Annotated in this window: 50 protein-coding genes and 1 tRNA gene (1 of these 51 cut by a window edge); 35 read left to right on the plus strand and 16 right to left on the minus strand. The window is 69.8% G+C overall.

From position 1 onward, the window contains the following. Positions 1 to 122: 122 nt before the first annotated feature. The 3 genes from FHP08_RS18515 to FHP08_RS17310 all read right to left on the minus strand — a co-directional run bounded on the left by FHP08_RS18515 (position 123) and on the right by FHP08_RS17310 (position 1660). Positions 123 to 296 carry a hypothetical protein gene (locus FHP08_RS18515; protein WP_187272351.1) on the minus strand — a complete coding sequence of 58 codons (174 nt, stop codon included), beginning with the start codon at positions 294 to 296 and terminating at the stop codon, positions 123 to 125. 113 nt (positions 297 to 409) lie between these two features. Further along, a tRNA-Val gene (locus tag FHP08_RS17305) sits at positions 410 to 484 on the minus strand. An 84-nt stretch (positions 485 to 568) separates the two neighbouring features. Beyond that, entirely contained in the window at positions 569 to 1660 is a 1092-nt protein-coding gene (locus FHP08_RS17310; RefSeq protein WP_225879193.1) for a magnesium transporter, read from the minus strand. On the opposite strand from FHP08_RS17310, the gene gltX reads away from it, so the two are divergent. From gltX to FHP08_RS17415, 21 genes are all read left to right on the plus strand, one after another. After that, complete coding sequence (gene gltX / locus FHP08_RS17315) at positions 1659 to 3071, plus strand: glutamate--tRNA ligase (RefSeq protein WP_147705760.1); 1413 nt, start codon at positions 1659 to 1661, stop codon at positions 3069 to 3071. The genes FHP08_RS17310 and gltX overlap by 2 nt on opposite strands. 58 nt (positions 3072 to 3129) lie before the next feature. After that, positions 3130 to 4236 (plus strand): chorismate synthase, encoded by a 1107-nt coding sequence (gene aroC, locus FHP08_RS17320; protein WP_147705761.1) that lies wholly within the window; start codon positions 3130 to 3132, stop codon positions 4234 to 4236. Between the two features lie 48 nt (positions 4237 to 4284). Then, positions 4285 to 5529 (plus strand): MFS transporter, encoded by a 1245-nt coding sequence (locus FHP08_RS17325; RefSeq protein WP_147705762.1) that lies wholly within the window; start codon positions 4285 to 4287, stop codon positions 5527 to 5529. Continuing rightward, positions 5526 to 6422, plus strand: a complete 897-nt coding sequence (locus FHP08_RS17330) for a M48 family metallopeptidase (RefSeq protein ID WP_147705763.1) — start codon at positions 5526 to 5528, stop codon at positions 6420 to 6422. Before FHP08_RS17325 ends, FHP08_RS17330 begins: the two co-directional genes overlap by 4 nt. A 114-nt stretch (positions 6423 to 6536) precedes the next feature. After that, positions 6537 to 7946 carry a 3-isopropylmalate dehydratase large subunit gene (gene leuC / locus FHP08_RS17335; RefSeq protein ID WP_147705764.1) on the plus strand — a complete coding sequence of 470 codons (1410 nt, stop codon included), beginning with the start codon at positions 6537 to 6539 and terminating at the stop codon, positions 7944 to 7946. A gap of 15 nt (positions 7947 to 7961) precedes the next feature. Beyond that, complete coding sequence (locus FHP08_RS17340; protein ID WP_147705765.1) at positions 7962 to 8093, plus strand: entericidin A/B family lipoprotein; 132 nt, start codon at positions 7962 to 7964, stop codon at positions 8091 to 8093. Positions 8094 to 8109: 16 nt separating this feature from the next. Next, positions 8110 to 8763, plus strand: a complete 654-nt coding sequence (gene leuD, locus FHP08_RS17345) for a 3-isopropylmalate dehydratase small subunit (protein WP_147705766.1) — start codon at positions 8110 to 8112, stop codon at positions 8761 to 8763. Between the two features lie 113 nt (positions 8764 to 8876). Beyond that, complete coding sequence (gene leuB, locus FHP08_RS17350) at positions 8877 to 9941, plus strand: 3-isopropylmalate dehydrogenase (protein ID WP_147705767.1); 1065 nt, start codon at positions 8877 to 8879, stop codon at positions 9939 to 9941. 84 nt (positions 9942 to 10025) lie between these two features. Next, the gene (asd, locus tag FHP08_RS17355) at positions 10026 to 11147 is read left to right on the plus strand and encodes an aspartate-semialdehyde dehydrogenase (protein WP_147705768.1); all 1122 of its coding nucleotides are present in this window, start codon (positions 10026 to 10028) and stop codon (positions 11145 to 11147) included. 185 nt (positions 11148 to 11332) lie between these two features. Beyond that, positions 11333 to 14122, plus strand: coding sequence for a FimV/HubP family polar landmark protein (locus tag FHP08_RS17360; RefSeq protein WP_187272352.1), 2790 nt, complete (start codon positions 11333 to 11335; stop codon positions 14120 to 14122). A 22-nt stretch (positions 14123 to 14144) separates the two neighbouring features. After that, complete coding sequence (gene truA, locus FHP08_RS17365; RefSeq protein WP_147705770.1) at positions 14145 to 14948, plus strand: tRNA pseudouridine(38-40) synthase TruA; 804 nt, start codon at positions 14145 to 14147, stop codon at positions 14946 to 14948. Positions 14949 to 14964: 16 nt separating this feature from the next. Beyond that, complete coding sequence (locus FHP08_RS17370) at positions 14965 to 15621, plus strand: phosphoribosylanthranilate isomerase (RefSeq protein WP_147705771.1); 657 nt, start codon at positions 14965 to 14967, stop codon at positions 15619 to 15621. Continuing rightward, positions 15618 to 16817 (plus strand): tryptophan synthase subunit beta, encoded by a 1200-nt coding sequence (gene trpB, locus FHP08_RS17375; RefSeq protein WP_147705772.1) that lies wholly within the window; start codon positions 15618 to 15620, stop codon positions 16815 to 16817. The genes FHP08_RS17370 and trpB overlap by 4 nt, the downstream gene beginning before the upstream one ends. Then, positions 16817 to 17635 (plus strand): tryptophan synthase subunit alpha, encoded by an 819-nt coding sequence (trpA, locus tag FHP08_RS17380; RefSeq protein WP_147705773.1) that lies wholly within the window; start codon positions 16817 to 16819, stop codon positions 17633 to 17635. The genes trpB and trpA overlap by 1 nt, the downstream gene beginning before the upstream one ends. Before the next feature lie 14 nt (positions 17636 to 17649). Continuing rightward, positions 17650 to 18522: an acetyl-CoA carboxylase, carboxyltransferase subunit beta gene (accD, locus tag FHP08_RS17385; RefSeq protein WP_147705774.1), complete on the plus strand. Its 873-nt coding sequence runs from the start codon at positions 17650 to 17652 to the stop codon at positions 18520 to 18522. Continuing rightward, positions 18519 to 19829: a bifunctional tetrahydrofolate synthase/dihydrofolate synthase gene (folC, locus tag FHP08_RS17390; RefSeq protein WP_147705839.1), complete on the plus strand. Its 1311-nt coding sequence runs from the start codon at positions 18519 to 18521 to the stop codon at positions 19827 to 19829. The genes accD and folC overlap by 4 nt, the downstream gene beginning before the upstream one ends. 25 nt (positions 19830 to 19854) lie before the next feature. Continuing rightward, positions 19855 to 20565, plus strand: coding sequence for an SPOR domain-containing protein (locus FHP08_RS17395; RefSeq protein WP_222707929.1), 711 nt, complete (start codon positions 19855 to 19857; stop codon positions 20563 to 20565). After that, positions 20562 to 21065, plus strand: coding sequence for a CvpA family protein (locus tag FHP08_RS17400; RefSeq protein WP_147705776.1), 504 nt, complete (start codon positions 20562 to 20564; stop codon positions 21063 to 21065). Before FHP08_RS17395 ends, FHP08_RS17400 begins: the two co-directional genes overlap by 4 nt. An 18-nt stretch (positions 21066 to 21083) precedes the next feature. Then, positions 21084 to 22613: an amidophosphoribosyltransferase gene (gene purF / locus FHP08_RS17405; protein WP_147705777.1), complete on the plus strand. Its 1530-nt coding sequence runs from the start codon at positions 21084 to 21086 to the stop codon at positions 22611 to 22613. A gap of 26 nt (positions 22614 to 22639) precedes the next feature. Then, entirely contained in the window at positions 22640 to 23860 is a 1221-nt protein-coding gene (locus FHP08_RS17410; RefSeq protein WP_225879189.1) for an O-succinylhomoserine sulfhydrylase, read from the plus strand. Between the two features lie 149 nt (positions 23861 to 24009). Beyond that, on the plus strand, positions 24010 to 26325 hold the full coding sequence (locus tag FHP08_RS17415) for an NADP-dependent malic enzyme (protein WP_147705778.1): 2316 nt from the start codon (positions 24010 to 24012) through the stop codon (positions 26323 to 26325). Positions 26326 to 26364: 39 nt separating this feature from the next. Here FHP08_RS17415 and FHP08_RS17420 read toward each other — a convergent pair whose 3' ends face one another. The 3 genes from FHP08_RS17420 to FHP08_RS17430 form a co-directional block, all read right to left on the minus strand. Continuing rightward, positions 26365 to 27204, minus strand: a complete 840-nt coding sequence (locus FHP08_RS17420; protein WP_187272353.1) for a GGDEF domain-containing protein — start codon at positions 27202 to 27204, stop codon at positions 26365 to 26367. Positions 27205 to 27332: 128 nt separating this feature from the next. Continuing rightward, complete coding sequence (locus FHP08_RS17425) at positions 27333 to 30494, minus strand: error-prone DNA polymerase (RefSeq protein ID WP_147705780.1); 3162 nt, start codon at positions 30492 to 30494, stop codon at positions 27333 to 27335. A gap of 117 nt (positions 30495 to 30611) precedes the next feature. Continuing rightward, on the minus strand, positions 30612 to 31604 hold the full coding sequence (locus FHP08_RS17430; protein ID WP_225879190.1) for a DUF4394 domain-containing protein: 993 nt from the start codon (positions 31602 to 31604) through the stop codon (positions 30612 to 30614). 269 nt (positions 31605 to 31873) lie between these two features. Here FHP08_RS17430 and FHP08_RS18520 point away from each other — a divergent pair, with 269 nt between their 5' ends. The 7 genes from FHP08_RS18520 (at position 31874) to FHP08_RS17460 (ending at position 39455) form a co-directional block, all read left to right on the plus strand. Continuing rightward, complete coding sequence (locus tag FHP08_RS18520; RefSeq protein WP_187272354.1) at positions 31874 to 32503, plus strand: methylamine utilization protein; 630 nt, start codon at positions 31874 to 31876, stop codon at positions 32501 to 32503. Beyond that, entirely contained in the window at positions 32500 to 34911 is a 2412-nt protein-coding gene (locus FHP08_RS17435) for a putative bifunctional diguanylate cyclase/phosphodiesterase (RefSeq protein ID WP_187272355.1), read from the plus strand. The genes FHP08_RS18520 and FHP08_RS17435 overlap by 4 nt, the downstream gene beginning before the upstream one ends. An 86-nt stretch (positions 34912 to 34997) precedes the next feature. Then, positions 34998 to 36341, plus strand: a complete 1344-nt coding sequence (ugpB, locus tag FHP08_RS17440) for a sn-glycerol-3-phosphate ABC transporter substrate-binding protein UgpB (protein ID WP_147705782.1) — start codon at positions 34998 to 35000, stop codon at positions 36339 to 36341. 40 nt (positions 36342 to 36381) lie between these two features. After that, on the plus strand, positions 36382 to 37263 hold the full coding sequence (gene ugpA, locus FHP08_RS17445) for a sn-glycerol-3-phosphate ABC transporter permease UgpA (protein WP_147705783.1): 882 nt from the start codon (positions 36382 to 36384) through the stop codon (positions 37261 to 37263). A 35-nt stretch (positions 37264 to 37298) separates the two neighbouring features. After that, a complete protein-coding gene (gene ugpE / locus FHP08_RS17450; RefSeq protein WP_407704050.1) occupies positions 37299 to 38123 on the plus strand; it encodes a sn-glycerol-3-phosphate ABC transporter permease UgpE in 825 nt (274 codons plus the stop codon). 40 nt (positions 38124 to 38163) lie between these two features. Continuing rightward, positions 38164 to 38916 carry a glycerophosphodiester phosphodiesterase gene (ugpQ, locus tag FHP08_RS17455; protein WP_147705842.1) on the plus strand — a complete coding sequence of 251 codons (753 nt, stop codon included), beginning with the start codon at positions 38164 to 38166 and terminating at the stop codon, positions 38914 to 38916. Positions 38917 to 38918: 2 nt separating this feature from the next. After that, entirely contained in the window at positions 38919 to 39455 is a 537-nt protein-coding gene (locus tag FHP08_RS17460; protein WP_225879194.1) for a TraR/DksA family transcriptional regulator, read from the plus strand. 7 nt (positions 39456 to 39462) lie between these two features. Here FHP08_RS17460 and FHP08_RS17465 read toward each other — a convergent pair whose 3' ends face one another. From FHP08_RS17465 to lexA, 3 genes are all read right to left on the minus strand, one after another. Beyond that, entirely contained in the window at positions 39463 to 40818 is a 1356-nt protein-coding gene (locus FHP08_RS17465; RefSeq protein ID WP_147705786.1) for a Y-family DNA polymerase, read from the minus strand. 76 nt (positions 40819 to 40894) lie between these two features. Beyond that, a complete protein-coding gene (gene imuA, locus FHP08_RS17470) occupies positions 40895 to 41671 on the minus strand; it encodes a translesion DNA synthesis-associated protein ImuA (protein ID WP_222707930.1) in 777 nt (258 codons plus the stop codon). A gap of 33 nt (positions 41672 to 41704) precedes the next feature. Next, on the minus strand, positions 41705 to 42349 hold the full coding sequence (gene lexA, locus FHP08_RS17475; RefSeq protein ID WP_147705788.1) for a transcriptional repressor LexA: 645 nt from the start codon (positions 42347 to 42349) through the stop codon (positions 41705 to 41707). A 240-nt stretch (positions 42350 to 42589) separates the two neighbouring features. Between lexA and FHP08_RS17480 the strand changes: the two genes are divergently transcribed. Beyond that, on the plus strand, positions 42590 to 43093 hold the full coding sequence (locus FHP08_RS17480; protein WP_147705789.1) for an RNA recognition motif domain-containing protein: 504 nt from the start codon (positions 42590 to 42592) through the stop codon (positions 43091 to 43093). Positions 43094 to 43184: 91 nt separating this feature from the next. Here FHP08_RS17480 and FHP08_RS17485 read toward each other — a convergent pair whose 3' ends face one another. Further along, positions 43185 to 44834 carry an electron transfer flavoprotein-ubiquinone oxidoreductase gene (locus FHP08_RS17485; protein WP_147705790.1) on the minus strand — a complete coding sequence of 550 codons (1650 nt, stop codon included), beginning with the start codon at positions 44832 to 44834 and terminating at the stop codon, positions 43185 to 43187. Between the two features lie 172 nt (positions 44835 to 45006). Here FHP08_RS17485 and FHP08_RS17490 point away from each other — a divergent pair, with 172 nt between their 5' ends. Next, positions 45007 to 45780 (plus strand): SDR family oxidoreductase, encoded by a 774-nt coding sequence (locus FHP08_RS17490; protein WP_147705791.1) that lies wholly within the window; start codon positions 45007 to 45009, stop codon positions 45778 to 45780. 4 nt (positions 45781 to 45784) lie between these two features. After that, a complete protein-coding gene (locus FHP08_RS17495) occupies positions 45785 to 47029 on the plus strand; it encodes a cytochrome P450 (protein ID WP_147705792.1) in 1245 nt (414 codons plus the stop codon). Positions 47030 to 47097: 68 nt separating this feature from the next. On the opposite strand, the gene FHP08_RS17500 is transcribed toward FHP08_RS17495, so the two are convergent. Continuing rightward, complete coding sequence (locus tag FHP08_RS17500) at positions 47098 to 48579, minus strand: DUF3422 family protein (RefSeq protein WP_147705793.1); 1482 nt, start codon at positions 48577 to 48579, stop codon at positions 47098 to 47100. Here FHP08_RS17500 and FHP08_RS17505 point away from each other — a divergent pair. Beyond that, positions 48535 to 48924, plus strand: coding sequence for an acyl-CoA thioesterase (locus FHP08_RS17505; protein WP_225879191.1), 390 nt, complete (start codon positions 48535 to 48537; stop codon positions 48922 to 48924). The two genes, FHP08_RS17500 and FHP08_RS17505, sit on opposite strands and share 45 nt — an antisense overlap. 86 nt (positions 48925 to 49010) lie before the next feature. Here FHP08_RS17505 and FHP08_RS17510 read toward each other — a convergent pair whose 3' ends face one another. From FHP08_RS17510 to FHP08_RS17530, 5 genes are all read right to left on the minus strand, one after another. Continuing rightward, a complete protein-coding gene (locus FHP08_RS17510; RefSeq protein WP_147705795.1) occupies positions 49011 to 50321 on the minus strand; it encodes a TRAP transporter large permease in 1311 nt (436 codons plus the stop codon). After that, positions 50318 to 50860 carry a TRAP transporter small permease subunit gene (locus FHP08_RS17515; protein WP_222707931.1) on the minus strand — a complete coding sequence of 181 codons (543 nt, stop codon included), beginning with the start codon at positions 50858 to 50860 and terminating at the stop codon, positions 50318 to 50320. The genes FHP08_RS17510 and FHP08_RS17515 overlap by 4 nt, the downstream gene beginning before the upstream one ends. A 6-nt stretch (positions 50861 to 50866) precedes the next feature. After that, entirely contained in the window at positions 50867 to 51907 is a 1041-nt protein-coding gene (dctP, locus tag FHP08_RS17520; RefSeq protein WP_147705796.1) for a TRAP transporter substrate-binding protein DctP, read from the minus strand. A 196-nt stretch (positions 51908 to 52103) separates the two neighbouring features. Continuing rightward, on the minus strand, positions 52104 to 52754 hold the full coding sequence (locus tag FHP08_RS17525; RefSeq protein ID WP_147705797.1) for a CoA transferase subunit B: 651 nt from the start codon (positions 52752 to 52754) through the stop codon (positions 52104 to 52106). 10 nt (positions 52755 to 52764) lie between these two features. Further along, positions 52765 to 53466, minus strand: coding sequence for a CoA transferase subunit A (locus tag FHP08_RS17530; RefSeq protein ID WP_147705798.1), 702 nt, complete (start codon positions 53464 to 53466; stop codon positions 52765 to 52767). A gap of 134 nt (positions 53467 to 53600) precedes the next feature. Between FHP08_RS17530 and FHP08_RS17535 the strand changes: the two genes are divergently transcribed. The 3 genes in view from FHP08_RS17535 to kdsA are tightly spaced (at most 34 nt apart) and all read left to right on the plus strand, a layout consistent with a single transcriptional unit that may run on beyond the window. Beyond that, a complete protein-coding gene (locus FHP08_RS17535) occupies positions 53601 to 54383 on the plus strand; it encodes a sensor histidine kinase (protein WP_147705799.1) in 783 nt (260 codons plus the stop codon). Between the two features lie 23 nt (positions 54384 to 54406). Continuing rightward, positions 54407 to 56107, plus strand: coding sequence for a CTP synthase (locus FHP08_RS17540; RefSeq protein ID WP_147705800.1), 1701 nt, complete (start codon positions 54407 to 54409; stop codon positions 56105 to 56107). A 34-nt stretch (positions 56108 to 56141) separates the two neighbouring features. Next, on the plus strand, positions 56142 to 56962 hold the 5' portion of the coding sequence (kdsA, locus tag FHP08_RS17545; protein WP_147705801.1) for a 3-deoxy-8-phosphooctulonate synthase. Its footprint extends 37 nt past the window's final position; only the first 821 of its 858 coding nucleotides appear in the window; it begins with the start codon at positions 56142 to 56144; its stop codon lies off the right edge, out of view.

Genomic DNA, 56962 nt, shown 5'->3' on the forward strand with positions numbered 1-56962 from the left:
TGCGGGCTACGCCCGCCGCCAGATCCTTCTCGTGATGTTCCAACTTGGTGTCCACCTGCATGTAGGTGGACGCCATCCTCGGAGTTCAACCAAACGATCTCAAGATGGGGCTGACCGGACGGTTACGTCTCGCCGGTGGGCAGGATCCGCGCGCGGTTGATGCGACCCGCGTCGTCCTGCCAGATCACGACCATGTTCCCGCGCCCGTCGGGTACGACGGCGACCGGGATGTCGTCGGGGATGGTCGGCAGCTGGTCCATGCCGAGGATGATGCCGGCGGCGCCGGGCTGGGGCAATCGGCCGGAAGATCTACGCCGCTGGGAGGGGAGAGGCGGCGAGGATCTTGGAGTACATTCTGGAGTACGCGAACTTCTTGTTAGTGGTCGCTATCGCCAGAAGGCTTGTATTCTGGTGGGCGGCACAGGGTTCGAACCTGTGACCCCTGCCGTGTGAAGGCAGTGCTCTACCGCTGAGCTAGCCGCCCCAGAGAGGGCACCCCGATCGGGGAACGCGAGATTCTATTCGATCGCTTACGGGGCGGTCAAACCGGCCGGCGCCGCGCGCGGCTCTACACGAGCAGCGCCTGCACCGTCCAGAAGTAGATCAGCAGGCTCAGCAGGTCCTGGATGATCGTGGCGATCGGCCCGCTGCCGAAGGCCGGGTCGCGCCCGCTGCGGGCCAACAGCCAGGGCAGGGCGAAGCCGATCGTGGTGGCGCAGGCGCTGGCGGCCAGCAGCGCGATGGCCACGGCGAGCGCGAGCTGGGCGTCGCCGAACCACCACCAGATCGGCGCCAGGGCCAGCAGCGCCAGCGTGACGCCGATCAGCAGGCCGGTGCGCAACTCGCCCGCGAGCAGGTGGCGCAGCGGCTGGCGGCTCAGCGACAGCCCGCGCACCGCGATCGCCTCGCTCTGGGTGCCGACCGCGTCGGCCAGGTAGACGATGCCGGGCACGAAGAAGGCGATCGCCACGCGCGACTGCAGCGCCTCCTCGAAACCGGCCACGATGAAGGTGGCCGCCATGCTGCCGAGCAGGCCCACCAGCAGCCAGGGCAGCCGGTCGCGGGCACGCCGGGTCGGCGGCGCCTCGATTGCCTCGCGGGCGCGGGTGTCTTCCGGCCCGATTCCGGCGAAGCGGTGCAGGTCCTCCACATGCTCGCGGCGCAGCACCTCGAGCAGCGCCTGCGGCGGCACCACGCCGGCGAAGTGTCCTCGTGCGTCGAGCACCGCCACCGAGCTCAGGCCGTGGTGCAGCGCCAGCGATGCGATGTGTTCCTGGTCCATGTCCATCTCGACGGCCGGGACCGGCGCGATCGCGATCTCGGCCAGCGACCGTGCGCCGTCGGCCCCGAGCAGGCGTGGCAGCGGCACCGCGCCGACCAACCTGCGGTGCTCGTCGACCAGCCAGACCGCTTCGGCCGAGTCCAGACCCAGGTCGCCGGCCGCCAGGCGCGAGCGGGTGTCCGCCACCGTGTCCCGCGGATGGGCGCGCAGCACGCGCACCACCAGGTGGTCGCCCGCGCTGTCCCGGCCGGCGGCGCCGACGGCAGGCCGGTCGGCGCCGGCATCGGGGGGGCTCGCGTAAAATCGAGGGCTTTCGTGGCTCCCGACCCTTTCGCCGGCCTGCTTTTCGTCGGCCTTCTCTCCGGACATCCGCGGCATGGTTCGCACCCGATTCGCTCCCAGTCCCACCGGTTTCCTGCACATCGGCGGCGCGCGCACCGCGCTGTTCGCGTGGGCCTACGCGCGCCATCATGGCGGCACCTTCATCCTGCGCATCGAGGATACCGATGTCGAGCGATCCACGCCCGAGGCCACGCAGGCCATCCTCGACGGCATGCGCTGGCTGGGGCTGGACCCCGACGAGGGGCCGTTCTACCAGATGCAACGGATGGACCGCTACCGCGAGGTGATCGCGAAGATGCTGGTCGAGGGCACCGCCTACCACTGCTGGTGCACGAAGGAAGAGCTCGAGACCATGCGCGCCGAGCAGGAGGCGCTCGGCATGAAGCCGCGCTACGACGGCCGCTGGCGCCCCGAGCCCGGCAAGGTGCTGCCGCCGCCCCCCGAGGGCGTGAAACCGGTGGTGCGCTTCCGCAACCCGCTCGATGGCGGCACCGCGTGGAACGACACCGTCAAGGGCCCGATCGCCTTCGACAATGCCGAGCTCGACGACCTGATCATCGCCCGTTCCGACGGCACGCCCACCTACAATTTCTGCGTGGTGGTCGACGACTGGGACATGCGGATCACCCACGTGATCCGCGGCGACGACCATGTGAACAACACGCCGCGCCAGATCAACATCCTGCGCGCGCTGGGCGCGCCGGTGCCCGAGTACGGCCACCTGCCGATGATCCACGGCCCCGACGGGCAGAAGCTCTCCAAGCGGCACGGCGCGGTGTCGGTCATGCAGTACGACGAGGACGGCTACCTGCCCGAGGCGATCGTCAACTACCTGGCGCGGCTCGGCTGGAGCCACGGCGACGACGAGGTCTTCACGCGCGCGCAGTTCGTGCAGTGGTTCGACGGCCGGCACATCAGCCGCTCGCCGTCGCGTTTCGACTTCGACAAGCTGAGCTGGCTCAACAACCACTACCTGAAGCAGGCTGCCGACGCGGAGCTGGCCCGGATGGTGGCGCCGCGCCTGGAGCGCGCCGGCGTGAGCCTCGCCGGGGAGGGGCCCGACCTGGCGGCCGTCTGCGCGCTGCTGAAGGAGCGGGCGCAGACGCTGAACGAGCTGGCCGACCTGGCCCACATGTTCTACGGCGACCACGACCCGGATGCGATCGCGCCTGCCGATCGCGACAAGCACCTGACGGCCCCGGCGCGCGAGGCGGTGGCCGGTCTTTCGCAGCGGCTGGCCGCGCTGGAGGCGAGCCACTGGACTGCCGCCGGCATCTCGGCTGCCCTCAGGGACACCCTGGGCGCGTACGGACTGAAGCTGCCGCAGCTGGCGATCCCGGTCAGGCTGCTGGTCTTCGGCGTCGCGCAGACACCCTCGGTCGACGCGATGCTGGCGGCGATGCCGAAGGCCTGGGTGCTGGCGCGGCTCGCGCGCTGGCCGGGCTGAGCCCGGCGGCGCTCGCGCGGCCCGCTTCCTCACGCAACCTCTTCGGGACTTCCCTCGCATGTCAGGCAACACCTTCGGCCACCTGTTCCGGGTCACCACCTTCGGCGAGTCGCATGGGCCGGCGATCGGCTGCATCGTCGACGGTTGCCCTCCGGGGCTGGCGCTCGCCGAGAGCGACATCCAGGTCGAGCTCGACCGCAGGCGGCCGGGCACCTCGCGCCACGTCACCCAGCGCCAGGAGCCGGACCAGGTCGAGATCCTGTCCGGCGTCTACCAGGGCCGCACCACCGGCACGCCGATCTCGCTGCTGATCCGCAACCAGGACGCGCGCAGCAAGGACTACGGCAACATCGCGCAGACCTTCCGCCCGGGGCATGCCGACTACACCTACTGGCACAAGTACGGCATCCGCGACCCGCGCGGCGGCGGGCGCTCGTCGGCGCGGCTGACCGCCCCGGTGGTGGCTGCCGCGGCCATCGCTCGCAAGTGGCTGGCCGAGCGATACGGCACCACCATCCGCGGCTGGATGTCGCAGCTCGGCCCGATCGCGATCCCGTTCACCGACTGGAAGCACGTGGCCGAGAATCCGTTCTTCGCGCCCGACGCCGACATCGTGCCGCGGCTCGAGCAGTACATGGACGAGCTGCGCCGCGACGGCGACTCGGTGGGCGCGCGGATCGAGGTGGTGGCCGAGAACGTGCCGGTGGGCCTGGGCGCGCCGCTGTTCGACAAGCTCGACGCCGACATCGCCTACGCGATGATGGGCATCAATGCGGTCAAGGGGGTGGAAATCGGCGCCGGTTTCGCGTCGGTGGCCCAGCGGGGCAGCGAGCACGGCGACGAGCTCACGTCCGAGGGTTTCCTCTCCAATCACGCCGGCGGCGTGCTGGGCGGCATCTCCACCGGCCAGCCCATCCGGGTGTCGATCGCGATCAAGCCGACTTCCAGCATCCGCACGCCGCGCCAGTCCATAGACGTGGAGGGCAGGTCCACCCAGGTCGAGACCTTCGGCCGGCACGACCCCTGCGTGGGCATCCGCGCCACGCCGATCGCCGAGGCCATGCTGGCGCTGGTGCTGGCCGACCACGCGCTGCGCGATCGCGCGCAGAACGCCGGCGTCACGGTGCCCACGCCGCGGATCGCCGGTCCGGATCCGCGTCGCTGAGGGCGCCGATGCCCCGATTCACCCGCGTGCGCTGAACCCGGGCCGGACATGCCGCGGGCTGCCGGCCATGCCGCGGGGATTCGCGGCCTCTATTTCGCCTATTTTGCCTACGTGGGGCTGTTCTCGCCCTACCTGTCGCTGTACCTGGCCGGCATCGGCATGACGATCGCCCAGATCGGCCTGCTGATGGCGGTGCCGCAGGTGCTGCGGATCGTCGGCCCGCCCTTCTGGGGCTGGCTGGCCGATCGTGGCGGAAGTGGAGCGGGGCTGCTGCGGATCAGTTCGGCGCTGGCCTGCGCCTCGGCGCTGGCGCTCGCGCTGAGCGGCTGGACGGGCTGGCCGGGTGGCGCCGCCCTGGCGGCGGCCCCGGGGCTGCGGTTCGGGGTCCTGTTCGCGGTGCTGGCGGCGCTCTTCTTTTCTACCGCGGCCCAGATGCCGATCGCCGAAACGATGGCGATGCGGGCGGTCGGCGGCGACACCGGCCGCTACGGACGGCTCCGGGTCTGGGGTTCGGTGGGTTTCATCGTCGGCGTGGTCGGCATCGGGCCGGTGCTCGATCGCCATGGTGTGTCGGGCCTGCCATGGTGGGTGGCCGGGCTGCTGGCGCTGTTGACCCTCGTCGCGCTTCGCCTGCCGGCGGTGGCGGCAGCGCCGCGCGCGCGGGCCTCGGTGTCGATCGGCCAGCGCCTGGCCGAGCCGCGGGTGCGGGCCTTCTTCCTGTCCGCGTTCCTGATGCTGTTCGCGCACGCTGCGCTCTACGCCTTCTTCTCGCTCTACCTGGCTGCGCGGGGCTACAGCAAGACCGCGATCGGGCTGGTCTGGGCGCTGGGGGTGCTGGCCGAAATCGCCGTCTTCTGGCTGCAGCGCGGCCTGTTCCGCCGCTTCGGCGCCTTGCCGCTGTTGCGCGCCAGCCTGGCGGTCGCGGCACTGCGTTTCCTGCTCATCAGCGCTTCGGCCGGCTGGCTGCCGGCCATCCTGCTGGCGCAACTGGCCCACGCGGTGACCTTCGGGATCCATCACAGCGCTACCATCGCCACACTGCAGGAATGGTTCGAGCCGCCCCAGCACGCGCGCGCCCAGGCGCTCTACGTGATGGTCGGCTACGGACTGGGCGGCTCGACGGGCGTGCTGGTGGCCAGCTGGGTCTGGACCGCGGTGTCTCCCGACGCTACCTTCGTGGTGGCAGGGCTCGCTGCCGGGCTGGGCTGGCTGGCGCTGCGCCGGGTCGTCCCGTCCGGTGCGCCCGATGGCCGGGTGAGAAACGGGGACCGTACGGAGGAAACGCCAGGATGAAGCCTTCCAGTCGAGTCTTGAAGGATGGCCGGGTCGCCGATCGATCCGGCCGCGCGGGGCGCGCGGCCCTTGCTACCCGAGCGGTCGTGGCCGGCGCGCTCTCGGTTGCGGCGTTCCTTGCCGGCTGCCAGTCGGTGCAGACCACTGCCGGCGGCGCGGTCGGAGTCGAGCGCACACAGCGGATGTCGCCGCTGATCTCCGAGGCCCAGTTGCGCGAGCAGGCGGAGCTCAGCTACCGCGAGGTGCTGAGCAAGGAACGCCAGCAGGGCGACCTGAATGCCGACGCCGCGCTCACCAGCCGGGTCCGGGCGATCACCGGCCGGCTGATCCCGGCGGCCGGCGCCTTCCGGCCCGAGGCGACGCGCTGGAACTGGGAAGTCAATGTCATCCGATCCGACGAGATGAACGCCTGGTGCATGCCGGGCGGCAAGATCGCGGTCTACACCGGGCTCATCACCAAGCTGAGCCTGAGCGACGACGAAATCGCCGCCATCGTCGGGCACGAGATCGCCCACGCGTTGCGCGAGCATGCCCGCGAGCGGGCCTCCGAGCAGCTCGGTGCGCAGGTGCTGCTGAGCGGCGCGGTCATGGCGATCGGGGGCGGCCAGGCTTCGATGGACATCGGGGGCCTGTTCTACAAGACCTTCTTCGGGCTGCCCAACAGCCGGCTGCACGAGACCGAGGCCGACCGGATCGGCGTGGAGCTGGCGGCCCGCGCAGGCTACGACCCCCGCGCCGCGATGTCGCTGTGGCGCAAGATGATGGCCAATGGCGGCTCGCGCGGCCCCGAGTTCCTGAGCACCCACCCGTCGCCCGAGACCCGGCTGTCGGACCTCGAGGTCTATTCGGCGCGGGTCATGCCGCTCTACGAGCAGGCGCGCGCGCGGCGCTGAGCGGCCGCCGGGGGCGTTGGGCCCAGGGCGCGCGTGGCATAATCGACAGTCTGGGCCGGACACGTCCGACAGGATGCGGTCCGGCAGTTCTCCACCGACTTTCGACCAGGTTCCATGTCGCTCGCGCCGCGCACGCTCTACGACAAGCTCTGGGATGCCCACGTCGTCCGCAAGGAAGACGACGGCACGGCCCTGATCTACATCGACCGGCACCTCGTTCACGAGGTCACCAGCCCGCAGGCTTTCGAGGGTCTCAAGCTGGCCGGCCGCAAGCCCTGGCGCGTGTCCGCCAACCTGGCGGTGGTCGACCACAACGTGCCGACCACCGACCGCTCGCGCGGCATCGACGACCCGATCTCGCGGCTGCAGGTCGAGACGCTCGACGAGAACGCCCGCGACTTCGGCATCACCTATTTCGACATCAACGACCGGCGGCAGGGCATCGTCCACGTGATCGGCCCCGAGCAGGGCGCCACGCTGCCCGGCATGACCGTGGTCTGCGGCGACTCGCACACCAGCACGCACGGCGCCTTCGCCTGCCTGGCCTTCGGCATCGGCACCTCCGAGGTCGAGCATGCGCTGGCCACGCAGACGCTGCTGGCCAAGAAGATGAAGAACATGCTGGTCCAGGTCGAGGGCCAGTTGCCCAAGGGGGTGGGCGCCAAGGACATCGTGCTCGCGGTCATCGGCAGGATCGGCACTGCCGGCGGCACCGGCTACGCCATCGAGTTCGGCGGCTCCACGATCCGTGGACTGTCGATGGAAGGCCGGATGACCATCTGCAACATGGCCATCGAGGCCGGCGCTCGCTCGGGCATGGTGGCTGTCGACGACGTCACGCTCGCCTACCTCAAGGGCAAGCCGATGGCGCCGGCGGGCCCCGATTGGGACCGCGCGGTGTCGCTCTGGCGCGAGCTGCGCTCGGATCCCGGCGCGAAGTTCGACCTGGTGGTCGACATCGACGCCTCGCAACTGCGTCCGCTGGTCACCTGGGGCACCTCGCCCGAGATGGTCGTCGCGATCGACGAACGGGTGCCCGACCCCGACAAGGAAAAGGATCCGGTGCGTCGCGAGGGCATGGAGCGCGCGCTGCAGTACATGGGCCTGAAGCCGAACACGCCGATCTCCGAGATCCGCGTGGACAAGGTGTTCATCGGCTCGTGCACCAACTCGCGGATCGAGGACCTGCGCCAGGCGGCGGCGGTGGTGCGCGGCCGGCGCAAGGCGTCCAACGTCAAGCTGGCCATGGTCGTGCCCGGGTCGGGCGTGGTCAAGGCCCAGGCCGAGGCCGAGGGTCTGGACAAGATCTTCCGCGACGCCGGCTTCGAGTGGCGCGAACCCGGTTGCTCGATGTGCCTGGCCATGAACGCCGACCGGCTGGAGCCGGGCGAGCGCTGCGCCTCCACCTCGAACCGGAACTTCGAAGGCCGCCAGGGCGCCGGCGGCCGTACCCATCTCGTGAGCCCCGCGATGGCGGCAGCCGCAGCGGTCGAGGGGCATTTCGTCGATGTGCGGCGTCTCTGAGCGGAGTCTGTGCGAATGAAGAAACTGGTTGCGATCGTGCTGGCGGCCCTGCTGGGCGTTTCCCTGAGCGCCTGCAACACCGTTGCCGGCGTGGGCAAGGACATCGAGAAAGCCGGGGAGACGATCTCCGGCGCGGCCAAGAAGTAACGAGCGAACGAATTCCATGCGCAGTCTCACGGTTCACCGCGGTCTCGTGGCCCCGCTAGATCGGGCCAACGTCGACACCGACGCGATCATCCCGAAGCAGTTCCTGAAGTCGATCAAGCGGACCGGCTTCGGGCCGAACCTGTTCGACGAGTGGCGCTATCTCGACCGCGGCGAGCCGGGCATGGACAATTCCACGCGGCCGCTGAACCCGGATTTCCCGCTGAACCAGGCGCGCTACAAGGGCGCGTCCATCCTGCTCACGCGCAAGAACTTCGGTTGCGGGTCCTCGCGCGAGCACGCGCCCTGGGCGCTCGAAGACTACGGCTTCCGGGTGATCGTCGCCCCGTCGTACGCGGACATCTTCTTCAACAACTGCTTCAAGAACGGCCTGTTGCCGGTGCGCCTGTCCGAAAGCGAGGTCGACTGGCTGTTCGACCAGGTCAACGCCTTCAACGGCTTCGAGCTGATCGTGGACCTGCCCGCGCAGCAGGTGCGCACCGCGGACGGCTCGCGCAGCTTCGGCTTCGAGGTCGATCCGTTCCGCAAGGACTGCCTGCTGCGGGGGCTCGACGAGATCGGGCTCACGCTCGGCCACGCCGACGAGATCCGCGAGTTCGAGGCGAAACGCCTGCGCGAGCAGCCGTGGCTCGCGAACACGCTGGCCGGCTGAACTTCCCGGGCGGGCAGGCGAAGGACACGCGCGGCCCGGCCTGGGATTCCAGGCCGGGCCTTCGCATTTGAGCACCCGAGATTCCACCGAACTGAACAGAACGAGGATCCAGCATGAAGATTGCGGTACTTCCCGGCGACGGCATCGGTCCCGAAATCACCGAGCAGGCGATGCGCGTGCTGACGGCGCTCGCCGGCGACGGCCTGTCCGTCGAGATGGAGACCGCGCCGGTGGGCGGCGCCGGCTACGACAGCGCAGGCGATCCGCTTCCCGAGGCCACGCTGCGGCTGTGCGAGCAGGCCGACGGCATCCTGTTCGGGGCGGTCGGCGGTCCCAAGTACGACACGCTGCCGCGCGCCAAGCGGCCCGAGCAGGGCCTGTTGCGCCTGCGCAAGCACTTCGACCTGTTCGCCAACCTGCGCCCGGCGATCGTCTACCCGGAGCTCGCCCATGCCTCCACGCTGAAGGACGAGGTGGTCGCGGGTCTGGACCTCCTGATCCTGCGCGAGCTGACCGGCGACATCTACTTCGGGCAGCCGCGCGGCGTGCGCACCAACGAGAACGGCGAGCGTGAGGGCTTCGACACCATGCGCTACACCGAGGGCGAGATCCGCCGCATCGCGCGGCTGGCCTTCGAAACCGCGCGCAAGCGCCAGCGCAGGGTCTGCTCGGTCGACAAGGCCAATGTGCTGGAGACCACCCAGTTCTGGCGCGACGTGGTCACCGACGCGCACCAGGAGTTCCGCGACGTCGAGCTCACCCACATGTACGTGGACAACGCCGCGATGCAGCTGGTGCGCAACCCGAAGCAGTTCGACGTGATCGTCACCGGCAACATGTTCGGCGACATCCTGTCCGACGAGGCCTCGATGCTGACCGGCTCGATCGGCATGCTGCCCTCGGCCTCGCTGAACGCGCGCAACTTCGGCATGTACGAGCCGATCCACGGCTCGGCGCCTGACATCGCGGGCAAGGACGTCGCGAATCCGCTGGCCACCATCCTGTCGGCGGCCATGCTGCTGCGCCACTCCCTCGGGCAGGAGGCCGCGGCCCAGCGGGTCGAGGGCGCGGTGCGCAAGGTGCTGGCCCAGGGCTTCCGTACCGCCGACATCGCCGAGCCGGGCAAGCGGACGGTCGGCACGAGGGAAATGGGCGACGCGGTGCTGGCCGCGCTCTGAGCGCGGGCGCGAATCGAGCCGGTCGCGGGCCGGCGACAGGAAAACCGGGGCGACGCCGCACGCGGCGCCCCCAAGGAGAAGGACATGAAGAAGGTCGGAATCGTCGGATGGCGCGGGATGGTCGGGTCCGTGCTGATGCAGCGGATGAGCGAGGAGAAGGACTTCTCGCTGGTCGAGCCGGTGTTTTTCAGCACCTCGAACGCGGGCGGCGACGCCCCGGACGTGCCCGGCGCATCGGGCGGCAAGTTGCAGGACGCGAACTCGGTCGACGCGCTCAGGAAGATGGACGTGATCCTGACCTGCCAGGGCGGCGACTGGACGACCGAGATGTTCCCGCAACTGCGCGCGGCCGGCTGGAACGGCTACTGGATCGATGCGGCCTCCACGCTGCGGATGAAGGACGACTCGGTGATCATCCTCGACCCGGTCAACCTGAAGGTGATCCGGGACGCGCTTGCGCAGGGCAAGAAGGACTTCATCGGCGGCAATTGCACGGTCAGCCTGATGATGATGGGCCTGAACGGCCTGTTCCGCGAAGGGCTGATCGAGTGGATCACCGCCATGACCTACCAGGCGGCCTCGGGCGCCGGCGCGCAGAACATGCGCGAGTTGCTGGCGCAGATGGGCGCGGTCCACGATTCGGTGCGCGGCCTGCTGGCCGATCCGGCCTCGGCCATCCTGGAGATCGACGGCAAGGTCGCCCAGACGATGCGCTCGTCCGCCTTCCCGACCCGGCACTTCGGGGTGCCGCTGGCGGGCAGCCTGATCCCCTGGATCGACAAGGATCTCGGCAACGGAACCTCGCGCGAAGAGTGGAAGGGCGATGCCGAGTGCAACAAGATCCTCGGCCTGCCGGCCCAGGGCGAAGGACACATCCCGATCGAGAGCCTGTGCGTGCGCGTCGGCGCGATGCGCTGCCACAGCCAGGCGCTCACGATCAAGCTCAGGAAGGACGTGCCGCTGGCCGACGTCGAAGCGCTGATCGCCGAGGCGAACGACTGGGTGAAGCTGGTGCCGAACGATCGCGAATCCAGCGTGCGCGGGCTCTCGCCCGCGGCGGTCACCGGCACGATGAGCGTGCCGGTGGGCAGGCTGCGCAAGCTGGCCATGGGCCCCGAGTACCTGAGCGCGTTCACGGTCGGCGACCAGCTGCTGTGGGGCGCGGCGGAGCCCCTGCGCCGGATGCTGCGCATCCTGCTCGACTGAACCGACAGCCGCCCGTTCGCGCCGACGGGCGGCGTTGTTTCAGTGTTGCGTGAGCTTGCACCGGTAAATGGCTGATGCTAGCCTCAAAAAATCCATTGATGCGTCTGGGGACAAGCGTGAAATCTGAGGTCGAACGTCGGAATCTCCGGCGCATTGCGGGCAGGCCGACCGTGTTGGCACTGGCAATGGCCGCCGCGTTGTCGGGCGGCCTGCAGTCCACGGCCATCGCGGCCGGCCTCGGGCGGCTCACCGTTCAATCGGCACTGGGCCAGCCTCTGCAGGCCGAAGTGGAGATCACGTCGGCGTCGCGCGAGGAGCTGGCCACGTTGGCGGCCCGCCTCGCATCGCCCGATGCCTTCCGGCAGGCCGGCATGGAGTTCAATCCCGCGCTGAGCTCCCTGCGCTTCGCGGTCGACCGCCGGCCCGACGGCCGGGCTTTCGTCCGGATCACGTCCACGCAACCGATCAACGAGCCCTTCGTCGACCTGCTGGTCGAGCTGAACTGGGCCGCGGGCCGCTTCGTTCGCGAGTACACCTTCCTGCTCGATCCGCCGGAGCTGCGCATCGGCCGCGAAACGGTGGAGGGCAACACGGTGCTCGCCCAGGTCACGCCGCCCGCCGCCAGCACGGCCGCGCCGGCCCGACCCGCGCAGGCGCCGAGCCCGGCCGCCGCCCCTTCCGTGCGCGCGCCGGCGGCCAGCGCGGCGCCGGCCTCCGCCCCGGCGGCCGCCCCGGCCGCGGCCCGGCCTGCCGCGGCGCCCGGCGCTCCCGCGCCATCGGCCGGCAGCGGGGAGGCCTCGGTCGTCGTCCAGCGCGGCGAGAACCTCACCGACATCGCCCGCCGGGTGAAGCCCGCGGACATCACGGCCGAGCAGGCGATCATCGCGATCTACAACGCCAATCCGAAGGCCTTCTTCGGCACGGTGCACCAGCTCTACGCCGGCCGCACCCTGGCGATCCCCGACGCCGCGGCGATGCGCGCGGTCGATGCCGCCGATGCGCGGCGGCAGATCCGGATGCAGGCGGCCGACTTCAACGCCTACCGCCAGCGTCTTGCCGGCGAGGCCCGCAAGGTCGACGCGGCCGAGGCCGGCACCACGGCTTCGGGTGCCGTCACCGCGAAGGTCGACGCAGGCGCCGCGCCGGCGGCCACCGGCGACCAGCTGGTGCTGTCGCGCCCCGAGTCGTCGGGCGCGGCTGCCGCGGGGGGCGCGACCGGCGCCGCCGCTGCGCAAGCCAGCGCCGAGGCGAAGGTGGCCGGCGAGGCCGCGCTGCGCGAGCAGCAGGAGCGAGTCGCGCTCCTCGAGAAGAACGTTACCGACCTGCAGAAACTGCTCGAGCTGAAGAACCAGCAGCTCGCCGAGTTGCAGAAGCAGGTCGAGGCCGCGCGGGGCGCCGCGCCGTCCGTCAGCGGGCAGGTCGCCACGCCGGCGCCGGCCGCCGCGCCGTCGGCCTCGGTGTCGGCGCCGGCCAGCGCCTCTGCGGCACCGCCTGCTCCCGCGCCTTCCGCATCGACCAGCGCCTCGGCGCCGGCCCCCACGCCCGCCGAATCCACCGCGTCGGCACCGGCGGCTGCGCCCGCATCCGAGGGCGCCGGCAGCCAGGCGCCCGCCGCCTCGCAGTCCCCTGCCGCCACGCCGGCCGGGCCTGCTCCGGCCGCGCCTCCGGCTGCCCCTGCGCCGGCGCCGAGTTTCGTCGACGAGCTGATGCAGAGCCCGCTGCTGGTCCCGGGCCTGGCCGCCATCCTGGTCGCGCTGGGCGGCTATGGCTGGTATACGCTGCGCCGCCGTCGCAAGGCGGACAACTTCGAGGACAGCCTGATCGCCGCCGACGCGTTCACCGCGAACTCACTGTTCGGCACCACCGGCGGGCAGGCGGTCGACACCACGAGCCCGAGCGTCTTCGGGCCGAGCGCCCGCGAGACCGGTGTCGACGTGCATTCCACCGAGGTCGATCCGATCGCCGAGGCCGAGGTCTACATCGCCTACGGCCGCGAGGCCCAGGCCGAGGAGATCCTGCGCGAGGCGCTCAAGCGCCAGCCGGACCGCCAGCCGATCCGCATGAAGCTCCTCGAGATCGCCGCAGGCCGGAAGGACGCTGCGGCATTCGGGCTGTTGGCCGGCGAGATGTACGAAATGACCGGCGGCGAGAACGAGGAGTGGCCCAAGGTGGCCACGCTGGGCCTGTCGCTCGATCCCGCCAACTCGCTCTACAACGCGGGTGCCGGCGACCGGGCCCTCGCGGACTTCGACGCTGCCGAGGCCGACGCGATGACGGCGGAATACGAGGCGCAGGGCGCGGCCTTCGACCGGCTCGCCGAAGATGTCCGTCAGGAGGTGGGGGCGGACGAGGATCTCGCCCTTGGCGTCGCGCCGGCGCCGGTCGCCGGCAAGCCCGACGACGAGCAGCGCGCGTTCGCCGAGACCCGCGACATGTCGGGCCGGATCGCCGACGATTCCGAGGCGCCGCTGGACTTCGCGCTGTCGGTCGACACCTCGATCGGCCGGCCGGCCGACGATCTCGCCGATGCCGCCGCCAGGGCCGCCGACGACGGCCGCAGCGAGCTCGAGCGTGCGGTCGACGGCCGCTTCGAGCTTCCCACGCTCGATTTCGGCAGCCCGAAGGCGGCGGCCGAAGCCAGGGATTCCGCCGTCGAAGAGGCTCCGGCCTTTGCCGAGCTGGGCGACTTCCGGGTCGACCTGCCGGCGCTCGAGGAGCTCGACACCAAGGGCGCCAAGGCGGCCGCCGCCTTCGAGTCCGAGGTCAGCGCGCTGGACATCGCCGCGCTCGACGTGGTGCCGGCCGAGGGCGACTCGCCGCAATGGCAGGAGATGGCGACCAAGCTCGACCTGGCTTCGGCTTACGAAGAGATCGGCGACAAGGACGGCGCGCGCGAGCTGCTCGACGAGGTCGTGCGCGGCGGCGACGCGGAGCAGAAGCGCAAGGCGCAGGCGATGCTGGCACGCATCGGATGACGCCGACGGCGGAGGCCTGCCCGTGGCGCGCCTCGCGCTGATCCTCGCCTACGACGGAAGCGTCTTCCAGGGCTGGCAGACCCAGCCCACCGGCAGAGGGGTCCAGGACCACCTCGAACAGGCGCTCGCCGCCATCGCCGGACACCCGGTCGCCACGATCTGCGCCGGGCGCACCGATGCCGGCGTGCACGCGCTGCGCCAGGTCGTGCATTTCGACAGCCGGGCCGTTCGGCCCGGCAGTGCCTGGGTGCGCGGCGTCAACGCGCACCTTCCGCCGCAAGTGGCGGTGCGCGAGGCCCGCGAGGTCGACGAGGCCTTTCACGCCCGCTACGGGGCGAGCCTGCGGCGCTACCGCTACCTGATTCATCGCTCCCCGGTCAGGCACCCCTTGCTGGCGGGCCGGGCAGGGTGGATCTTCCGGCCGATCGACACCGACCGGCTGCGCGCGTCGGCGTCCACGCTCGTCGGCGAGCACGATTTCTCCGCCTTTCGCTCGTCGGAATGCCAGGCGGCCTCGCCGGTGCGTCGGATCGACACGATCGAGATCGCCGAGCACGGACCGCTGCTGCTGATGAGCTTCGTGGGCAATGCCTTCCTGCACCACATGATCCGCAACATCGTCGGCACGCTGCTGATGGCCGCCGACGGCAGGCGGCCGGTCGAGTGGGTCGGCGAGGTGCTGGCCTCGCGCGACCGACGCCTGGCCGCGCCCACCTTCGCGCCGGACGGCCTGTACCTCGACGGCGCCCGCTACGATTCCCGCTTCGGCGTGGATGCCTGGGGCCCGGACGAGGGCCTGGACGGCATGCTGGCGGCCTTGCGATGAAATCCAGGATCCTGCGATGAGAACCCGGATCAAGTTCTGCGGCTTCACCGATGCGGGCGACCTGCGCGATGCGGCAGCGCTCGGCATCGACGCGGCCGGTTTCGTCTTCTATGCGAAGAGCCCGCGCCACCTCGACACGGACGCAGCCGCGGCGCTGCGCCGCGTCCTGCCCTCGTGGGTGTCGGCGGTCGGCCTCTTCGTCAACGCGGAGCCCGCCGAGGTGCGGCGCATCGCGAGCCACGTCGGGCTCGACGTGATCCAGTTCCACGGCGACGAATCGCCCGAGCGATGCCTGGCGTCGGTGCCCGATGGCCTTGCCTGGTGGCGGGCCGTTCGAATGCGCTCGGCGGGCGTTTTGCTAGAATCCTTCGATCGTTTCGGCCAGGCCGAAGCCTTGCTTCTCGATTCGTTCAGCCATGGGTACGGCGGCAGTGGCACCGGTTTCGACTGGTCCTGGATTCCGGCGGTTCGGCCGCTGCCGGTCGTCCTGTCGGGCGGCCTGACCCCCGACAACGTCGCCGACGCGATCGCGGCGGTCCGCCCCTCGGCGGTCGACGTCTCGAGCGGCATCCAGTCCGACGATCCGCGCCGCAAGGCACTTGCGCGGATGGAGCGGTTCGTGGCCGAAGTGCTGCGCGCCGACGCAAAGCTGTGCCAGACATCGACTCGATGAAGCCTTACGATTTTCCGGATTCCCGGGGCCACTTCGGCCCGTATGGCGGCGTGTTCGTCGCCGAGACCCTGGTGCACGCGCTCGACGAACTGCGCGAGGCCTACGAACGCTACCGCGCGGACCCCGAGTTCGTTGCCGAGTTCAAGGACGAGCTCGAGCACTTCGTGGGCCGTCCCACCCCGATCTACCACGCCAGGCGCTGGTCGCAGATGCTGGGCGGGGCGCAGATCTACTTCAAGCGCGAGGACCTGAACCACACCGGCGCGCACAAGGTCAACAACACGATCGGCCAGGCGCTGCTCGCAAAGCGCATGGGCAAGCCGCGGGTGATCGCCGAAACCGGCGCCGGCCAGCACGGTGTGGCCACCGCCACCGTTGCGGCGCGTTTCGGCATGAAGTGCGTGGTCTACATGGGGTCGGAAGACGTCGTCCGGCAGGCCCAGAACGTGTACCGGATGAAGCTGCTCGGCGCCGAGGTGGTGCCGGTCGAGTCCGGCTCGCGCACGCTCAAGGATGCGCTGAACGAGGCGATGCGCGACTGGGTCACCAACGTCGAGGACACCTTCTACATCATCGGCACGGTCGCCGGCCCGCATCCGTACCCGATGATGGTGCGCGACTTCCAGTCGGTGATCGGCGAGGAGTGCAAGAAGCAGATGCCGGTGATGGCCGGACGCCAGCCCGACTACGTGGTGGCCTGCGTCGGCGGCGGCTCGAACGCCATCGGGATCTTCCATCCCTACCTCCAGGTCCCGGGCGTGAAGCTGGTGGGGGTCGAGGCGGCGGGCGAGGGCATCGACACCGGCCGGCACGCGGCGTCGCTGACCGCCGGCACGCCGGGCGTGCTCCACGGCAACCGCACCTACCTGCTTCAGGACGCCGACGGCCAGATCATCGACACGCACTCGGTCTCCGCCGGGCTGGACTACCCGGGGGTCGGTCCCGAGCACGCCTGGCTGAAGGACTCCGGCCTGGCCGAGTACGTGCCGATCACCGACGAGGAAACGCTGAAGGCCTTCCACACCTGTTGCCGGATCGAAGGCATCATCCCGGCGCTCGAGTCGAGCCACGCGCTGGCCTATGCGGCCAAGCTGGCCCCGACGCTGCCCAAGGACAAGCTGATCCTGGTCAACCTGTCCGGGCGCGGCGACAAGGACATGCACACGGTCGCGCAACGCGCGGGAATCCAGTTCTGATGTCACGCATCTCCGATACCTTCGCCAGGCTCGGCGCTTCCGGCCGCAAGGCGCTGATCCCCTTCGTCACCGCGGGCCATCCCCACCGCGACTGCACCCCGCAGGTGCTTCGCGAGCTGGCCCGCAATGGCGCCGACATCATCGAGCTCGGCGTGCCGTTCTCCGACCCCATGGCCGACGGCCCCGCCATCCAGCGTGCCAACGAATGCGCGCTGGCGCAGAAGGTCGGCCTGCGCGACGTGTTCGGCTGGGTGCGCGAGTTCCGCCGCGAGGACCAGCAGACCCCGGTGGTCCTGATGGGCTATGCCAACCCGGTCGAGCGGATGGGCATCGAGACCTTCCTCGACGAGGCCGCCGCGGCTGGCGTCGACGGTCTGATCGTCGTCGACTATCCGCCGGAGGAATCGGAGTCCTTTTCGAAGGCTGCGCTCGCGCGGGGCATCGATCCGATCTTCCTGCTCGCGCCCACGTCCACCGAGTCGCGCGTCGGCCAGGTGCTGTCGCTGGCCAGCGGCTATGTCTACTACGTGTCGCTGAAGGGGATCACCGGCGGCACCCTCGATCGCGAGGACGTCCGCAGGCGGGTGGCGGCGATCAAGGCGCGTACCGCGCTGCCGATCGGCGTGGGTTTCGGCATCCGCGATGCGGAGACCGCCTGCGCGGTCGCCGAGTCGTCCGATGCGGTGATCATCGGCACCCGGCTGATCCAGGTGCTCGAGGAAGGCGACCCTGCCGGCGCGGCGCAAAGGGTCGGCGAATTCATCGGCGGCATCCGTCGCGCGCTGGACGAGCGCTTCGCGGCGGCAGCCCGGGCCTGAGCGGAGCAGATCGAATGTCCTGGCTCGACAAGCTCCTGCCGCCGCGGATCAAGCGGGCGGCGACGTCCGCCGGCAAGCGGGTTCCCGAAGGCGTCTGGGTCAAGTGCCCGTCCTGCGACGCGGTGCTCTACTCGGCGGACCTCGAGGGCAGCCTCAACGTCTGCCCGAAGTGCTCGCATCACATGCGCATCGACGCACGGCGCCGGCTCGACCTGCTGCTCGACGCCGAAGGCCGGCACGAGATCGGGCAGGAGGTGCAGCCGGTCGACGCGCTGAAGTTCAAGGACAGCCGCAAGTATCCCGAGCGCCTTCAGGAGGCGGTCCGGGACACCGGCGAATCCGACGCGCTGGTGGTCATGAGCGGCGCGATCCGCGCGATCCCGGTGGTGGTCGCCTGCTTCGAGTTCGACTTCATGGGCGGCTCGATGGGCTCGGTGGTCGGCGAGCGTTTCGCCCGCGGCGTGCGCGCCGCCATCGAACAGCGAGTGCCTTTCGTGTCGATCGCGGCCTCGGGCGGCGCGCGCATGCAGGAAGGCCTGCTGTCGCTGATGCAGATGGCCAAGACCACGGCGATGCTCACCCGGCTCGCCGAGAAGAGGCTGCCCTACATCTCGGTGCTCACCGACCCGACCATGGGCGGCGTGTCGGCGAGCTTCTGCTTCCTTGGCGACGTGGTCATCGCCGAGCCGCGCGCGCTGGTCGGTTTCGCCGGCCCGCGGGTGATCGAGCAGACGGTCCGCGAGAAGCTTCCCGAGGGCTTCCAGCGGGCCGAGTTCCTGCTCGAGAAGGGCGCGATCGACATGATCGTCGACCGCAGGCAGATGCGCGACGAGATCGCGCATCTGCTCGCGATCCTGCTGCGCCAGCCTTCCGAGGCCCTGGTCTGAGCCGCGACCTCGCCGCCTGGCTCGCCCACATCGAGCGCCTGCACCCGTCGGCCATCGAGCTGGGGCTGGAGCGGGTGCGCGGCGTCGCGCAGCGGCTCGGCGTCGCGCTGCCCTGCGTCACGATCACCGTGGGCGGCACCAACGGCAAGGGCTCCACCTGCGCGATGCTCGAGTCCATCCTGCTCGAGGCGGGCTACCGGGTGGGCACCTACACCTCGCCGCACCTGGTTGACTTCGCCGAGCGGGCGCGGGTGAACGGCCAGCCTGCCGACCCGGCGTTGCTCGCGGAGCAGTTCGAGGCGGTCGAGGCGGCGCGTGGCGAGGTCACGCTGACCTACTTCGAGTTCTCCACGCTGGCCATCCTGCGGCTGTTCCAGCACGCCGGGCTCGACGTCGCGATCCTCGAGGTGGGGCTGGGCGGCCGGCTCGATGCGGTCAACATCGTCGACGCCGACTGCGCGATCGTGACCAGCATCGACATCGATCACGCCGAGTGGCTCGGGGACACCCGCGAGGCGATCGGCTTCGAGAAGGCGCACATCTTCAGGCCTGGCCGCCCGGCGATCTGCAGCGATCCGTCGCCGCCGCGCGCGCTGGTCGAGCATGCCGAGGCGATCGGCGCCGACCTCTGGCTGTTCGGCCGCGACTTCAACCATGCCGGCGACCGGCAGCAGTGGTCCTGGGCCGGCCGCGCCAACCGGCGCAACGCGATGGCCTATCCGGCGCTGCGCGGCGCCAACCAGCTGCTGAATGCCTCCGGCGTGCTGGCCGCGCTCGAATCCCTGCGCGATCGCCTGCCGGTGTCGCAGCAGGCAGTGCGCCAGGGTTTCGCGGTCGTCGAGCTGCCGGGGCGTTTCCAGGTCCTGCCGGGCCAGCCGTCCATCGTGCTCGACGTGGCGCACAATCCGCACGCCGTGGCGCACTTGGCGGCCAACCTCGACAACATGGGTTTCTTTCCCTACACCTGGGCGGTGTTCGGGGTCATGCGCGACAAGGACGTCGACGCGATGATCGCGGCACTGAAGGGGCGCGTCGACCACTGGCTGCTGGCCGCCTTGCCCGGCGCGCGGGCCGCGGACCCGGAGTGGGTGGCCGGTAGGCTGCGCGAGGCCGGCGTGGCCGAGGGCACGGCCGAGGCATCGATCGGCTGCTTCCGGAGCCCGTCGGAGGCGCTTGTTGCGGCGCAGGAGCGGGCAGGGCCGAATGATAGAATCGTGGTTTTCGGTTCCTTCCTGACGGTGGCCGACGTCCTCGCGACGCGAGCAGCCGCCAACCGCACTTCCAGGCATGGCAAAGCGCAACGGTAGCGAAGGCAGCGCGCTCGATCCCGCGTTGTCCCAGAAGAAGCGAGCGCGGCGCCGGCTGATCGGGGCGGCGGCCCTGGCGCTGGCGGCGGCGATCGTGCTGCCCCTGCTGCTCGATTCCGAGCCGCGCCAGCAGCCGCCCGACGTCGAAGTCGAGATCCCGTCCCGAGACACCCCCCTTCGCCCGCCGCCGGCACCCGAAGCCGGCGCGCAGCAGTCCGGCGCCGGGGCGCCTGCGATCGTGCCGCCGCCTCCTGCCGCGCAGCCGCCGTCTTCGCCACCCTCGGCCGAGCCGCAGCGCGGTCCGGCCGAGGCGGGCGGGCAAGCCCCGGTTCGGGCGGACGCGGGGCCGGTGCCCAAGCCCGAGACCGCGCCGGCACCTGCGCCCACCAAGCCCGCCTCCCCGGCCAAGGCGCCGGCAGCGCCCGCCAAGACGACGCCCCAGCCAGGCTCCCCGAGCCCGGCAACGCCTGCGCAGCCGGCCGCGCGCGCCGCCGCCGAGACCAGCGGCAAGTTCGTGCTGCAGATCGGCGCCTACGCCAATCCGGACAGCGCGCGCAGCATGATGGAGCGCGCCCGCAAGGCCGGCGTGCGCGCCTACACCGAGCAGGTCGCCACGCAGGCCGGACCGCGCACCCGTGTCAGGGTGGGGCCGTTCAACGATCGCGAGTCGGCCGAGCGCGCGCGCGGCAAGCTGAAGCTCGTCGGCATCGATTCGTCGCTCGTGTCGCTGCCGTGATCGACGTCGGATCGCTGACCGGCTGGGACTGGTTCGTGATCGGCGCGCTGCTGATCTCGACCGTGTGGGGCGTGCTCAGCGGCCTGGTTCGCACCGTGTTCGCAGTCGCCGGCTGGGTGATCGGGCTGGTCGGGGCCCCGATCGCCACGCCCGCGGTCATGCAGGCCACCGGCTGGAACGTGCATCCGCTGTTCGTGATGGCGCTGCTTTTCTTCGTGCTGCTGGTCCTGGTCAGGCTGGCCGGTGTGCTGCTGTCGCGCGTGTTGTCGAAGGTCGGCCTGGGCGGCGTCGACCGCACGCTGGGCGCGCTGCTCGGGGTGGCGCGGGCGCTGCTGATCGTGACGGTGGCCGCGGTCGTCGGGCGGGGGCTGGGCGCGCACCAGGAGGCCTCATGGCAGAAGGCGCTGTCGCGGCCGCTGCTCGAGCAGATGCTGGCCCTGGTCGACCCGCTGCTGCCGGCGTCCGCCGGCGAGCGAACCGGCAAGGTCCGGCGAACCTGAATTCGGGAGTCTGAAACCATGTGCGGCATTCTCGGCGCGGTCTCCCGCAGCCCGGTGAACCAGTTACTCTACGACGGCCTGCTGCTGCTGCAGCATCGCGGCCAGGACGCGGCCGGGATCGCCACGGCCATGGGCAAGACCTTCAACATGCACAAGGCCAACGGCCTGGTGCGCGACGTGTTTCGCACGCGCAACATGCGCTCGCTGCCGGGCTTCAGCGGCATCGCGCACGTGCGCTACCCGACTGCCGGATCCGCGAGCAACTCCGAGGAGGCGCAGCCGTTCTACGTGAACGCGCCCTTCGGGATCATGCTGGCGCACAACGGCAACCTGACCAACTCCGAGCAGCTCAAGGACGAGATGTTCCGGCGCGACCGCCGGCACATCAACACCGAGTCCGACTCCGAGGTGCTGCTCAACGTGCTGGCCAACGAACTGCAGGCCGCGGTCAGCGGCGTGACGCTGGATCCCGTGTCGATCTTCGAGGCGGTGCGCGGCCTGCACCGAAGGGTGCGCGGCGCCTATGCCTGCGTGGCCGAGATCGCCGGGGCCGGGGTGCTGGCCTTCCGCGACCCCTGGGGCATCCGGCCCCTGTGCCTCGGGGCGACCGAGAACGAGAAGGGCGACACCGAGCACATGGTGGCCTCGGAGTCCGTGGCGCTCGAAGGCCTGGGCTACCGGCTGGTGCGCGACGTGGCACCGGGCGAGGCGATCTTCATCGACCTCGAGGGCACGCTGTTCACCGAGCAATGCGCGGAATCGCCGGTGCTCAGCCCCTGCGTCTTCGAGTACGTCTACTTCGCGCGGCCGGACTCGATGATCGACGGCGCCTCGGTCTACGACGCGCGCCTGCGGATGGGCGAGTACCTGGCGGAGTCGCTCAAGCGCGAGGCCTGGCGCGGAGACATCGACGTGGTCATGCCGATCCCCGACACCTCGCGGCCGGCGGCGATGCAGCTCGCAATGAAGCTGGGCATCCAGTACCGCGAAGGCTTCATCAAGAACCGGTACGTGGGCCGCACCTTCATCATGCCGGGCCAGGCGGTTCGCAAGAAGACGGTGCGCCAGAAGCTCAACGCGATGAGCGTCGAGTTCAAGGGCAAGAACGTCCTGCTGGTCGATGACTCCATCGTGCGCGGCACCACCTCGCGCGAGATCGTGCAGATGGCGCGCGACTCCGGCGCGAACAAGGTCTACTTCGCGTCGGCCGCGCCGCCCGTGCGCTTTCCCAACGTCTACGGCATCGACATGCCGACCCGCGGCGAGTTGATTGCGCACGGTCGCAGCGACGACGAGATCCGGATCGCGATCGGCGCCGACGCGCTGATCTACCAGAGCATCGAGGACATGAAGCAGTCGGTGCGCGACGTGAACCCCGCGCTGCGCGACTTCGACGCCTCCTGCTTCGACGGCAGGTACGTGACCGGCGACGTGACCGCGGCCTATCTCGACGAGATCGAGCGGCAGCGGCTTGCCGAGCCGGCGGGCGGCGACGAAGACACGCCGCGCAGCCAGATGAACCTGCAGTTCTCGGTGGCCCGGGACTGACCTCGGCGGCCCCGGGGCCCCAAAGCATGAGCGACGACAGGATGAACGACCAGCACGGCCCCGACGGGTACCGGTTCGACACGCTCGCGGTGCGCGCCGGCACCGAGCGGACTCCCTTCGGCGAGCACACCGAGGCGATGTTCCTGACCTCGAGCTTCGTGCACGACAGCGCCGAGCACGCGGCGGCCAAGTTCGCCGGCGAGGCCGAGGGCTACATCTACTCGCGCTTCGGCAATCCCACGGTGCGGCTCTTCGAGACCCGGCTCGCTGCGCTCGAGGGCGCCGAGCAGTGCAGGGCGACGGCTTCGGGGATGTCGGCGATCATGTCGGTGCTGATGAGCCTCACGAAGACCGGCGACCACGTCGTGTGCTCGCAGGGCGTGTTCGGCACGACGATCCAGCTCTTCTCGCTCTTCTCGCGCTACGACATCCAGACCAGCTACGTGCCGCTGTCCGACCCCGGCGCCTGGGAGGCGGCAATCCGCCCGAACACACGGATGCTCTTCCTGGAAACGCCCTCGAACCCACTGACCGAGGTCGCCGACCTGCGCGCGATCGTGGACGTCGCGAAGCGGCACGGCATTCCGCTGGTCGTGGACAACTGTTTCTGCACGCCGGCGCTGCAGCGCCCGCTGGCGCTCGGCGCCGACATCGTCGTGCACTCGGCGACCAAGTACCTCGACGGCCAGGGCAGGGTGCTCGGCGGCGCGGTGCTCGGCAACGCCAGGTACATGAACGAGACCCTCCAGCCGGTGCTCCGCTACTGCGGCCCGACCTTGTCGGCCTTCAACGCGTGGATGCTGGCCAAGGGCCTCGAGACGCTGTCGATCCGGATGCGACATCACTCCGAGAGCGCGATGACGGTGGCCAGCTGGCTCGAGAAGCAGCCCGGCGTGCGGCGGGTGCGCTATCCCTGGCTCGAGTCGCATCCGCAGCACGAACTCGCCCGCGCGCAACAGTCCGGCGGCGGCGCGGTCCTGGCCTTCGAGCTGGCCGGCGAGACCGATGCCGAGCGGCGCGCCAACGCCTGGCGCGTGGTCGACGGCTGCCGGCTGCTGTCGATCACCGCCAACCTGGGCGACGTCAAGTCCACGATCACCCATCCGGCCAGCACCACGCACGGGCGGATGTCGCCCGCCGCGCGCGCGGAGGCCGGCATCGGAGAAGGCCTGCTGCGCGTGGCGGTGGGGCTCGAGGATCCGGCCGACATCTGCGCGGACCTCGCGCGAGGCCTGGAGCGGCCCTGACGCCGGCGCGTACCTGCGCCTCGCCTGCATTCTCCTTTGCGCCGATTCGGGGTAATCGGCGGCGCTGCTCGTTCTAGAATGTCCTGTCCGCGACAATCGGATGGGCAGGCGCGGCGTCCTGCCGCATCGAGAAGAACCAGGAGAGGCAGATGAGCAAGGCAGGCCAGAACCTCACGGCAGCCGAGGCGGCGCTGCGCGATGCAGCGCTCGAGTATCACCGCATGCCCACGCGCGGCAAGGTGGCGGTCATGCCGACCAAGCCGCTGGCGAACCAGCGCGACCTGTCGCTCGCCTATTCGCCGGGCGTGGCCTACGCCTGCCTGGCGATCGAGCAGGACCCGGCGCTGGCGGCCGAGTACACCTCGCGCGGCAACCTGGTGGGCGTGATCACCAATGGCACGGCGGTGCTGGGCCTGGGCGACATCGGACCGCTGGCCGGCAAGCCGGTGATGGAAGGCAAGGGCTGCCTGTTCAAGAAATTCGCCGGCATCGACGTGTTCGACATCGAGCTGGCCGAGCGCGACCCCGACAAGCTTGTCGAGATCATCGCGGCGCTCGAGCCCACCCTGGGCGGCATCAACCTCGAGGACATCAAGGCGCCGGAGTGCTTCGTCATCGAGCGCAAGCTGCGCGAGCGGATGAAGATCCCGGTCTTCCACGATGACCAGCACGGCACCGCGATCATCTCCTCGGCGGCGCTGCTCAACGGCCTCGAGCTGGTCGGCAAGCAGATCGGCGACATCCGGCTGGTGGCCTCGGGCGCCGGCGCCGCGGCGATCGCCTGCCTGGACATGATGGTGGCGCTCGGGGTCAAGCGGGAGAACGTGCTGGTGGTCGACTCCAAGGGGGTGCTGCACGCGGCGCGCGCCGATTCGGTCGACGCCTCCAAGCAGCCCTGGTGCCGCGAGACCGACGCCCGCACGCTGGCCGACGCGGTGCGCGGCGCCGACGTGCTGCTCGGCTGCTCGCAGCCCGGCGTGATGACCGCCGAGATGGTGGACACGATGGCGGCCCGGCCGATCCTCCTGGCGCTGGCCAATCCCGAACCGGAGATCCGGCCCGAGCTCGCGAAGTCGGTGCGGCCCGACTGCATCGTGGCGACCGGCCGATCCGACTATCCGAACCAGGTCAACAACGTCCTGTGTTTCCCGTACATTTTCCGCGGCGCGCTCGACTGCGGCGCGACGCGGATCACCGAGGAGATGAAGATCGCCTGCGTGCGCGAGATCGCCGATCTCGCCAAGGCCGAGACCAGCGACGAGGTCGCGTCGGCCTATCCTGGTCAGGAATTGGTCTTCGGGCCCGAATACATCATTCCCAAGCCCTTCGATTCGCGGCTGATCCTGCGCATCGCGCCGGCGGTCGCCAGGGCCGCCGCGGAATCGGGCGTGGCAACCCGTCCCATCGAGGACCTGAAGGCCTATCGCGAGTCGCTCAGCCGTTTCGTGACCCACACGGGCCTGTTCATGCGGCCGGTCTTCGCGGCGGCCAAGGCGGCGCCCAGACGCGTGGCCTATGCCGAGGGCGAGGACGAGCGCGTGCTGCGCGCGGTGCAGGCCATCGTCGACGACGGCATGGCGCGGCCCACGCTGATCGGTCGCCCGGCGGTCATCGCCCAGCGCATCGAGCGGGCCGGCCTGCGAATGAAGGCCGAACGCGACTTCGACCTGGTCAACCCCGAGGACGATCCGCGCTATCGGAAATACTGGGAGGCCTATCACCGGCTGCTGGCGCGCGAAGGCGTGACGCCGGATGTCGCCAAGGCGGTGATGCGGCGCTCGAACACCGCGATCGGCGCAATGATGGTCAGGCTGGGCGATGCCGACGCGATGCTGTGCGGGCTGGTCGGGCGCTACGACGCGCACCTCGAGCACGTCGAGGCGATCGTGGGCCGGCGGCCCGACGCGCCTTGCCTGGCCGCCATGAACGCGCTGATGCTCGACAAGCACACGCTGTTCATCGCCGACACCTTCGTGAACGAGGATCCCAGCGCCGACCAGCTGGCGGGTATCGCCAAGATGGCCGCCGAGGAGGTGCGCCGCTTCGGCCTGCCGCCCAAGGTGGCCTTCCTGTCGCATTCGCTGTTCGGTTCGAGCCGCCGGCCGTCGGCGCGCAAGATGCGCGAGGCCTGCGAACGCTTCCGCGAGCTGGCGCCGGACATCGAGGCCGACGGCGAGATGCACGGCGATGCCGCGCTGAACGAGGAGATCCGCGGGCGCTTCCTGATGGATTCGCGGCTGACCGGCACCGCCAACGTGCTGATCCTGCCCAATCTGGATGCGGCCAACATCCTGTTCAACGTGCTCAAGGTGACCGGCGGGCAGGGGGTCACGGTCGGACCGGTGCTGCTCGGCGCCAACGCGCCGGTGCATATCCTGACCCCGTCCTCGACGATGCGCAGGGTGGTCAACATGACCGCGCTGGCGGTGGCGGATGCTGCCGCGGGAGCCTCGCGGGCGGGCTGACGGACAGGCGGGCGGCCCGGGAAGACGCTGCGAGGGCACTCAGGCCGCGAGCGTCTCGCAGCCTCGTGGCTCGGCCACGCAGATCCGGTCGCGGCCCAGGCGCTTGGCCTGCCTGAGTGCGTCGTCGGCCCGGCCGATCGCCTTGTCGAGCCTGAGGCAGGCCGGGTCGGTGACGCCGGGGCACAACAGCGGCGCGAGGCCGATGCTCGCGCTCAGGGTCAGGCTTCGCCCGTCCGACAGGTGCAGCGGGGTGCCGACGATCCGCTCGCGCAGCCGGGCGGCGATCGAGCCGGCGGCCGCGCGATCGAGGCCCACCATCAGCAGCGCGAACTCGTCGCCACCGTAGCGGCCCAGCACGTCGCCGGGCCGGGTCTCGGCGCGACACAGGTCGGCAACCTGCCGGAGCGCCCGGTCGCCGGCCAGGTGGCCGAACTCGTCGTTGATCTGCTTGAAGCGGTCCATGTCCAGCATCAGCAGCCAGGCCGACTGGGCGTCGCGGCGGGCGCGTTCGTGGACGCGCGCCATCCGCTGGAAGAACTCGCGGCGGTTGCACAGCTCGGTCAGCGAATCGTGCGTCGCGAGGTGCTGCTGCGCGCGCTCGCTTCGGTCCAGTCGCGCGATCAGGCCGATGCTGAGCCAGGACAGTGGGGGAACGATGAGGGCCGGGATCAGCGCGGCAGGCAGCAGGCGCGCCGGATCGAGCGAGGCGCCGGTCGCGGCGCGGATCAGGACGGCGAGGGAAAGCGAGAGCGCCACCACGGCGATCGTGAGCGCGAGCACCGTGCGCGGGACCCCCAGGGCCACGATCAGGCGGCGGTACAGGACCAGGACGCGAGGCGATTCGGGCGGCAAGGACGCATCGCCGGGAAAGGTGTTCACTGTCGGGACTCTTCGGGTTGTCTTTTGGGATTTTCCCTTATCCACAGGCGGGGAGGGCCACCGTTCGGAGGATCGGAACGACCCGTTCGGCGGGAGGGGACGCGAGGGGTCCTCGAGCGTGGCCTTGACTAGCGGAAATCGCGGCTGCCCGGCGCGAGCCGGCCCAGCAGCGCCGAGTCGTCGAGCACGCGGCGCGCGATCAGGTGCATGACCTGCCCGCCGGTGGCGGTGTCGCGCTGCCACAGGCCCTGCACGGTCATCAGCCGGGCCGACAGCACTTCGGCCCGATGGCGCTCGAAGACCTGCGGCCAGACGATCACGTTGATTGCGCCGCTTTCGTCCTCGATCGTGACGAAGACGGTGCCGCGAGCGGTCTCCGGGCGCTGGCGATGGGTGACGATGCCGCAGGCGGCGACGATCCGGCCGTCGGGGATCTCGCGCAATTCGGCCGCGGTGCGCGCCCGGCGGCTGGCCAGCCGGGGGCGCAGCAGCGCGAGCGGGTGCTGGCCCATCGGGATGCCGAGCGAGCGGTAGTCGGCCAGCGTGCTCTCGCCGGGCGTGGGCTCGGGCAAGGCGACCAGCGCCTCGCCGATGGCCGCCCGGGCCAGCAGCGGCGGGGGCGGGGCGAACGCGGCGACCTGCCACGCGGCCTGCAGCCGATGGCCAGCCAGCGCGCGCAGGGCATCGGCGTCGGCCAGGCATTGAAGGTCGCGACGATCGAGCTCGGCTGCGCGGGCAAGGTCGTCGACGTCGTCGAAGGGTGGCAGGCCCGGTCGCGCCAGGCGGCGCTCGGCGCGCGCCGCGACCAGCCTCAGCGCGCCGGCCTTCGACAGGCCGCGCACCCGGTCCAGGCCCAGCCGGACCGCGGGCTGCAGCCGCGGGCCGGCTTCCTCGAGCGTGCTCTCCCAGTCGCTCTCGAGCACGTCCACACCGCGCACCTCGACGCCGTGGGCGCGCGCGTCGCGCACCAGTTGCGCCGGCGCGTAGAAACCCATGGGCTGGCTGTTCAGCAGCCCGGCCAGGAAGGCGGCCGGCTCGTGGCGCTTGATCCAGGCCGACACGTAGACCAGCAGCGCGAAGCTCGCCGCGTGGCTCTCGGGAAAGCCGTATTCGCCGAAGCCCTGGATCTGCCGGAACACGGCCTCGGCGAACTCGGGGGCATAGCCGCGCCGGGTCATGCCGTGGACCAGCTTCTCGCGAAAGCCGCCCAGGTCGCCGCGGCGGCGCCAGGCCGCCATGGCCCGCCGCAGGGCGTCGGCTTCGCCGGCGCCGAAACCGGCCGCCAGCATCGCGATCTGCATCACCTGCTCCTGGAAGATCGGCACGCCCAGCGTGCGCTCGAGCGCGGGCCGGATCTCGTCGCGCGGGAACACGACCGGCTCGAGCCCCTGGCGCCGGCGCAGATAGGGATGGACCATGCCGCCCTGGATCGGGCCGGGTCGCACGATCGCCACCTCGATCACCAGGTCGTAGAAGCGGCGCGGCTTCATCCGCGGCAACATGCTCATCTGCGCGCGCGACTCGATCTGGAACACGCCCACGGTATCGGCGCGCGAAATCATCTGGTAGGTGGCTTCGTCCTCGGCAGGGATGTCCTGCATCCGGAACGGCCGGCCGCGGCGCGCGGAGATCAGTTCGAGCGCGCGGCGGATCGCGCTGAGCATGCCCAGCGCCAGCACGTCGACCTTGAGCAGGCCCAGTGCGTCGAGGTCGTCCTTGTCCCACTCGACCACGCTGCGCCCGGGCATCGCCGCGTTCTCGACCGGCACCAGCCGGGTGAGCCGGTCGCGCGCGATCACGAAACCGCCGGTGTGCTGCGACAGGTGGCGGGGAAAGTCGCGCAGCGTGGCGGCCAGCGACAGCCAGAGCCGGCCGGTGCGCGAGGCGGGATCGAGGCCGGCCTCGGCCAGTGCCTGCGGCTGCAACGAGCGGTCCCACCACTGCTGCGACCGGGCCACGGCCTCGATCGCCCGCGGCGCGACGTCGAGCGCCTTGCCCACGTCGCGCAGCGCCGAGCGCGATCGGTAGCGGATCACCGTGGCAGCCAGCGCGGCGCGGTCGCGGCCGTACTTCGAGTACAGGTACTGGATGACTTCCTCGCGCCGCTGGTGCTCGAAGTCGACGTCGATGTCGGGCGGCTCGGCGCGCTCGCGGCTGATGAAGCGCTCGAACAGCAGGTTGCCGCGCGCCGGGTCGACCTCGGTGATGCCCAGGCAGTAGCAGATCGCCGAGTTCGCCGCCGAGCCGCGTCCCTGGCACAGGATGCCGCGGCCGCGGGCGAAGTCGACGATGTCCGTAACGGTCAGGAAGTAGGGCTCGTAGCGCAGCTCGGCGATCAGGGCGAGCTCGTGCTCGATCTGCCGTGCGACGGCCTCGGGGGCGCCGCCCGGATAGCGGCGCGCGGCGCCGCGCAGCGTGAGCGTGCGCAGCCAGCTGGCCGGGGTCTCGCCGGCCGGCACGATCTCGTCGGGATATTCGTAGCGCAGCGAATCGAGCGAGAAGCGGCAGCGCTCGGCCAGCGCCACGGTTTCCTCGAGCATGCGGGCAGGGTGGAGCTGCGCGAGCCGCAGGCGGCTGCGCAGGTGCTGCTCGGCGTTCGAGGCCAGCGCGTAGCCGAGCCGCCGCACCGGCGCGCCGAGCCGGATCGCGGTCAGCGTGTCCTGCAGCGGCTTGCGTGAGCGCAGGTGGCAGTGCACGTCGCCGACCGCTGCGAGCACGAGGCCCGCGCGCCGGCCCGCCTCGCGCGAGGCCTCGAGCAGTGCGGCGTCATGGCCGCGGGCGTGCAGCGCCACGCCGATCCGGCCTTGGTCGTCGAAGCGCTCGCGCAGCCAGCGCGCCGCCTCGACGAAGGATCCGGGCGGCGACACCGCGACGGCCGGCGGCGGCACCAGCAGGGCGAGGCAACCGGCCAATCCGTGCCGCAGGTCCGTGTCGAGCAGCCGGTAGCGGCCCTTCGGGGCGCGCATCCGCGCCGCGGTGATCAACTCGGACAGGTTGCCGTAGCCGTCGCGGTCGGTGGCCAGCAGGATGAGCCGGAAGGCGCCCGGCGCGCCGGGCGGCGCGGGCAGCAGGTCGCGCAGCGAGAACTCGGCGCCGACGACGAGCGGCATGCCGGTGCCGCGCGCCTGCAGGTGCGCGCGCACCACGCCGGCCAGCGAGCACTCGTCAGTGATCGCGATCGCCGAATAGTCGAGCGCCTGCGCCCGCTCGACCAGCTCCTCGGGGTGCGAGGCGCCGCGCAGGAAGGAGAAGTTGCTGACGCAGTGGAGCTCGGCGTAGGGGGCAGGCATCGGCGATCGGCGCGAAGCGGCCGGCGCCTGATGGCTGCCTCGCCGCCGGTTGATACTGTACAGAAAAACAGTATAACGCGTGCTCGATCGAAGCCCCCAGGAGGTTCTCCGGTGCGCTCAGGGTTCGATCGCAATGCCTCGCACCGGGCTGCCGTCCCCGATCGTGCCGATGGGCGAGGCCTTGCCGTTCAGCAGGTCGATTCGCATCAGCACCGACCGGCCCTGCTGCCGGACGCTCGCCAACGCCTCGTTGTCGATGTCCGCAATGTCGAACGAAACGTCTTCGAGCGGGCCGGTGCCCAGTGGCCCCACCGTCAGGAGCACGCCGGTGTTCGGCGAGACCGGCGTCGTCGCATTCTCGCGAGTGCCTTGCGTGAGCAGCAGGCCCCGCGCGGCGTCGATCGCGAAATTGGTCGTCAGCCTTTCGTCCTGCTGGTTGTAGGTATACGCGGCCGCCACGACGGCCGGCGCGGCCCCTGCGTCCCGATCCCTGGGATCGAAGGCCAAGGGCCCGTCCGGCTGCGCGCCGGCCCGGGCCGGATCGAAATCGACCAGGGCGCCGGTGTCGGGATGCAGGCGGGCATTGAGGCCCGCATCCGTGACCACGCGGATCCTGTCGACCGCCGGGTTGAAGTCGAAGCCGACACGTCCCGACAAGGCGACGGCGGGCAGGGCCGGTTCGCCGACCGCGCGCGTTCGGGCGGTGCGCGGGTCGACGACATAGAGTCGTCCCGTCGAGCCCAGCGCGTAGAGCATCCCTCGTGCGACACGGTAGTCGATGCCCACGATGGTTTCGCCAGGCGCCAGGCCGCTCAGGCTGCGGCGTTCGAGCAGGCGTTCAGGCCGGGCCGCGTCGAGGCGGATCAGTTCGTTCGACGCGGTCACCGCATGCACGATCCTCGGCAGCCCCGGAGGGCCGGATGCGGGGGACAGGGCCGGGCCCGGCACCGTTGCGGCGCCACCGCCACGGGCTTCCGGACCTGCGGCTTGCGGTGTCGCGCAGGCTGCGAGCAGCATGGCCAGCCCGAGCGGGACCAGTCCTGCCGGCCAGGCAGGCAGCAGCGGACGGCGACGGGAGGCGAAGGCGCCTGATGTGTTTGCAAGGGACATCGTCGGTGGATCCTGTGACTCGGGGACACCTGCGATCCTGAGGCGAGGCCCGGCGATGACGCAAGCGCGGCCGATGCGCTGCCTTGTCGACCGACAGGCGGCGTACGCCAGCCCTCCAGGCCTTCTTACACTGTAGGGGTCGATCCTTTCGTGCCGGACGCTCGCCTACGACGATGACATGCCCCTGCAACTGCCGACTCCGCCCTGTGCGACGCGAGACCGCGCGACCGTTCGGCGCGGCCCGGCCGCTCGTGCGGCGCCGGCACCGGATGCCTGCCGCGTGCCTGCTTGCCGTCCTCGTCGGCATGACGCCCGCGCTGTCCGTGCAGGCGTTGGCGGCGAACCTCGCGGTGGCGGTCCGGGACGGTGAGGGCCGGGCCGTGGCCGATGCCGCAGTGTGGGCGGCGCGGCGAGGCGCTGCGCAGTCCTCGCAGGCCGTGGTCGGCGCAACGATCGACCAGCGGGATCGGACCTTCGTTCCCTTCGTGTCCATCGTCCAGACCGGCACTGCGGTCCGCTTTCCGAACAACGACACGGTCCGGCACCACGTGTATTCGTTCTCGCCCGCCAAGGTCTTCTCGCTGAAGCTCTATCTCGGCACACCCGCCGAGCCGGTGGTCTTCGATCGGCCCGGGCGGGTCGTCCTCGGCTGCAACATCCACGATCGGATGCTCGCCTATGTCTATGTGGTCGACACGCCGCATTTCGGCGTCAGTGGAAGCGACGGATGGGTGCGGCTCGAGAACCTGCAGGAAGGCGATTGGGACGTGATGGTGGCGCATCCCGACCACGAAGGCGAGCCGGTGACCTCGCGGATCGCCATTTCGCGTCGCGACGCCCGGCACGAGCTGAGCCTCGCGATCCCGGCGACGTCTCGCAAGCGGATGTCGCCCCGATGACCGTTCTGCCGCGATTCCGCACCTTGAGAGCCAGGATCATCGTGCTGTTCGCGGTTCTCGTGGTCGTGGGCCAGGCGATCGGCTACCTCCTGATGGACGGCGCGCACCGCAGCACCGCGCAACAACAGCTCGAGCGCTCGCTCGCGGCGGGCGAGCGCGTCTTCGGGCGGCAGCTTCAGCACAGCCGGGCGCAGCTTGCGCAGGCGGCAGGCGTGCTGGCGGCCGATTTCGCGCTCCGGGAAGCGATCGCCACCCGCGATGCGGCAACGCTGGCCTCGGTGCTCGCCAACCACGGGCGCAGGATTGCCGCCTCGACGATGATGCTCCTTTCGCTCGATGGGCAAGTGCTTGCCGATGCGCGCGACGACCAGCCGGGCGTCGGGCGGCGCGCGGCGAGCCGGGTCCCGTATCCCGAACTCTTCGAGCGGGCCTCGCGCGGCGAGGGCGCGTCGGGTGTGGTGATCGACGAGGGCCGCCCGTACCAGGTCGTCATCGTCCCGGTGCTGGCGCCGGTTCCGATCGCATGGATCGCGGTCGGCTTCCTGATCGACGATGACCTCGCCAACGACCTGAAGGCCTTGACCGGCCTGGAGGTGTCCTTCGTGGCCCGCCAGCGCGACACCTTCGTCGTGCTCGCCAGCACCATGGCACCGGGCCTCGATGCCACGCTCACCAGGCGGCTCCTGGCGACCGGTACGGACGCCGTCGCGCACGTCGTCGAGGTGGGCGAGGATCGTTATGGAACGCGGGTCCTCGCGCTCGAAGGCGAGCGCAAGGGGCAGGTCTCCGCGGTGCTGCAGCAGTCGATCGACGAGCTGCTGCGCGGTTACGACCGGCTGCGCCAGTTCCTGGCAGTGCTCGCGGTGGCGAGCGTCTGCGTGCTGGTCGTGCTCGGCTACCTGGTCGCGCGCGGCATCACGCGACCGCTGGCGATGCTCGGCGCGGGCGCGGCGCGGATGCGCCGAGGCGACTACTCCGAGCCGATCGTGGTGCGCCAGCGGGACGAGGTGGGCATGCTCGCCGACAGCTTCAACCGGATGCGCGAGGACATTGCATCGCGCGAGAGGGAGATCCTGCGGCTGGCCTACGTGGATCGGCTCACCGGGCTGCCGAATCGGGCCGGCTTCAACGAGCGACTGGAGCGGGCGATCGTGTCGCACCGCGGCATCGGACAGCGCTTCGCCGTGGTCCTTCTGAACCTGGACCGCTTCAGACTGGTCAACGACACGCTGGGTCACGAGGCGGGTGACGACGTGCTCCGCCAGGTCGGTGACAGGCTGGTCGCGCTGATCGGAGACTCGCAGCACGTTGCCCGCTTCGGCGGCGACGAGTTCGCGGTGCTCCTCGATCGGGCCGACTCCGGGGGCGCGACGCGGGTGGCCGAGCGCATCCTGGATTGCCTGAAGGCGCCGTTCGGTGCGGCAGGCCAGCCTGTGCATGTCGGCGCCAGCCTTGGCCTCGCGGTGTTCCCCGATCACGCGGACGATGCTGGCGCGCTGGCAAGGCATGCCGACATGGCCATGTTCGCCGCCAAGCGCACGCACGTCGGGTACGCGGTCTTCGACCCGAGCCACGACGTTGCCCGGCAGGAGCACCTCTCGCTGCTGGGCGAGCTGCGTCGCGCGGTCGAGGAAAGGCAGCTGCGGGTTCACTATCAACCGAAGATCGACCTGGCGCAGGGCCGCACCTACGGCGTCGAAGCGCTCGTTCGCTGGGAGCATCCCGATCGGGGCCTGGTGCCACCGTCCGCGTTCGTCCCCTTCGCGGAACAGACCGGATTCATCAGGACGGTCACGCGCTGGGTGCTCGACGAGGCGATCCGGCAGTGCGGCGAGTGGCATCGGAACGCGAGCCCGCTGAACGTGGCCATCAATCTGTCGACCCGCGATCTTCACGACCCGGGCCTCGTCGGACTGGTGTCGGACATGCTGGCGCGGCATCGGGTGCCGGCGCCGCTGGTCACGCTGGAGATCACGGAGAGCAGCTTCATCGACGATCCTGAGCTCGCGCTGCGCACCCTGCGCAGCCTGCGCGCGCTCGGGCTCGGGCTGTCGATCGACGACTTCGGAACCGGCTTCTCGTCGCTGGGCTACCTGAAACGGCTGCCGGTCGGCGAGCTGAAGATCGACCGGACCTTCGTCTCCGGGATGCTCGGCGACCGCGACGACCTGGTCATCGTTCGGTCGACGGTGGAGCTCGCGCACAACCTCGGGCTGCGTGTGGTCGCTGAAGGGGTCGAGGACGAGGCCGTGGTCGAGGCCTTGCGGCGCATCGGTTGCGATGCCGCCCAGGGCTGGTTCGCCAGTCCCGCGCAGGCGCCCGATGCGCTCGGCGCCTGGCTGGCGGAATCTCCCTGGGGAATCCGCCAGCCTCGAGACGAAGTCGTTCGAAGCGCCTTCGTCATGTAACATTTCTCCCAAAGAATATCCGGTCCGCCCGACCGGGCGGACCGGTGGCCCGGCCGCTGCCGGCATTTCCAGAGGAGAGAAGAGCAATGAACGACAAGCGTTTTGCCGCCATCAAGGGCTGGGCACGCGGTGGCATCGCGGCGGCACTGGCTGCGGCCGGCCTGATGGCGGCAATGCCGGCCTCGGCACAGACGGAGATCCAGTGGTGGCACTCGATGACGGGCGCGCTCGGCGACCGCCTGAACGGCCTGGCCGAGCGCTTCAACAAGAGCCAGTCCGGCTACAAGGTCACCGCGGTCTACAAGGGCTCGTATCCCGAGTCGATGACCGCCGGCATCGCCGCCTTCCGGGCCGGCAACGCGCCGCACATCATCCAGGTCTTCGAGGTCGGCACCGCCACGATGATGGCCGCCAAGGGCGCGATCGTGCCGGTGGAGAAGCTGATGAAGGACGCCGGCTACAAATTCGACCGCACCGCCTACGTGCCGGCCGTGGCGGGCTTCTACACCACGAGCAAGGGCGAGATGCTCTCGTTCCCGTTCAACAGCTCGACCACGGTCTTCTACTACAACAAGGACGCCTTCGCGAAGGCCGGGGTGAACAAGGTGCCGGAGACCTGGCCCGAGGTCGCCGCCGCGGCCGCGAAGGTCAAGGCCTCGAACGCGGCCAGCTGCGGCTACACCTCGAGCTGGGCGAGCTGGGTCCACATGGAGAGCTTCTCGGCCTGGCACAACGTGCTGTTCGCCACCGAGAACAACGGCTTCGGCGGCAACAAGGCGCGGCTGAAGCTGAACACGCCGCTTCACGAGCGCCACATGAACAACCTGGCGCAATGGGCCAAGGATGGCTGGTTCCAGTACCCTGGGCGCACCAACCAGGGCGACGCCAAGTTCTACAGCGGAGAGTGCGCGATGTTCACCGGCAGCTCGGCCGCCTACGCCAACGTCAAGCGCAACGCGAAGTTCCAGTTCGGCATCGCCAGGCTGCCCCATTACTCCGACGTGCCCGGCGCGCCGCAGAACACGGTGATCGGCGGCGCGAGCCTCTGGGTGATGGCCGGCAAGAAGGCCGACGAGTACAAGGGCGTCGCGAAGTTCTTCGACTTCCTGTCCTCGCCCGAAGTGCAGGCCGAGTGGCACCAGGCCACCGGCTACCTGCCGCTGACCATCGCCGCCTACGATCTCACGAAGAAAAGCGGCTTCTACGACAAGAACCCGGGCACCGACGTGTCGGTCCAGCAGATGATCGTGAAGACCACCGACAAGTCACGCGGCGTGCGGCTGGGCAACTTCGTGCAGATCCGCGACGTGATCCACGAGGAGATGGAGGCGATGCTGGCCGGCAAGCAGAACGCGAAGCAGGCGCTCGAGAAGATGACCTCTCGCGGCAACGACCTGCTGGCCCGCTTCGAGCGCACCGCGCGCAACTGAGCTCCGCGCCCGGCACCGACATCACCACGCGAGACCGATCCTGGAAAAGCGAGTCGTCTTTCGCGGCCGGTGGCTGCCGTTCGCGCTGATCGCGCCGCAGATCGCGATCATCCTGGTCTTCTTCTACTGGCCGGCGATCCAGGCGCTGGTCCAGTCGGTGTTCATCCAGGACGCGTTCGGCGGCAGCATGGAGTTCGTCGGCCTCGAGAACTTCGAGGTGCTGTTCGCCGACGAGCTCTATCTGGACTCGTTCAGGATCACCGCGGTGTTCTCCGTGGCGGTCGCGTCGATCGGCCTGGTCACGAGCCTCGTGCTCGCTTACTTCGCCGATCGGGCGATCCGGGGCGCGGTCGCCTTCCGGACCATGCTGATCATCCCCTACGCGGTGGCGCCGGCCATCGTGGGGGTGCTCTGGATGTTCCTGTTCAACCCCACGCTGGGCATCGTCGCGCACTGGCTGCGCGGCTTCGGCATCGACTGGAACCACGTCCTCGACGGTCGGCAGGCGATGATCCTGGTCATCATCGCCGCGGTCTGGAAGCAGATCAGCTACAACTTCATCTTCTTCCTGGCCGGCCTGCAGTCGATTCCCAAGTCGCTGATCGAGGCGGCCGCGCTCGACGGCGCCGGCGCCTGGCGCACCTTCCGATCGGTGATCTTCCCGCTGCTCTCGCCGACCACCTTCTTCCTGCTCGTCATCAACATCGTCTACGCATTCTTCGACACCTTCGCGATCATCGACGCGGCGACCGAGGGCGGGCCGGCCAAGGCCACCGAGATCCTCGTCTACAAGGTGTTCTACGACGGGTTCAAGGCGCTCGACATCGGCAGCTCGGCCGCGCAGTCGGTCGTGCTGATGGCGATCGTCCTGATGCTCACCTTCGTGCAGTTCCGCTTCATCGAGCGGCGCGTGCAGTACTGACCGGGGCCACTGCCGTGCTCGACCGCGATCCGCTGATGAAGGTGCTCACCTATCTGGTGCTGATTGCCGGCGTGGCGATCATCGCGCTGCCGGTCTGGGTCACCTTCGTGGCCTCTACCCAGACGCTCGAGCAGGTGCTCGCGGCGCCGATGTCGCTGTTGCCCGGCGACCGCTTCCTCGCGAACTACGCCGAGGTGCTTGCCGCGGGCGCCGGCAATTCGGGCGCGCCGGTGGCCCGGATGCTGGGCAACAGCCTGCTGATGGCGATGGTGATCGCCGTGGGCAAGATCGCCATCTCGCTGCTGTCGGCCTTTGCGCTGATCTACTTCCGCTTCCCGTTCAAGAAGCTGGCGTTCTGGATGATCTTCGTGACGCTGATGCTGCCGGTCGAGGTGCGGATCATGCCGACCTACGAGGTCATGTCCAATCTCGGCCTGATCGACACCTACACCGGCCTGACCTTGCCGCTGATCGCCTCGGCCACCGCCACCTTCCTGTTCCGGCAGTTCTTCATGACGGTGCCCGACGAGATGGCCGAGGCCGCGAAGATCGACGGCGCAGGGCCGATGCGCTTCTTCTTCCACATTCTGGTGCCGCTGTCGCGCACCAACGTGGCCGCGCTGTTCGTGATCCTGTTCGTCTACGGCTGGAACCAGTACCTGTGGCCGCTCCTGGTGACCACGCAGGAGTCGATGTACCCGGTCGTCATCGGCATCAAGCGGATGATCTCGGGCGGGGATGCCGCGACCGAGTGGCACCTGGTGATGGCCACCGCAATGCTCGCGATGCTGCCGCCGGTGGCGGTCGTGGTGCTGATGCAGAAGTGGTTCGTCAAGGGCCTGGTCGATTCGGACAAGTGAGCCTGCGCCGCGGGGACAGATCGTGATCCTGGCTTCGAAGATGCTGAACGTCGGTTTCGACGATTGGCCGTATCCGGCCTTCGTCGCGCATCGCGGCGCGGGCCTGCTCGCGCCCGAGAACACGCTGGCCGCGATGCGCGCCGGTTTCGACCATGGTTACCGGATGTTCGAGTTCGACGCGAAGCTGTCGGGCGACGGCGTGGCGATGCTGATGCACGACGCCGTGGTCGAGCGCACCACCAACGGCAGCGGCCGCGTGGCCGGCATGAGCTGGGGCGAGCTGGCCCGGCTCGACGCCGGAAGCTGGCATTCGGCGCGCTACGCCGGCGAGCCGGTGCCCACGCTGGCTCGGGTGGCGCGCTGGCTGCGCGCCAACGACTGCCTGGCCAACATCGAGATCAAGCCCTGCCCGGGGCGCGAGGCCGAAACCGGCGCCGCCGTGGCGATCGAGGCGCTGTTGCTGTGGCGCGATGCCGAAGTGCCGCCGCTGCTGTCCTCGTTCTCCGAGGCGGCGCTCGAGGCGGCCCGCAAGGTGGCGCCCGGGCTGCCGCGGGCGCTCCTGCTCGGCGAACTGGCTGCCGACTGGCTCGATCGTTGCCGGGCGCTGGAATGCGTGGCGCTCGATGCCAGCCATCGGGTGCTCGATTCGGCCACGATCGCTGCGGCGAAGGCGGCGGGGCTGAGGGTGCTCTCTTACACGATCAACGAGCCGGCCCGGGCCGTCGAACTGCGGGCCGCGGGCCTGGACTGCGTGATCACCGACGCGGTGGACCTGATCGTCCCCGGCGATTGAGCGTGCCCGGCGATTCGGCCGGCGCAGATGTCGGGCGCGCGCGGATGGCTTTGCCGCGGGACCCGGCCGGCGGATTCGACCCGACGCGCTTGACAGGCGTCAACGCGCTCGCGGGCGTGTTGCCCGAGAATGCGGGGAATTCACAGGAGATTGGAATGTCCTTGTCGGAACAGCAGGTTGTGGGATTGCTCACTGGGATGCGCGAGCGTCTGGCGGTGCTCGAAGAGGAGATCGGCCGCAAGCTCGGCGACAGTGCCGACGACCTGAGCATGCTCGATCGCGTCGGCGATTCGGGCGACTTCTCGAATGCCATCGCCAGCAGCGAGGTGGACCTGTCCGAGGCGCTGCGCGACATCGAGGAGTGGCGTGGCCTGCGCGGCGCGATGCGCCGGATCGACGAAGGCCGCTATGGCTTCTGCGTGGACTGCGGCGTGGAGATCCCGTTCGCGCGTTTGCAGGCGCAGCCGGTGGCGCTGCGTTGCGTGGACTGCCAGTCGCGCGCCGAGCGTTCGTCGGGGGCCCACTCGTCGACGATGTAGACGGGATTCAGCCGAAGCGGCCGTGCAGGAACCATCCGCCGGCCGCATCGTCGCGCAGGCGCTCGCGATAGATCCACAGCAGGCGGTGCAGCGAATCTTCGGCCACGAAGTAGTCGCGCTGCACCGAGCGATCCTCCCACCAGCCGCTTTCTATCCGCTCCGGACCGGCGAGCAGGCTCAGCGGACCGTCCCGGAAGGGGCGGCCGTTGCGCTCGCCGAGCGCCACCGGAGAATCGAGCAACCATAGCGGGCGTGGCAGCGCAGCAAAGCGCGCCGCGGGTTCATCGGCTCCGGCCGGTTTTTCCGTGGCGCCGGGCGTGCGGCGCATGCTCGCGTCCGGTTGTCGGCTTGTTTCGGGCCTTCGCCGGAGTCTCGTCAGGTCGACCTCGCAGGCCTGCCAGGCAGCCTCGGGGCGATGGTCGGACAGCGGCTGCAGGCGCTGGACCCGGTGCGGTCCCAGCCGGGCCTGCAGGCGCTCGATCAGCGGCGCCAGCGCCCCGGCCACGCTGGCCGGATCGGGGAACAATTGGCCGCTCTCGGCTGCGGCGGCGTCGATCTCGCTGCAGCGAAGCCTCAGCGCCGTGGCGGGAGCAGGCAGTTTCAACGCGGCCAGCCGCTCGCGCAGCAGCGGGCGCAGGCGATCGACGTGCCAGGCCGGCTCGGCGAGGCCCGGCGCCACGATGGTATCGGGCGAGCCCTCGTCGTGCGCGATGAGCAGCTCGAAGCGGCGGGCTGCCCTGCGCGAAGCCTGCAGCCAGTGACAGAGCCGCTCGAGCAGCCGTCCGGCGGCCCAGTCCAGCGCCAGCGCGGAATCGACCCTGGCCGGCAACTCCAGGCACACGTCGAAGGCAGGCGGCGGCGCATGGCGGGGGCGGGGATCCGGGAGCCGGCCCAGCGCACGGTCGAGCTCGTCGAGCAGCGCCTGGCCGAAACGACGGGCGAGGCCGGCCCGTGGCAGCGCGAGCAAGGTCGAGATCCGGCGCAGGCCGGCGGATTCCAGGGCATCGAGATGATCCTGCCTTGCCGCGAGCAGCCCGACCGGCAGCGGGCCCAGGCAAGCGGGCAGGGCGGCGGGCTCGGCGCAGCGGGCGCCATCGCGCCAGCGGGCCAGCAGCGAGGCGGCGCCGGGCGTGGGCGCGCAGGCGATCGAGGCCAGCCGGCCGTCGAGCTCCCGGCGGATCCGGTCTTCGAGCGCATCGAGACCGCCGAAGTAGCGCAGGCTGGGGCCGGTATCGAGCAGCAGCCCGGCGGGCGGCTCCAGGCTGACCACCGGAGTGAGGCACATGGCCCAGGTAGCCCATTGCGACAGGGCGTCGCGCTCGGACAGCGCCGACGCCTCGAACTGGATGGCATGCCAGAGCATGGCTGGATTCTCGTGACGCGGGCGAGCCGGCGCGCCGGTGCGCGAACCCGGTTCGATGAAACCGGGGACCCGCGGTTCAGTGGGTGCGGACCGGCTCGCGGCGCGAGGCTTCGTGGCGCGAGGGTTCGCGAGGGGCAGGGCTGCCGGCTTCATGCTGGGGGAGGCCATCGTTCGCATCCGCTTCGACGGCAGGCGAGGGGCGCAGGCGGATCGCGGTGGGCGGCCTGGGAAGGTCCACGGCGATCGGGCGCGCCAGCACCGGGCCTCGTCGCTTCAGGATCTGCACCGACAGCCGTTGCTGCGGACGCGGCAGCAGCAACAGGCGCAACGGCGCCGGCGACGCCTGGAACTGGGCAGGCAACTCGCGGAACAGGAAAACCGGGCCGCTGGCGCCGCGCGCGGCCGACTGCATTCTGCGCAGGTGCTCCGGGCGGCAGCGATCCTGGGGAATCCAGGCCAGCAGCGCGCCGAAGCTCGCGCTGCGCAGGGTCTGCTCGACCGCCCAGAGCCGGTCGGCGGCGTTGGGTGCCTGGATCACGATGAGGAACTCGGGATCGATGCCGAAATCGGCCAGCGCCGGGGCATAGGGAATCAGCGGCGGAGCCAGCAGGATCGTGACGCGCCGTTCGCGGCTGAGCTGGCGCAAGAGGGGAACCAGCAGCCTGAGCTCGCCGATGCCGGGTTCGCGAGCGATCAGTTCGGTGAGCATGCCGGCCGGCCAGCCGGCGCCGGGCAGTTCGGCGTCGAGCGCGCGGTAGCCGGTGGGCAGCGTGTCGACGCCCGCCTGCCCGAGCTGGCTGGCGCGCCAGACCGAGGCGGGCAGCAGCGCCCCTGCGGGGGGTTCGGTGGCCATGATCGGGGGCATGCCAGAGTGCGCAGGGCCTTTCTAGAGCCCCTTGCCGGCTCGCACCAGGCCCACGCCGATGCCCTCGATGGCGAGCGCCTCGTGGCGGGTATCGACGACGATGGGAGCGAAGTCGGGGTTCTCGGGCAGCAGCTCGACCACGTGGCCGCGCCGCTGCCAGCGCTTGACGGTGACGTCGTCGCCGACCCGGGCGACGACGATCTGGCCGTTGCGGGCCTCGGCGGTGCGACGCACCGCGAGCAGGTCGCCGTCGAGAATGCCGGCGTCCCGCATGCTCATGCCACGAACCTTGAGAAGGTAGTCGGGGCGCTCGGAAAAGAGCCCGGGGTCGAGCGCGTAGTTGGCCTCGATATGTTCCTGGGCGAGGATGGGGCTTCCGGCGGCGACCCGGCCGACCAGGGGCAGGCTGAAGGCGATCTGCACCGCTTGCGGCGCCTCGTTCCGTGCATCGGGCATCAGGCGCAGACGGATGCCGCGCGAGGTGCCCGAGGTGAGCTCGATGACGCCCTTGCGGGCAAGCGCCTTCAGATGTTCCTCGGCTGCGTTGGCGGAGCGGAAGCCGAGTTGCGCGGCGATCTCGGCCCGCGTGGGCGGAAAGCCGGTGTCGGCGATGTGCTGCCGGATCAGGGCGAGGATTTCCTGCTGTCTTGCGGTGAGCTCGCGCATCGGGGCGGATTCCGGAGGATTGTCGCAAACTGTATTTTCATACAGTAAGCCGCCGCTTTTCAAGCCCTCCGATATTTTTCCCGGCGCCGTCAGGAAACTCCTGTGCAGGCTCCGGCATTTGTGGCAAAGTCATCACGAGCCGTTCGAAAAGGGCGGCTCTGGAATTGCATTTCTCGGTCAGCTGGTTCCGGTGTTCCTCGAAATGCAATGTTCGAAACGGTTCGAGGATTCGTACACCCGATGGGAACCAAGATCTACGTGGGCAATCTGCCCTGGCGCGCCACCGATGCCCAGCTCTCCGAGCTCTTCGGAGCGCACGGCGAAGTCACCGACGCGCGCATCGTCACCGATCGTGAAACCGGCCGCTCGCGCGGCTTCGGATTCGTCACCATGACCTCGGCCGATGCCGCTCAGGCCGCGATCCGCGCGCTCAACGGCTATTCGCTCGAAGGCCGCAGTCTGGTGGTCAACGAGGCGCGCGAGCAAGGCGGTGGCGGCGGCTTCGGCGGCGGCGGTGGCGGTGGCCGTCGTCCCGGCGGTGGCGGCGGCTACGGTGGTGGTGGTGGTGGCGGCGGCGGCGGCGGCTACGGCGGTGGTGGTGGCGGTTACCGGGGTGGCGGCGGCGACCGCGGCGGTGGTGGCGGCTACGGTGGTGGCGGTGGCGGCGATCGCGGCGGCTACGGCGGCGGCGACCGCGAGGGCGGCCGCGGCGGCCCGCGCCGGGCACGGCAGTTCGGCCAGTAAGCCGCCTGGCCCGGTCCAGGTCTGATCGAGCATCAGGCCTGGCTCGGGCCCTGCCGGTCACGGCGGCCGGGCAATCCGGCCGCCCGGCGGATCACATCCCGGGGTAGTTCGGGCCTCCGCCTCCCTCCGGCACCACCCACACGATGTTCTGCGTGGGGTCCTTGATGTCGCAGGTCTTGCAGTGCACGCAGTTCTGCGCGTTGATCTGCAGGCGGTCGCTGCCGTCGTCTTCCTTCACGAACTCGTACACGCCGGCCGGGCAGTAGCGCTGCTCGGGGCCCGCGTACTTCGCGAGGTTGGTCTTCACCGGGACCGAGGCGTCCTTCAGCGTCAGGTGGATCGGCTGGTTCTCCTCGTGATTGGTGTTCGAGACGAACACCGAGGACAGCCGGTCGAAGCTCAGCTTGCCGTCGGGTTTCGGATACTCGATGGGCGCGCACTCGGCTGCCGGCTTCAGGTAGGCGTGGTCGGGCTTGCTCGTGTGCATGGTCCACGGCGCTTTGCCCTTGAAGACCACCTGGTCGATGCCGACCAGCAACGTGCCCAGCCACAGCCCCTTGCCCATGGCTGGCTTGAAGTTGCGCGCCCGGTAAAGCTCGTCGTGCAGCCACGAGGCCCGGAAGGCCTCCGGATAGGCGGTGAGGCGGTCGCTCGAGCGGCCCGCGCCGATCGCCTCGAAGGCGGCGTCGGCGGCCAGCATGCCGGTCTTGATCGCCGCGTGGCTGCCCTTGATCCGCGAGGCGTTCAGGAAGCCGGCATCGCAGCCGATCAGGCAGCCGCCGGGGAAGGTGAAGTCGGGCAGCGAATTGATGCCGCCGGCGGTGATCGCCCGCGCTCCGTAGGACAGGCGCTTGCCGCCCTCGAGGAAATGACGGATGGCCGGGTGTGTCTTGTAGCGCTGGAACTCCTCGAAGGGCGACAGCCAGGGGTTGCTGTAGTTCAGGCCGACCACGAAGCCGACGGCGACCTTGTTGTCGTCGAAGTGATAGAGAAAGGAGCCGCCGTAAGTGTCGCTCGACAGCGGCCAACCGGCGGTGTGGATCACCAGGCCGGGCTTGTGCTTGGCCGGGTCGATCTCCCAGAGCTCCTTCAGGCCGATGCCGTAGCTCTGCGGGTCGCGGCCGGCGTCGAGCGCGAACTTCGAGATCAGCTGCTTGCCAAGGTGGCCCCGCGCGCCTTCGGCGAAGAAGGTGTACTTCGCATGCAGCTCCATGCCGGGCTGGAAGGCGTCGGTGGGCTCGCCGTCGCGACCCACGCCCATGTTGCCGGTGGCCACGCCTTTCACCGAGCCGTCTTCGTTGTAGAGGATTTCCGAAGCCGCGAAACCCGGGTAGATCTCCACGCCCAGCGCCTCGGCCTGCTGGCCCAGCCAGCGCACCAGGTTGCCCAGGCTGATCACGTAGTTGCCGTGGTTCTGGAAGCAGGCCGGCAGCATCCAGTTGGGCACTTGCCGCGAGCCGGTCTCGGACAGGAAGAGAAAGCGGTCTTCGCTGACCTCGGTGTCGAGCGGCGCGCCCATCGATTTCCAGTCGGGCAGCAGCTCGTTCAGCGCGCGCGGATCCATGACCGCGCCCGACAGGATGTGGGCGCCGACCTCCGAGCCCTTCTCGAGCACGCAGACGCCGATCTCGCCGCCTTTCTCGGCGGCCAGCTGCTTGAGCCTGATCGCGGCGGCCAGGCCGGCGGGACCGCCGCCGACGATGACCACGTCGAATTCCATCGAGTCGCGCTGGACTTCCATGTTTTCTCCGGAGGATGCGATGAATGCTTTCGTCAATTTCCGATTGTCCGGGAAACCGGCGGGTGCGCGCAAACACGGCGAGTCCCCCGCGCGATTCGGATAACATCGGGCGCAACGAAATCCGGAAATCATCACGGCCGTGATCGACGCGGCCTGCAAGGGAGAGAAGACTGTGGCGACTTCATTCGATCTGACCGGCAAGACCGCGCTGGTCACCGGGGCCTCCAGCGGTCTGGGCGCGCGCTTCGCGAAGCTGCTCGCGGACAACGGCGCGCAGGTGGTGCTGGCCTCGCGCCGCGTCGAGCGGCTCAAGGAGCTGCGCGCCGAGATCGAGTCGGCAGGGGGCGACGCCCACGTGGTCGCGCTCGACGTGACCGACAATGCGGCGATCGAGGCGGCCGTCGCGCAGGCCGAGACCGACGCCGGCCCGATCGACATCCTGGTCAACAACTCGGGCGTGAGCACCACGCAGCGGCTGGTCGACGTCACCGCCGAGGACTACGACTTCGTCTTCGACACCAACACCCGGGGCGCCTTCTTCGTGGCGCAGGCGGTCGCCCGCCGGATGATCGGCCGCGCCAAGGAAGAACCGCAGCGCCCCGCGCGCATCATCAACGTGGCCTCGATGGCGGGGCTGCGCGTGCTGGCGCAGATCGGCGTGTACTGCATGAGCAAGGCGGCCGTCGTCCACATGACGAAGGCCATGGCGCTCGAGTGGGGGCGCTACAACATCAACGTCAACGCGGTCTGTCCCGGCTACATCGAGACCGAGATCAACGCCCATCACTGGCAGACCGAGGCCGGCCAGAAGCTGATCCGGATGCTGCCGCGGCGGCGCGTGGGCAAGCCCGAGGACCTCGACGGCGTCATGCTGATGCTGGCCTCGGACCAGTCGGATTTCATCAACGGCGCGGTGATCGCCGCCGACGACGGTTTCGCCCTGTAGGCCGATGAGCGAGACCGCGGTGCGGCTCGACGATCCTGCCGAAGCGGCGGCCTTTGCAGCCGCATTCGAGCTGTCGGCACCGCCGGCCGATTTCGTCGACGACCCGTATCCGTGTTACCGGGCCCTGCGCGAGCACGACCCGGTCCGCAGGCTGGCCGACGGCAGCCTCTTCCTCACGCGCTACGAGGATGTCTCGGCGATCTACCGGAGCCCGCACGCGAGTTCCGACAAGAAGCGCGAGTTCCGTCCCAAGTTCGGCGATTCGCCGCTGTACGCTCATCACACCACCAGCCTGGTGTTCAACGACCCGCCGCTGCACACGCGGGTGCGCAAGCTGATCCTGGGCGCGCTGAGCCAGCGGGCGGTGGCGCGGATGGAGGCGGGAGTCGAGGCGCTGGTCGACGGCCTGCTCGACGCGATGCAGGACAAGGGCAGCTTCGACCTGATCGACGACTTCGCGGCGCAGATTCCGGTCGAGGTGATCGGCAATCTCCTCGCGGTGCCGCGGGCCGACCGGGGCCCCTTGCGCGGCTGGTCGCTGGCCATCCTCGCGGCGCTCGAGCCCTTGCCGTCGGCCGGCATGCTCGATGCGGGCAACGCCGCGGTGCGCGAGTTCTCGGCCTATCTCGATGGCCTGATCGCCGATCGGCGGACGCGGCCGCTCGACCCCGAGGAAGACGTGCTGACTCGCCTGATCCAGGGCGAAGTCGATGGCGAGCGGCTGACCCACGCCGAGTTGGTGCAGAACTGCATCTTCCTGCTCAATGCCGGCCACGAGACCACGACCAACCTGATCGGCAACGGACTCGACTCGCTGCTCGCGCATCCCGGCGAGTTCCGACGGCTGGCCGGTGATCCCTCGCTGCTGAACACCGCGGTCGAGGAGATGCTTCGCTTCGAGAGTCCGCTCCAGTTCAACAACCGGTGCATGACCGCCGACTGCGAGATCGGCGGGCGGGCGGTCGTCGCAGGCACGCTGGTCACGCTGTGCCTGGGGGCAGCCAATCGCGATCCTTCGCAGTTCGCGGACCCCGAGCGCTTCGACGTCGGTCGCAAGCCGAACCGACACCTGGCCTTCGGGCACGGCGATCACGCCTGCGCGGGAATGAGCGTGGCGCGGATGGAAGGGCGGGTCGCGATCGGCCGGCTTGTCGCGCGTTTTCCGGGCCTGCAGCGCGACGGCGAGCCGCAGCGCGACCGGCGGCTTCGCTTCCGCGGCTATTCGCACCTGCCTGCTCGGGCGGGCTGAGGCCGCGCGCAGACGTCCGGCGCGCAAGCGCCGGCGCGTCCGACAGTTCCTGCCCGCCGGAGCGCTTCTCAGTCGTGGTTCGCGCCGGGACCGCCGAGCCGGCGCTTGATGCCTTCCCGGATGTGCCGGATGCCCAGTGCCACGATCAGCGCGATCGGCACCACCGACAGGCCCGCCGCGAGGTCCGCGTCGACCGGCCAGCCGGCAGCCTTGGCCGCCTTGGCGAGGTAGCCGACCAGGCCTACCGCGTAGTAGGTGATCGCGGCCACCGACAGGCCCTCGACCGTCTGCTGCAGGTTCAACTGCAGCCGGGCCCGGCGGTTCATTGCGGCGAGCAGCGCCTGGTTCTGGTGCTCGCGCTCGATGTCGACGCGGGTGCGCAACAGCGCGCTCGCCCGCCCGATCCGCTCGGCGGTGGCGTCGACGCGCCGGGCCACGCTCTCGCAGAAGGCCATCGCCGGCCCGAAGCGGCGCTCCAGGAAGCCGGTGGGCGTCTGCAGGCCGGGCAGCCGGCCATGGCGCAGGCCGGCGCCACGCTGCTGGACGAGGGCGTGGTAGGCGCGGGCAGCCGCGAATCGAAAGCCGGTCACGCCCGAGATCCGCTCGACGGTGGCGGCCAGCCGCGTGATCTCGCGCAGCAGCGCGGGCTCGTCGGCCGCCTGGGCGCTTTCCAGCCTGGCGACCAGCGCGCTCAGCGAGCGCTCGACCGCATCGAGCTCGGCGGCGGTCTTGCGTGCGATCGGAAAGGCCAGCATCGCCATCATCCGGTAGACCTCGATCTCGATCAGGCGCTGCACCTCGCGGCCCGTCAGCGTGCGGCTGGTGTTCCGGGTCAGCAGCAGGAAGCGGGTGAAGCCGTCCGGCCCCACCCTGAAGTCGGTGCAGGCGGTCGCGTCGCCGTCGGCCAGCGTGGCAGCGGTCAGCGAATCACGATCGAACAGGTCGGCGAAGCTCTCCCGCATGTCCGCCGGCAAAACCGCCACGTGCAGCCCGGCGATCTGCCGGCCGGGCAGCGCAGCGAGCCAGTCGCCGGGCAGCACCGACAGCGCGGGCGTGACGAAGGGGTTGGCGGCGCTGCAGTCATCGCGGTAGACGGTCAGGTCGTCGAACTCTCCGTGGCGCTCCCACTTGAGCCGGAAGCTGCCGAAGTCGCCGAAGAAATGGCGCACCCCGGGGGCCGGGCCCGGGCGCCCGAGGCGCTCGCAGAGCCTGACGACGGCCTCGAAAATGAGACCTGGCTGGCCCGGGTCGGCTGCCTGGCTCTCGGGGCCCAGCAAGGCGATGTGCGACACTGACTGCGGCGATTCGACTGCGTGCCGCGGCCGGGCGTGGATCTCGCTCTGAAGCGCGGATCGCTCCGGATGCGATCGCGGCAGTTGCGGCAGTTCCTGCGCGCCGTGGCCGGGATCGAGGCCTGAATCGCCCGGATGACTGGAAGCTTTCACGGAGATCGACCGAGGGTGGCTGGGAAGCGAATCGACGAAGAACGGAGACCGGTGTTCGAAATGGACATCCCGATCCGCTGGGGCGACATGGACGCCATGGGCCATGTCAATAATACGGTCTACTTCCGCTACCTGGAGCAACTGCGCATCAGCTGGTTCGATGCGCTGGGCATCGGCGGGCGCGACGACCCGCACGGGCCGGTCATCGTGAACGCCCATTGCAGCTTCATCCGCGAGTTGCGCTATCCGGGCACGGTTCGCGGTCGTATGCAGGTCGGCGAGATCGGGCGGAGCAGCTTCGAGACGATTGCGACGCTGTCGCGCACCGACGACCCGGACACTGTCTACGCCGAAGGGGGCGCCAAGGTCGTCTGGGTCGACCGGGCGATGCGCAAGTCGACGCCACTCCCCGACGTCATCCGCAAGGCGATCGTCGTGCCGGTGGGCTGAACGGGAAGGCCCTCGAAGCGCGGCTGCAGCCTCCGCCCGGCACGGGGAAACGCCTCATCGGGCCGGCAAGCGGGCTGCCGGCACGATCACATGACCTTCGACGGCAGCCAGGTCGCCAGTGCCGGGAAGATCATCACGAGGATCAGGCCGAAGATCATCACCAGCGTGTACGGGATCACCGAGCGGTAGATGTCGCCCATCGTGATGCCCTGCGGCACGATGCCCTTCAGATAGAACAGGTTGAAGCCGAAGGGCGGGGTCTGGTAGCCGATCTCCATGTTGATGATGAACATGATCCCGAACCAGATCGGGTCGAAGCCGAGCGCGGTGACCACCGGCAGGAAGACCGGCAGTGTGATGAGCATTATCCCTACCGGATCGAGCACCATGCCGAGCAGGAACAGCACGATCTGTATGAATATGATCGTGCCCCATTTGCCGCCTGGAATGTGCGCCATCAGGCCTTCGATGAACGACTGCGCGCCCATGCCCTGGTAGGCGGCGCTGAACGCGTGCGCGGCGAACAGGATCCAGATGATCATTCCGGTCAGCCGCAGCGTGCGCAGCAGCGACTCGCTGACCATGGGCCAGGCCAGCTGCCGATGCAGGGCGGCCGAAGCCAGCGACCCGAGCACACCGACCGCTGCGGCTTCGGTCGGCGTGGCCAGCCCGAAGAGGATCGAGCCGAGCACCATCGCGACGATGAGCATCGGCAGGATGACCGCGCGCAGCGCGCGCAACTTCTCGATCCAGTCGCCTCGCTCCTCGGGCGGCAGCGCGGGCCCGAGCTCTGGCTGGATCCGGCAGCGGAGGTAGATGTAGAGGCCGAGCAGCACTGCCAGCATGATGCCGGGAATGACGCCTGCAGCGAACAATTTGCCGACCGACACGCCGGTGATCAGCGAATAGAGGATCATCAGCACGCTCGGTGGGATGAGGATGCCGAGGCCGCCGCCGGCGCTTATGCAGCCGATCGCCAGGCGCTTGTCGTAGCCGCGCGCGAGCATCGCCGGCAGCGCGATCGTGCCCATCGTGACGACAGCCGCGCCGCTGATGCCGACCATCGCGGCGAAGATCGTGCAGATCGCCACGGTGCCGATCGCCAGGCCCCCGCGCACACCGCCCCACCACAGGTGCATCATCCGGTAGAGGTCCTGCGCGACGCCGGTCTTTTCGAGGATCATCGCCATCAGCACGAAAAGCGGGATCGCGACCAGCGTGAAGCTGTTCATGCTGCCCCACATCTGCGAGGCGACCATGTAGAACGACTCGATCCCCCAGGTGAAGTACAGGAAGACGATCGAGACGCCGCCGAGCACGAAGGCCAGCGGCAGGCCCAGCAGCAGGAAGACCAGCAAGGAGCCGAAGAAGAGCAGGGTCAGGGTTTCGATGCTCACGAATCGGCCCCCGGCTCAACCGTCTCGATGCCGAGATCGACCGGCGGCAGCCCCAGCGCGATGCGCAGATCCTGGACGAACTTGACCAGACCCTGCAGGAGCAGCAGTATCGCGCCGACGGGGATCGCCAGCTTCACCGGCCAGATCGGCGGGTTCCATGCCGATTGCGAGCGCTCCCAGAATTCGATCGATTCCCAGGCGAGCGAGCTGCCGAAGTAAACGAGCGCGCCGAGGAAGACGAAGAACAGCGAGGACGTGATCAGGTCGACGATCGCGCGCGTGCGTGGCGAGAAGCGCGAATACAGGATGTCGACGTTCACATGGCCGCCGCGCGCCATGATGTAGCCGCCGGCGAGCACCGCATAGACGCCGAACAGCATCTGCGTCAGCTCGCCGGTCCAGACCTTCGGAGCGCCGGCGATGTAGCGGAAGAAGACCTCGGCCAGCAGCAGCACGAACATCGCCAGAAGCAGCGGAGAGATCGCGCGGCCGATCCAGCCGTTCGCGCGCGTGACCGCGCGCATCAGCGCCCCGAGCATGGCCGATCAGTCCAGGTAGCCGAGCTCGGTCAGGAATTTCTTCAGCATATCGAGGGCCTTCCTGGCCTCGGGCCCGCGTTTGCCTTCCTCTTCCCATTGCTGGGCGGCCACCTTGGTCATGTGATCGAGCACCTCTTGCGGCAGCTGGTTGATCTGCACGCCGTGCTGCTTGATCGCCTTGGCCAGGGTTACCCGCTCCTGGAACTGGTACTCGTTCGTGCGCATCCAGAACTGCTCGTCGAGCTCATCGATCAGGCATTTGCGCAGCTCGGGCGGCAGCGCGTCGAGCGCCTTCTGGTTGACGATGAAGGCATCGGTGCCGGCGATGTTCAGGGCGGGGCGGACATGGTGCTTGGCGACTTCGTACAGTCCCATGCTGTTGGCGCCTTGCGCTGCGCCCCAATGCGCGCCGGTGACGACGCCGGTGGAAAGCGCCGGATAGAGCTCCGGACCGGGCAGATACGAGGCCGCGGCGCCGGTGGCGGTCAGGAAGCGCTGCAGCGCGCCCGAGGACCGGATCTTCTGCTTGCGCAGGTCGTCGAGCGACTGGATCGGGGTCTTCACGACCATCTCGGTCGGATAGACCTTGTCGGTCGAGTAGTAGACGCCTTGTTTTGCGACCTCGGCGCGGATCATGTCCTCGAAGCCGAGCTGCTTGTGAAAGTAGGCGGCTTCCCAGACGTTGCGGAAGGCGAAGGGCAGGCCGGAGGCGATGCCCGCCGTGGTGACGGTTTCCGGCAGGTAGGCCGGCGAGATCGTTCCCATCTGGATGACGCCACGGCGCACCGCCGGAAAGATCTCCTTGGCCGGGAACAGCGCACCGGCCTCGAAGGGTTCGAGCACCAGTCGCCCGTTCGTGCAGGCGGCCACGCGTTCCTTCAGGCGCATCAGGCTGTCCTTGTACGAGCTGCTCGCGCTCGGCCAGTGACTCTGCACGCGCCAGCTGATCTTCTCCTGGGCCTGGGCGGCAGGAGGAAGGGCGGTCGTGACAAGGGCGGCGGCGGCCAGGACGGCGGCGCGCAAGATGAAGCTGCGAGCGATTCGCATTGTTGTCTCCTCTCTATTGATTGTCATCGATCGGAGGTCAGGGCCCGCAGGCTTGTGCGGCGCACCCGATTCCCCGACCTGTCTTGCCAGACAGTAAGGGGGGTGCCGGGCGATGTCAATCGCCCGGCGGTGGCCTCTGGCGCGCTGCTTCGGCCGCGAAGGGCCGGCCGTCGGCCCCGAGCAGGGCGCCCGCCCGTCAGACGCCTGACACGTCGATCGGGCAGCCGGTCTTCTCGACGATGTCGTGCTTCGAAACGCCAGGCGCGAGCTCGACGAGCTTCAGCCCGTTCGGCGTGACCTCGATGACGCCGAGGTCGGTCACGATCGTGTCGACCACGCCGACGCCGGTCAGCGGCAGCGAGCATTCCTTCAGCAGCTTCTGCTCCTCGCTGCCGTCCTTCTTCTTGGCGGTGTGCTCCATCAGCACGATGACGCGGCCCACGCCGGCGACCAGGTCCATGGCGCCGCCCATGCCCTTGACCATCTTGCCGGGGATCATCCAGTTGGCCAGGTCGCCTTTCTGGCTGACCTGCATCGCGCCGAGGATGGCCAGGTTGATCTTGCCGCCGCGGATCATCGCGAAGGAATCGGCCGAGGAGAAGATCGACGAGCCGGCCAGCGTGGTCACGGTCTGCTTGCCGGCGTTGATCAGGTCGGGGTCGACCTCGTCCTCGGTGGGGAAGGGGCCGATGCCGAGCAATCCGTTCTCGGACTGCAGCCAGACTTCCATGTCGGCGGGCACGTGATTGGCCACCAGCGTCGGCAGGCCGATGCCGAGGTTCACGTAATAGCCGTTCTTCAGTTCACGGGCCGCGCGCGCGGCCATTTCGTCTCGGGTCCAGGCCATTCGTCTCTCCTCAGCGAGCGGGGCGGGTGGTGCGCTGCTCGATGCGCTTTTCCGGGGTCGGGTTGTGCACGATCCGGTGCACGTAGATGCCGGGCAGGTGGATCGCGTCGGGGTCGATCTCGCCGGTGGGCACGATGACCTCGACCTCGGCCACGGTGATCTTCCCGGCCATCGCCACGTTCGGGTTGAAGTTGCGGGCAGTACGGCGGAACACCAGGTTGCCCGCGCGATCGGCCATCCAGGCCTTGACCAGAGAGACGTCCGGCACCAGCGAGCGCTCCATCACGTACTTGCGGCCCTCGAACTCGCGGATCTCCTTGCCTTCGGCCACGATCGTGCCTACGCCGGTCTGGGTGAAGAAGGCCGGGATGCCCGCGCCGCCGGCGCGCAGCTTCTCGGCCAGCGTGCCCTGCGGCGTGAACTCGAGCTCCAGTTCGCCGGCCAGGTACTGGCGCTCGAACTCCTTGTTCTCGCCCACGTAGCTGGCGATCATCTTGCGAATCTGGCGCGTGGCCAGCAGTTGCCCCAGCCCGAAGCCGTCGACGCCTGCATTGTTCGAGATGCAGGTCAGGTTCTTCACGCCGGAGTCGCGCAAGGCGGCGATCAGCGCCTCGGGGATGCCGCACAGGCCGAAGCCGCCGACCGCGATCATCTGGCCATCGCGGACGATGTCCGCCAGCGCTTCGGCGGCGCTTGGGTAAACCTTGCTCATCGGATTCCTCGGTGGGTCGTCGGACGTTGCCGGATTATAAGGGCGGGTGAGTGGCTCCCTGTCCGCGGTCGGTCGATCGCGGCGGGCGCAGGGTCGCTAGAATCCTGCGGGAACGTTCTCCAGGAGCATCGCCGATGCCGGGCAATCGATTCGGAAGGGCCGGTCCCGGCCCGCAAGGGCCGCAGGAGGCAAACCCGTCCGCCGGCGGCGGCGACCCCGGCATCGGCCTCGCCTTGCGACTCGAACGCGAGCTCGACGCGCTGTCGGCCGAGGTGGCGCGCAGCCTGCGCGACGAGATCGGTCCGCAGTTGACCGGCTTGCGCACGCTCGCGGCCTCGCTCGAGTCGCGGCTGGCGGGCAGCGAGCCGACGCTGTCGCCGCTGGCCGCCGTGGTGCTGAGGCAGGCCGACTCCCTGATCGAATCGGTGCGCGCGCTGGTGGCCAGGGTGCGCCCCGATGCCTTGTCCTGCGGTGGCCTGCCCGAGGCGCTGCGCGCGCTGGCCGCCGACTGGCGGCTGAGGCGTCCCGGCTGCCGCGTCGAGGTGCTGCTCGACCCGCCCGACGATGCCGGCTTCGGCCTCGCCAGCCCGGCGATCGAGACGGCCGCGCTGCAGGCCGCGGCGGCCGCCTTCGAACGCGCGCTCGGCGCAAGCGCCGCCACCGGCATCGTGCTCGCGGCCTCGCGCAGCGATTCGCGGCTGGTGCTGCAGATCGAGCACGACGGCGCGGGGCCCGGCGTCGCCAAGGGGCGTGCAGCCGTGCCGGCCTGGTTCGCTTCCGCGCAAGCCCGGATCGCCGCGCTGGGCGGCGAATCCCAGATCGAGCGCGGCGAACTCGGCGGCACCTCGATCGTGGTCCGGCTTCCCTGGCGGGCGGCCGCCGGCGGGCTGCCCGGCGGGGCCGGCTCGCCTGTATAATCGCGCTTTACCGGCGGACCTTCATGACCAAATTCGTATTCGTCACCGGTGGCGTGGTGTCCTCTCTTGGAAAGGGCATCGCCGCCGCGTCGATCGCCGCGCTGCTCGAGTCGCGCGGCATCCGGGTCACCCTGCTCAAGCTCGACCCGTACATCAACGTCGACCCGGGCACCATGAGCCCGTTCCAGCACGGCGAGGTCTTCGTCACCGAAGACGGCGCCGAAACCGACCTCGACCTCGGCCACTACGAACGTTTCGTGTCGTCGCGCATGCGGCGCTGGAACAACTTCACCACCGGCCAGATCTACGAGTCGGTGATCAAGAAGGAACGGCGCGGCGAGTACCTCGGCCGCACCGTGCAGGTGATCCCGCACATCACCAACGAGATCCAGGCCTTCATCGAGCGCGGGGCGGGCATCGGCACGCCCGAGGCCGCGCAGGTGGCCATCGTCGAGATCGGCGGCACGGTGGGCGACATCGAGTCGCTGCCCTTCCTCGAAGCCGTCCGGCAGATGAGCCTGAAGCTCGGCCGCGGCAACGCCTGCTTCGTGCACCTCACGCTGGTGCCTTTCATCGCGTCGGCCGGCGAGCTCAAGACCAAGCCGACCCAGCACTCGGTGCAGAAGCTGCGCGAGATCGGGATCCTGCCCGACATGCTGATGTGCCGCGCCGATCGGCGCATCCCCGACGACGAGCGGGCCAAGATCTCGCTGTTCTCCAACGTGCCGCTCGACTCGGTGATCTCCGTCTGGGATGCGACCAGCATCTACAAGATCCCGCGCATGCTGCACGAACAGGGGGTCGACCGCACGCTGTGCGAGATCCTGCGCCTGGACACGAAGCCGGCCGACCTGACGGTCTGGGACAGTCTGGTCCACGCGCTCGAGCATCCCGAGCGCGAGGTCCGCATCGCCATGGTCGGCAAGTACGTCGATCTGACCGAGTCCTACAAGTCGCTGTCCGAGGCGCTCATCCACGCCGGCATCCACACGAAGAGCCGGGTGTGCATCGAATACATCGACTCCGAGCGCATCGAGGCCGAGGGCACGGGCATGCTCGAGGGCTTCGACGCCATCCTCGTGCCCGGCGGCTTCGGCAAGCGCGGGGTCGAGGGCAAGATCGCCGCGATCCGCTTCGCGCGTGAGCGCGGCGTGCCCTACCTGGGCATCTGCCTGGGCATGCAGCTGGCCGTGATCGAGTTCGCGCGCGACGCCTGCGGCCTGCAGAACGCCAACAGCACCGAGTTCGATCCGGACACGCCGCATCCGGTGGTGGGCCTGATCACCGAATGGCTGGATCGCGAGGGCCGCGTCGAGAAGCGGGGCGCCGACTCCGACCTCGGCGGCACCATGCGCCTCGGCGCGCAGCGCTGCCCGATCGTTCCGGGCACGCTCACCGCGTCGATCTACGGCGAGTCGGTCAACGAGCGCCACCGCCACCGCTACGAGGTCAACAACCACTACGTGTCGCGGCTGGAGCGGGCCGGCCTGGTCGTGGCGGCGCGCACCCCGAGCGAGCAGCTGACCGAGGTGGTCGAACTGCCCCGCATCGGTCCGCTGGCCCACCCGTGGTTCGTGGGCGTGCAGTTCCACCCGGAGTTCACGTCCACGCCGCGCGATGGCCATCCGCTGTTCCGGGCCTACATCGAGGCCGCGCTGGCGCGAGCCGGGCAGGCGCCGACGGCTGACGCCGACGCGGCAGTCGTTTCCGCGGCCGCGGGCTGAGCCCGGACGCCGCAGGCGGGAGGACACGCATCCCATGAAACTGTGCAGTTTCGAAGCCGGCCTTGACCGGCCGCTGTTCCTGATCGCCGGACCCTGCGCGATCGAGAGCCTCGAGCTCGCGATCGACACGGCGGGCCGCTTGAAGGAGATCACCTCGGCGCTCGGCGTGCCGTTCATCTACAAGTCCTCGTTCGACAAGGCCAACCGAAGCTCGGGCAAGTCCTTCCGCGGCCCGGGCCTCGACGAAGGCCTGAAGATCCTCGACACCGTGCGCAGCCGGATCGGCGTGCCGGTGCTCACCGACGTGCACGAGATCGACCAGGTCGGTCCGGTGGCCGACGTGGTCGACGTGCTGCAGACGCCCGCCTTCCTGGTGCGCCAGACCGATTTCATCCGTGCGGTGGCCATCGCCGGGCGGCCGGTCAACATCAAGAAGGGGCAGTTCCTCGCGCCCCACGACATGAAGAACGTGGTCGACAAGGCGCGCGAGGCCGCGATCGAGGCGGGCGGCGACGGCGACAACATCATGGTCTGCGAGCGCGGCGCCTCGTTCGGCTACAACAACCTGGTCTCGGACATGCGCTCGCTGGCGATCATGCGCGAGACCGGCTGCCCGATCGTGTTCGACGCTACCCACTCGGTGCAGCTGCCCGGCGGACAGGGCACGTCCTCCGGCGGCCAGCGCGAGCACGTGCCGGTACTGGCCCGCGCGGCAGTGGCCGCCGGGGTGTCCGGGCTGTTCATGGAAACCCACCCCGATCCAGCGCGCGCGCTGTCCGACGGCCCGAACGCCTGGCCGCTCGACCGGATGGCCGAGTTGCTGGGCGCGTTGTGCGAGATCGACCGACTGGTCAA

This window comes from Zeimonas arvi (genome assembly GCF_008039575.1).
Taxonomy (GTDB): Bacteria; Pseudomonadota; Gammaproteobacteria; order Burkholderiales; family Burkholderiaceae_E; genus Zeimonas; species Zeimonas arvi.

Excerpts from the sequence above, each read along its gene's own strand:
- FHP08_RS17465 (WP_147705786.1), bottom strand. The coding sequence starts at position 40,818 with ATGCTCTGGCATGCCATCCAGTTCGAGGCGTCGGCGCTGTCCGAGCGC.
- FHP08_RS17540 (WP_147705800.1), top strand. The coding sequence starts at position 54,407 with ATGACCAAATTCGTATTCGTCACCGGTGGCGTGGTGTCCTCTCTTGGA.
- imuA (WP_222707930.1), bottom strand. The coding sequence starts at position 41,671 with ATGGCCACCGAACCCCCCGCAGGGGCGCTGCTGCCCGCCTCGGTCTGG.
- purF (WP_147705777.1), top strand. The coding sequence starts at position 21,084 with ATGTGCGGCATTCTCGGCGCGGTCTCCCGCAGCCCGGTGAACCAGTTA.
- FHP08_RS17310 (WP_225879193.1), bottom strand. The coding sequence starts at position 1,660 with ATGCCGCGGATGTCCGGAGAGAAGGCCGACGAAAAGCAGGCCGGCGAA.
- FHP08_RS18520 (WP_187272354.1), top strand. The coding sequence starts at position 31,874 with ATGCCTGCCGCGTGCCTGCTTGCCGTCCTCGTCGGCATGACGCCCGCG.
- FHP08_RS17480 (WP_147705789.1), top strand. The coding sequence starts at position 42,590 with ATGGGAACCAAGATCTACGTGGGCAATCTGCCCTGGCGCGCCACCGAT.
- asd (WP_147705768.1), top strand. The coding sequence starts at position 10,026 with ATGAAGAAGGTCGGAATCGTCGGATGGCGCGGGATGGTCGGGTCCGTG.
- FHP08_RS17495 (WP_147705792.1), top strand. The coding sequence starts at position 45,785 with ATGAGCGAGACCGCGGTGCGGCTCGACGATCCTGCCGAAGCGGCGGCC.
- FHP08_RS17410 (WP_225879189.1), top strand. The coding sequence starts at position 22,640 with ATGAGCGACGACAGGATGAACGACCAGCACGGCCCCGACGGGTACCGG.
- trpB (WP_147705772.1), top strand. The coding sequence starts at position 15,618 with ATGAAGCCTTACGATTTTCCGGATTCCCGGGGCCACTTCGGCCCGTAT.
- FHP08_RS17425 (WP_147705780.1), bottom strand. The coding sequence starts at position 30,494 with ATGCCTGCCCCCTACGCCGAGCTCCACTGCGTCAGCAACTTCTCCTTC.
- FHP08_RS17340 (WP_147705765.1), top strand. The coding sequence starts at position 7,962 with ATGAAGAAACTGGTTGCGATCGTGCTGGCGGCCCTGCTGGGCGTTTCC.
- aroC (WP_147705761.1), top strand. The coding sequence starts at position 3,130 with ATGTCAGGCAACACCTTCGGCCACCTGTTCCGGGTCACCACCTTCGGC.
- FHP08_RS17515 (WP_222707931.1), bottom strand. The coding sequence starts at position 50,860 with ATGCTCGGGGCGCTGATGCGCGCGGTCACGCGCGCGAACGGCTGGATC.
- accD (WP_147705774.1), top strand. The coding sequence starts at position 17,650 with ATGTCCTGGCTCGACAAGCTCCTGCCGCCGCGGATCAAGCGGGCGGCG.
- FHP08_RS17505 (WP_225879191.1), top strand. The coding sequence starts at position 48,535 with ATGGACATCCCGATCCGCTGGGGCGACATGGACGCCATGGGCCATGTC.
- ugpQ (WP_147705842.1), top strand. The coding sequence starts at position 38,164 with ATGCTGAACGTCGGTTTCGACGATTGGCCGTATCCGGCCTTCGTCGCG.
- leuB (WP_147705767.1), top strand. The coding sequence starts at position 8,877 with ATGAAGATTGCGGTACTTCCCGGCGACGGCATCGGTCCCGAAATCACC.
- trpA (WP_147705773.1), top strand. The coding sequence starts at position 16,817 with ATGTCACGCATCTCCGATACCTTCGCCAGGCTCGGCGCTTCCGGCCGC.
- FHP08_RS17370 (WP_147705771.1), top strand. The coding sequence starts at position 14,965 with ATGAGAACCCGGATCAAGTTCTGCGGCTTCACCGATGCGGGCGACCTG.
- gltX (WP_147705760.1), top strand. The coding sequence starts at position 1,659 with ATGGTTCGCACCCGATTCGCTCCCAGTCCCACCGGTTTCCTGCACATC.
- ugpE (WP_407704050.1), top strand. The coding sequence starts at position 37,299 with ATGAAGGTGCTCACCTATCTGGTGCTGATTGCCGGCGTGGCGATCATC.
- ugpB (WP_147705782.1), top strand. The coding sequence starts at position 34,998 with ATGAACGACAAGCGTTTTGCCGCCATCAAGGGCTGGGCACGCGGTGGC.
- leuC (WP_147705764.1), top strand. The coding sequence starts at position 6,537 with ATGTCGCTCGCGCCGCGCACGCTCTACGACAAGCTCTGGGATGCCCAC.
- lexA (WP_147705788.1), bottom strand. The coding sequence starts at position 42,349 with ATGCGCGAGCTCACCGCAAGACAGCAGGAAATCCTCGCCCTGATCCGG.
- FHP08_RS17535 (WP_147705799.1), top strand. The coding sequence starts at position 53,601 with ATGCCGGGCAATCGATTCGGAAGGGCCGGTCCCGGCCCGCAAGGGCCG.
- FHP08_RS17430 (WP_225879190.1), bottom strand. The coding sequence starts at position 31,604 with ATGTCCCTTGCAAACACATCAGGCGCCTTCGCCTCCCGTCGCCGTCCG.
- FHP08_RS17330 (WP_147705763.1), top strand. The coding sequence starts at position 5,526 with ATGAAGCCTTCCAGTCGAGTCTTGAAGGATGGCCGGGTCGCCGATCGA.
- FHP08_RS17360 (WP_187272352.1), top strand. The coding sequence starts at position 11,333 with ATGGCCGCCGCGTTGTCGGGCGGCCTGCAGTCCACGGCCATCGCGGCC.
- FHP08_RS17325 (WP_147705762.1), top strand. The coding sequence starts at position 4,285 with ATGCCGCGGGCTGCCGGCCATGCCGCGGGGATTCGCGGCCTCTATTTC.
- FHP08_RS17435 (WP_187272355.1), top strand. The coding sequence starts at position 32,500 with ATGACCGTTCTGCCGCGATTCCGCACCTTGAGAGCCAGGATCATCGTG.
- FHP08_RS17485 (WP_147705790.1), bottom strand. The coding sequence starts at position 44,834 with ATGGAAGTCCAGCGCGACTCGATGGAATTCGACGTGGTCATCGTCGGC.
- dctP (WP_147705796.1), bottom strand. The coding sequence starts at position 51,907 with ATGCGAATCGCTCGCAGCTTCATCTTGCGCGCCGCCGTCCTGGCCGCC.
- FHP08_RS17530 (WP_147705798.1), bottom strand. The coding sequence starts at position 53,466 with ATGAGCAAGGTTTACCCAAGCGCCGCCGAAGCGCTGGCGGACATCGTC.
- leuD (WP_147705766.1), top strand. The coding sequence starts at position 8,110 with ATGCGCAGTCTCACGGTTCACCGCGGTCTCGTGGCCCCGCTAGATCGG.
- FHP08_RS17500 (WP_147705793.1), bottom strand. The coding sequence starts at position 48,579 with ATGGCCCATGGCGTCCATGTCGCCCCAGCGGATCGGGATGTCCATTTC.
- FHP08_RS17415 (WP_147705778.1), top strand. The coding sequence starts at position 24,010 with ATGAGCAAGGCAGGCCAGAACCTCACGGCAGCCGAGGCGGCGCTGCGC.
- FHP08_RS17525 (WP_147705797.1), bottom strand. The coding sequence starts at position 52,754 with ATGGCCTGGACCCGAGACGAAATGGCCGCGCGCGCGGCCCGTGAACTG.